Genomic DNA, 56949 nt, shown 5'->3' on the forward strand with positions numbered 1-56949 from the left:
TGCTCGGGGGTGACGACGTCCATGATGACGCCGCCCTTGAGCATCTCAGCCATCCCGCGCTTCACGCGCGCGGTACCGGTCTGATTCGTTGCACCGTTCTGCACCGCGGTTTCCACTGCTATCTCCTCCAGATTTCTACTGATTCAGTCTAATCGAGCTGCCAAATCCATGGAATCCGCATCAACGGATGGCTTGCAGCTCGCGGTGCGCGGGTCCCCGCGTGCTCGTCTGCCCATCGGATGCCTGTTCGGCCAGGTCAACGGCCTGCTCCAACAGCTCACCCAATTGCAACGGATACACGGTCTCCCCGCCGGCGACCAACTCGGCGATCATTGTTGCATCGCACCAGCGGTGGCCGTGGATGTAATGCCGTTCCAGGGTGGTGCGGCCCGACGCAGAGGGTTCGAACCGCGCCGTGCGGTGGATGAAGAAGTACTCCTCGCTGCGGATCACCGATGCATTGAAGTCGATCACCGCGTCGCGGCGCCATACCGGTCCGATCAAGGTTGCCGGGTCCACGCGCAGGCCGGTCTCCTCGGCGAGTTCCCGCACCGCGGCGGCAAGCAGGTCCTCCCCCTGCTGCACCGCGCCCCCGACGGTGAACCACCAGCGCGGCGCCGGTTTATCCGGTGCGTCGATCGCCGGGTCGCTGCCCCGCAGCAGCAGCACCTCGCCGGACTCGTCGAGCAGCACCACGCGCGCGGACGTGCGGCGACTGACGGGACCCGCAGCGGTGCTCGACGCGTCGGCGCGCTCGGCGATCTCGAAATAGGTCGGCAGCGCAGCGGTGCCGCCCAGTCGCAGGGTGCGCACGGCGGGTCGTTCGCGCAGCGCCAGGGTGTCGCGGACGGCGTCGTTGTGGAAGCGGCGCGCCAGCAACACCCGTGCCTCGGCGTCGGCCAGCTCGGCCACCAGTGCCACCGGCAAGGAGGCCGGGTCGACGGCTGCGAGCGCGGCGGACAGATCATTCTCGGCGGTTTCGCGGGCTGACCGCGGGGCGCGCTCCGCGGCGTCGGCGAGAGCGGCCAGCCGTCTGCCCTGTGGACCGCCCGCATACGCGTCGACGGCGACGGCCCGGGCCACCACGGCGCGGCGCGCCAGAGCGCTGTCGAGGGCCTGCCAGGACAGGTCGTAGCGCACGTGCAGCCGGTCCAGTCGGTTGGCCGTCTGGAACGCCCACATCCCCACCAGCAACAGCACCACGACCAGCAGAATCGCCAGGCCGACGAGAATTTCCGCGGTCATGAAGCCGAACCTTTTGCCGCGGCACTGCGGGCCGGGGTTCCGGCGACGCGCACCTTGGTGCCGGCTCCCGCGACGGTTTCGTACACCCGCATGATCTCGCCTGCCACCACCGACCAGTCGAACCGGCCGACGTACTCGGTGGCCGCTGCGATGTAGCGGGCCCGCGCCGTGTCGTCCGCGAGCATCTCGATCAGGTCGTCGGCCAGCGCGTCGGCGTCGTCCACCGGCACCAACCGGCCCACGCGACCGTCATCGAGAACGCGCCGGAAGGCATCCAGATCGCTGGCCACCACGGCTGTGCCCGCGGCCATCGCCTCGACGAGCACGATGCCGAAGCTCTCGCCACCGAGATTCGGGGCGCAGTACACATCGGCGCTGGCCATGGCCGAGGCCTTGGTGGCGTCGTCGACCTGGCCCAGGAACCGCAGATGCGACGCCAGGTCGCCGGCCTGTTCGCGCAAGGCGTCCTCGTCGCCACGTCCGACGATGAGGATCTCGACGTCGCCGAACCGCTCGACCAGTCTCGGCAGGGCGCCCAGCAGCACGGCCATCCCCTTGCGGGGTTCGTCGAACCGGCCGAGGAACAACACCGTGCGGCCCGGGCGCGGATAGCCGTCGAGCACCGGCGCGTCGGCGAACGACGCCACGTCGACCCCGTTGGGGATCTCCACCGCGTCGGATCCCAATGCCTCCATCTGCCAGCGCCGGGCCAGATCGGACACCGCGATGCGGCCGACGATCTTCTCGTGCAGCGGACGCAGGATGCCTTGGAACACCGACAGCGTCAGCGATTTCGTCGTCGAGGTGTGAAACGTCGCGACGATCGGTCCCTCGGCGATGTTCAGGGCGAGCATCGACAGGCTCGGCGCGTTGGGCTCGTGCAGATGCAGCACGTCGAAGTCACCGCGCAGCAGCCACTTCTTGACCATGCGGTGAGTGGCGGGCCCGAACCGCAATCGGGCCACCGAGCCGTTGTACGGGATCGGGACGGCCTTGCCGCCCGACACCACGTAGTCGGGCAGCTTGACATGCGGCGACGAGGGCGCGAGAACACTGACCTCGTTGCCGGCCTCGCGCATCACCTCGGCGAGTTGCAGCACATGGGATTGCACGCCGCCGGGCACGTCGAAGGAGTACGGGCAGACCATCCCGATTCGCATGGCTTCAGTTCCGTCGCTTCTTCGCGCGGGCGCTCATCAGGTGCCCAACCGGGCGCGGCGCTCGTCGGAGAGGTCAGCGACCCACTGCGGCTGCAACATGTGCCAGTCGGCCGGGTGCGCGGCGATGTTCTTCGCGAACTGATCGGCCAGCGCCTGCGTGACGAGCCCGACGTCACCCGAGGACGTGTCGAGCGGGTCGAAGATCTCGACGACGCAGTCGTCGCCGTCGTAGTGGACGTGCGTCGGGTACAGCGGCGCGCCCGTCTCGATGGCGAGCTTGGCCGATCCGGCAGGCATCCGGGTGAGTTCGCCGAAGAAGTCGACCTCTACACCGCTGCGGGTCAGATCCCGCTCGGCCATCAGACATACGAACCTGTTGTCGCGCAGGCGCTCGGAGAGCAACTCGAACGGCGGCCGTTCCCCTCCGGACAGCGGGAACACCTCAAAGCCGAGGCTCTCGCGGTACTCGATGAAGCGCCGGTACAGCGATTCGGGCTTGAGCCGTTCGGCCACGGTGGCGAAGGTGCCGTACTTGCTGACCAGCCACACCCCGGCCATGTCCCAGTTGCCGCTGTGTGGAAGCGCGAGAATGCCGCCGCGGCCGGCGTCGTGCCCGGCCTTGAGCTTGTCCGCGCCGACCACCACCTCGTCGAGGCGCCGGGCGACGGCAGGCAGGTTCATCGACGGCAGCCGAAATGCCTCGCGCCAGTACCGCGCATAGGACGCCAGCGATTCCCGCATGAGTTCGTCGGGCACGTCGGCCGGTGCCACCCCGATCACGCGGGCCAGGTTCTTGCGCAGTTGGTCGGGTCCGCCGCCGAGTGACGCATACCAGGCGCCTGCCTCGAACATGTTGCGGGCCAGCAACTCCGGCATGGTGCGCACCAATTGCCAGCCCGCCGCGTAGCCCATGTCGGTCATCTGTCCGCGCAGCGGGATCCGGCTGATGATCGTCACAGTTCGCTCTGCTCGTTCGACTCGCTGGGCTGGGACGGGTTGAGCGGCTCCATGGCGCCGGGCGAGGTGCGCACCGCGTGCAGGCGCTGCGCGACGGTGACGATGCTGGCCACGGCGAGCAGCCACATGGCGACGTCGACGAGCCAGGGCATGTGCAGGAACGGCACGCCGGACAGTCCGGCACCCACCAGGACGATCACCAGGCGCTCGGGGCGTTCGATGATGCCGCCGTCCCCGCGCAGGCCGCTGGCCTCGGCACGGGCCTTGATGTAGGAGATCACCTGGGAGGTGACCAGGCAGATCAGCGTGGCGACCACCAAAGCCGGATTGCCCAGACCGAACGCCGCCCACCACACCAGGCCGGCGAACACAGCGCCGTCGGCGATCCGGTCGCAGGTGGCGTCGAGCACCGCGCCGAACCGGGTCCCGCCGCCGCGCTCGCGGGCCATGGCGCCGTCGAGCATGTCGGCGAGCACGAACACGAACACCGCGAAGGCGCCCCACCACAGCTGGCCGATCGGGAAGAGCGTCAGGGCGGCCGTGACCGAGCCTGCGGTGCCCACGATGGTGACGATGTCGGGGGTGAGGCCCGCGCGCAGCGCGGCCTTGGCCACCGGACGGGACAGCTTGACGTAGGCGGCCCGGCTCATCAGGAACAGGTTGCTCACTGCTGAACTCCCGCCGGACCAGGCTGCTTGGCCCATTCCGTGGCCAGCAGCACCCGCGTCTCGCGCAGCAACTGCGGAATCACCTTGGCGCCGCCGATGATCGTGATGAAGTTGGCGTCGCCGCCCCAGCGCGGCACCACATGCATGTGCAGATGTTCGGCCAGCGAACCGCCCGCCGACGTGCCCAGGTTGAGCCCGACGTTGAAGCCGTGCGGCCGGGACACCGCCTTGATGACGCGAATCGCCTTCTGCGTGAACGCCATCAGCTCGGCGCTCTCCTCGGCGGTGAGGTCCTCCAGCTCCGACACCCGCCGGTAGGGCACCACCATGAGGTGTCCGGGGTTGTACGGGTACAGGTTCAGCACCGCGTACACCTGTTCCCCGCGGGCCACCATCAGGCCGTCCTCGTCGGACAGTTCCGGGATGTCGGTGAACGGTTCCGACGACCCGGCAGACCCGACCTTGTTGTCGCCCTTGACCGCATCGGCGATGTAGCTCATCCGGTGCGGGGTCCACAGTCGCTGCAGATGGTCGGGGTCGCCGACACCGTGGTCGACGATCCTCCGCTCGTCCGGATCCGTCACGTCGGGGCTACCTGGCTCTTCGCGCAAGCGCCCATCGCGGTTACCGCGTTGACCAATTCGGCTGTCGGAACAGCATTCTCGCGCCGCTCGATCCATTCGGCGATGGCGTCGAACGCCTGCTCGCGGGGCACCCCGTTGATCTGGGTACGGTCCCCGAAGCGGAACGAGACGGCACCTGCCTCCACATCCTTGTCCCCCGCCAAAAGCATGAACGGCACCTTCTGGTTGGTGTGGTTGACGATCTTCTTGGCCATCCGGTCGTCGCTGGCATCCACCTCGACGCGGATGCCACGCGACTTCAGCTGCGCGGCAACGTCGTACAGGTAATCCAGGTGCGCGTCGGCGACCGGGATACCGACCACCTGCACCGGCGCGAGCCAGGCCGGGAACGCGCCGGCGTAGTGCTCGGTGAGCACCCCGAAGAACCGCTCGATGGACCCGAACAGCGCCCGGTGGATCAGCACGGGCCGCTGTCGGCTGCCGTCGGCGGCGGTGTACTCCAACTCGAACCGGTCGGGCATGTTGAAGTCCAGCTGGATGGTCGACATCTGCCAGTTGCGTCCGAGCGCGTCCTTGACCTGCACCGAGATCTTGGGCCCGTAGAACGCCGCGCCGCCCGGGTCGGGCACCAGGTCCAGTCCGGAGGCCTCGGCCACCTCACGCAGGGTGTTGGTGGCCTCCTCCCAGATCTCGTCGGAGCCGACGTACTTCTCCGGGTCCTTGGTGGACAGTTCCAGGTAGAAGTCGTCGAGGCCGTAGTCGCGCAGCAGGTCCAGCACGAACTGCAGCAGCCGGGTGAGCTCGTCGCGCATCTGGTCGCGCGTGGTGTAGATGTGCGCATCGTCCTGGGTCATGCCGCGCACCCGGGTCAGGCCGTGGATGACGCCGGACTTCTCGTAGCGGTAGACGCTGCCGAACTCGAAGAGCCGCAACGGGAGTTCGCGGTAGGAGCGGCCCCGGGACCGGAAGATCAGATGATGCATGGGGCAGTTCATGGGCTTGAGGTAGTAGTCCTGCCCCGGCTTGCGGACCGAACCGTCCTCGTTGAACTCCGCGTCGATGTGCATCGGCGGGAACATGCCGTCGGCGTACCACTCGAGGTGCCCCGAGGTGATGTAGAGGTTCTCTTTGGTGATGTGCGGGGTGTTGACGAACTCGTAGCCCGCCTCCAGGTGCTTGCGGCGCGAGTAGTCCTCGAGCTCGCGACGCACGACGCCGCCCTTGGGATGGAAAACCGGTAGGCCCGAACCCAACTCGTCGGGGAAGCTGAACAGGTCGAGTTCCACGCCGAGCTTGCGGTGATCGCGGCGCTGCGCCTCCTCGATGAGCTCCAGGTGCTTGTCGAGGGCTTCCTGGGATTCCCACGCGGTGCCGTAGATGCGCTGCAGGCTCGCGTTGTTCTGGTTGCCCCGCCAGTAGGCCGCGGAGCTGCGGGTCAGCTTGAATGCCGGGATGTGCTTGGTGGTCGGGATGTGCGGGCCGCGGCACAAGTCGCCCCAGACCCGTTCCTTGGTGCGGGGGTTGAGGTTGTCGTACGCGGTGAGCTCATCGCCGCCGACTTCCATGACATCCGGGTCACCGGACTTGTCGTCGACCAGCTCCAGCTTGTAGGGCTCGCCTGCGAGTTCCCGACGGGCTTCGTCCTTGGACGCGTAGACCCGCCGGTCGAACAGCTGACCGTCCTTGACGATCTTCTGCATCCGCTTCTCGAGCTTCTCCAGATCCTCGGGCGTGAACGGCTGCGGGACGTCGAAGTCGTAGTAGAAGCCGTCGACGATGGGCGGCCCGATCCCCAGCTTGGCCTCGGGGAAGAGATCCTGCACGGCCTGCGCCAGCACATGGGCACACGAGTGCCGGATGACGCTGCGGCCATCCTCGGTGTCGGCGGCCACCGGCGTCACCTCGACATCGGTGTCGGGCACCCAGGACAGGTCGCGCAGCCGGCCGTCGGCGTCGCGCACCACCACGACGGCATCGACGGCACCGCGCTGCGGCAGACCCGCCTCGCGGACCGCCGCCCCGGCGGTGGTCCCGGCAGCGACCCGGATCGGGGCTGCGGGGGCGGAGCTGGCGGCGGCGCTCATCGGGGACTCTCCTATGGTTGCGGGGCGCAATACGATCGCGACCATGCTATCGGTGGGGCGACCCGCGCCCCGAGCCCGATGGGGTCAAGGCTGCCCAGGTTTGAGCCGCACAAACAGCGCCTCGGCCTCCGTGAGCACATCGTCGCCGTCGTGCAGGCGTCCGACGACGTAGATCTTGCGCCCGTCGATGCGGTCGATACCCGCTTCGACCTGCAGTTCTTTCTCGATCGGCACGATCTTGCGGTAGTCGACGTGCAGGTAGGCCGTGCGCTGATAGGGGTTGCGAGTCAGTTTCGCCGCGGTGAAGCCGAGCAGCGAGTCGAACAGCAGTGCCAATTGCCCGCCGTGCACCGCGCCGTTGCGGCCGAGGTGGAACCGCCGGAAGTACGCAGTGCCCGCGATCCGCTCGTCGGGGGTGACGTGCAGCTGCGTCGGCACCGTCGAGATGCTGCCGCGGTTGGGCAGATCCATGCGCCGGCCCGACGGTGAGTTCCATTCGTCGGCGTCGTACGGCGCCAGCAGGGCCGACACCTTCTCGATCAGGTCGGCGGCCTCGGAGATCACCGCGTCGGGTGCATCGGCGGCCTTGGCGTGATCCTGCAGCGTGCGAACGGCCTCCACGAAGCGGCCGTAGTCGGGTCCACCACGGGTCGTGGGATCCGGCGGGTTGAACCCTCCACCGGGGTGCGCGCTGTCAGTGGACACCCCGCCACCGTATTGCCTGCGGTCACCCGACCCTGAGGTGACATGGTGGTGCGCGTGAAACTGAGCGACCCACCAGCTGCCCCTCGCACGGTGAACCTGCGCGTCGTCACCGTCTCGGTGCTGGCCGCGGGCCTGCTGAGCGGATGCACCGACGTGGTGTCCGGCGCTGCCAATCGCGCGCAGTCCCACCCCGTCGTGCCCGCCCGGACCCTGCTGCTTGCCGAGGGCACCCGGACGCCGGCCGGGCCCGCCTCGCAGATTCCGGTCGGGACGAGTTACTTCACCGCCGCACAGCCCCAGGAATGCACGGCGGCAACCCTGTTCCTCGGTTCGCCTCTGGTTCCGCCCGGCGCAGCCGATCACGCCGAGACCGGGTACCGCACGTCCGGCGGGGTGATGATGGCCGAGACGGTCAGCACCTACGAGGAGGACCTCGACATTCCCACGGTGGTGCGTGACGGGTCGAGCGCGGTGTCGAGTTGCACCACCAACGCCGTGGGCATCTCACCGACCGGACCGTCCCGGGCGATGCGGCTCGACGCGGTGACCACGCCCGCCGACGGCGTGCTGACGTGGACGATGACGCGGCCGGGGTGGAACTGTGATTACGGTCTTGCGGTGACTGCGCGTGCGGCACTTGTGCTTTCGGTCTGCGACTACCAGCCGGGATTTCAGATGGGCGATTGGGCCAAGCAGCGCCGCGACCAATTGATGAAGCAGAACGTCTGAGTCATCCCGCGGCAGTTCACTTGCCGGACGCCCGTTGCAGGTGCGCCGTGCACGCGCAGCTGTCAGACTCCCGCCATGACCGACGTCGCACAGAACGCGCCCACCAACGAACGCAGTCGCACCGGCCTGTCTGTCGACGCCCTGCGGCGCGGCATCGTCGACCACCTGCGGTACTCGATCGGCCGTCCGGCCGCCGCCCTGCGCCCGGCTCACTACTACCGCGCCCTGGCGCTGGCCGTGCGGGACCGCATGCAGGACAACCGGGTCGCGTCGACCCAGACGTCGCTCGACCTTGGCCGCAAGGTCACGTGCTATCTGTCGGCCGAGTTCTTGATGGGACCGCAACTCGGCGCCAATCTGCTGAACCTGCAGATCGAATCCGCCGCCCGCACCGCACTGGCCGAGCTGGGGCAGGATCTCGACGCGGTGCTGGCCTGCGAGGAGGAACCCGGTCTGGGCAACGGCGGCCTCGGCCGGCTCGCGGCGTGCTATCTCGATTCGCTTGCGACGCTGGAACGCCCGGCGATCGGTTACGGCATTCGCTACGAGTTCGGCATCTTCGACCAGGAGATCCACGACGGCTGGCAGGTCGAGAAGACCGACAACTGGCTCGACAACGGAAATCCCTGGGAGATCGCCAAACCCGATGTGAACTACGAGGTGAACTGGGGCGGTTTCGCCGAGCACTACACCGACGAGGCCGGCCACGACCGGGCGCGGTGGGTGCCGGGGCGGGTGATCAAGGGCGTCGCCTACGACACGCCCATCCAGGGTTTCGGCGTGAAGACGTGCAACGTGCTGACGCTGTGGAGCGCCCGGGCCGTCAAGTCGTTCGCCTTGGAGGCATTCAACACCGGGGATTACTACAAGGCCGTCGAAGACGAGGTCACCTCCGAGACCGTGACCAAGGTGCTCTACCCCAACGACGAGCCCGAGGCAGGCAAGCGTCTGCGTCTGCTGCAGCAGTACTTCTTCGTATCCTGCTCACTGCAGCACGTGCTGCACATTCTCGACGACCTGGCCGACGCCTCGGTGCACGAGCTTCCCGAGCGGTTCGCGTTGCAGCTCAACGACACTCATCCGTCGATCGGGGTGGCCGAGCTGATGCGACTGCTGGTCGACGAGCGACAGCTGAGCTGGGAGGAGGCGTGGGACATCACCGTCGCATCGTTCGGCTACACAAACCACACGCTGCTGCCAGAGGCACTGGAGACCTGGCCGCTGGCCATGTTCGGCGAATCGCTGCCGCGGCACCTGGAGATCATCTACGAGATCAACCGCCGCTTCCTCGACGAGGTGGCCGCCAAGTTCCCGGATGACCCTGACCGCCTGCGCCGGATGTCGCTGATCGGTGAGGACAACGGCAAGAGCGTGCGGATGGCGCACCTGGCCACGGTCGGCAGCCACGCCGTCAACGGTGTCGCGGCACTGCATTCGGAACTGCTGAAATCCAGTGTCCTCAAAGACTTCTACGAGCTGTGGCCCGAGCGGTTCTCCAACAAGACCAACGGCGTCACCCCACGTCGCTTCCTGGCGTTGGCCAATCCGGGACTGCGCAGCCTGCTCGACGACACCATCGGCGACGGCTGGCTGAGTGACTTGACCAAGCTGCGTGGGCTGGAGGCCTACGCCGACGATCCGGCGTTCCGCGCGCAGTGGCGCGCGGTCAAGCGTGACAACAAAGCTCGGCTGGCCGCTTACGTCGCTTCCACCGCAGGCGTCGACCTGGACCCCGACTGGCTGTTCGACATCCAGGTCAAGCGCATTCACGAGTACAAGCGCCAGCACCTCAACGTGTTGAACATCGTCACGCAGTACCATCGCCTCAAGCAGAATCCCGGGCTGGACATCGTGCCGCGCGCCTTCGTGTTCGGCGGCAAGGCCGCACCCGGTTACTTCATGGCCAAACGAATCATCAAGCTCATCAACGCCGTCGGCGAGACGGTCAACAACGATCCGGAGGTCAACCGGTTCCTCAAGGTCGCCTTCGTGCCGAACTTCAATGTGCAGAACGCGGAGTTCATCTACCCGGCTGCCGATGTCTCCGAACAGATCTCGACCGCGGGCAAGGAAGCCTCGGGCACCGGCAACATGAAGTTCATGATCAACGGCGCCCTGACCGTCGGCACCCTCGACGGTGCCAACGTCGAGATGCGCGACGAGGTCGGCGCCGAGAACTTCTTCCTGTTCGGTCTCACCGTCGACGAGGTCGAGCGGATCAAGCGCGACGGCTACCGACCGTCGGACTATGTGGCGGCCAATCCCGAACTCGCGGCGGTCCTCGACCTGATCGCCGACGGCACCTTCTCCCACGGTGACACCGAGGTGTTCCGCCCGCTGGTCGACAATCTGCGCCACGACGATCCGTTCCTGGTACTGGCCGACTACGACTCCTACGTCGAATGCCAGGAGCGAGTCAGCACAGCGTGGCGGGATACCGAGGCGTGGACCCGCATGTCGATCATGAACACGGCCCGCAGCGGCAAGTTCTCGTCGGACCGGGCGATCACCGAGTACTGCGACGACATCTGGGGCGTCATCCCGGTCACCGTCACGGATTAGGGCTGATCGCCGGCAGGCGCACCCAGCGCCTGCCGTACCACGGCCCGATCCAGCTGGTAGGACAGGATCGCGAGGGTGAACAACCCCATCGACAGGTTGACCAGGGCCCCGAAGCCTTCGGTCGCGAAATCGACCAGGGCGTTGAGAAACGTGAACGTGAGTGCGGCGTTGCGCAGCCAGCGCAACGGCCACACTCGCTCGGTCCGATTGAGCCCCGCCATCGCGGGCACCGCCATGAGCAGCGTCAGCACCGCGCTGGCGAGCAGGATCACCGCAGGCGGGCTGGTGCCCGCGAGCCGGAACGCGACGACGTGTTCGCCATAGAAATCCGGGAAATACCTGCCGATCACGATGCGCAGCATCTCGAAGACGAGGGCGACACCGGCTCCGGCGATCAGCAGCCAGCCCACCCAGGGCACCCAGTTCGGGCTGCGGAACACGTCCGGGATCAGCCGCGGCAGCCACCGCTGCAGTCGGTAGAGCCGGTCCGGCGCGCGGCCGGCACCGACCAGCAAGTCCCGGAGTTGTCCGGCCGTGTCTGCGTCGGCCCCCTGAGACTGCGCCTTTTCGACGAGTGCCAGCGCGATCTCGCGGCGGTGGTCGGCCAGCCCGCGCGCCACCCCGTCGGCGGCGATGGACGCGGCCGAGGCCAGGCATTCCCGTGCCGTCAGCGGCCGCAGCCCGCGAATCACCCTGGCTCCCAGCAGGATGAGAACCACCAGGATGTACATGATCTCGGCGGCCGGGCCGTAGAAGTAATCGTTGTCCTTGGTGACGAACTTGCCGACTTCGTCGAGGAACAACCCGAATCCGACCCCGCCCAGCACCACGCACACGATGCGGGCGCCGAACCCCAGCACCATCCAGCCGATCACCAACGCCAGCATCATCAACGCACCGCCCCACAGCGCGTGCGCGATGTGCAGGTTGCCGCCGCCGATCTGTGGGTAGCCCGTCAGCCGCAGATACAGCCGGGTCAGCAGGATCGTCGCGATGGCGATGAGGACGAACGACTCTGCCGACGTCGGGCCGACCGCGTTGCGGGTGATCAGCCCACGCGCGGGGCGGGGGTGGTAGTCCATCGTTTCTCCGATCACGGCGCGTGCGCGTTGTGCAACCGATCATGCGACGTTGGGACGACCGGGGCGCGGCCGGGGTGCTGATCGTCGCCGTGATCTGGTGACTATTCAGTACCGAAGGCGAAAACTGTTGTCGAATCGTAGGTTTGGCCAGGATTGAGGGCCGTCGACGGGAAACCCGGTTGGTTCGGCGAGTCCGGGAAATGCTGCGTCTCCATCGTGAACCCAGCACCTTGGCGGTAGACGTGGCCGCTGGTGCCGGTGAACGCGCCGACCAGGAAGTTCGAGGTGTAGAACTGCACCCCGGGCTCGGTGGTGGAGACGGTGAGGGTGCGCCCGGTCTGGGGATCCTCGGCCTTGGCGGCCTGCACCAGGCCGGCGTTGCCGCGGTTGATCACCCAGTTGTGGTCGTAACCGTGGGCCAGCAGCAGCTGCGGGTCGTTGGCGGTGATGTGCGCGCCGATCGGCGTCGGTGACGTGAAATCGAACGGCGTGCCCTTCACCGGGGCGATCTGGCCGGTCGGGATCTGGGTGGCATCGGTCGGGGTGTAGCTGTCGGCATTAATGGTGAGCTTGTGGTCGTAGATGTTGAGCGCGTCCTCCCCCGCCAGGTTGAAGTAGCTGTGATTGGTCAGGTTGACAACGGTGGGGGCATCGGTGGTCGCGTGGTAGTCGATGCGCAGCTGGTTGTTCTGGTCCACCGTGTAGGTAACCGTGGTGGTCAGCGCTCCCGGATAGCCCATTTCGCCTGCCGGACTGAGGTATTGGAGCTTGAGGCCGACGGTGCCGGTGCCGTTCTGCGGGGTGGCCTGCCACACCTTCGAGTCGAATCCGACGGTGCCGCCGTGCAGGCTGTTGCCGTTGTTGTTGATCGGAACCTGATGCTGCGCACCGTTGAGCGTGAAGGCTCCCTTGGCGAGCCGGTTGCCGTAGCGGCCGATGATGGCACCGAAGTAGGTCTTGGCGTCGCCGGTGTTGTCGAGGTAGCCCTGCAGAGTCGGGAAACCGAGCACGACGTTGTTGGCGTGGCCGCTGCGGTCAGGGACGTCGATCGACTGGATGATGCCGCCGTAGTTGAGGATTCGCACCTGCATGCCGTGCCCGTTGGTGAGCGTGTAGCGGGTCACCGGGGTGCCGCCCACCTGGCCGAACGCCTCGTCGGTGATCGACGGCGCCGGTGCCTGCGCCGGTTGCTCGCTGCTGTCCCCGCCGCTGCTGGTCGTGGTGCTGCACGCCGTCAAGCCCGCGACACCGGCGATCGCCATCAGTCGAAGTAAACCCCGTCCCCGCATGACCCTCCCCGGTCTCAGCGAATTCACGTGTGTACAAGCATTGTCCGCGCGCCACGCGACCGGGACACGGTTTTCGGGCGGATCGCCGGCGGCCCGCGTCGTCGCACCGCGGCTGTCCCGCAGGTCACCCGGGGTTTCTCGGCGGTGACAAGAATGCGGAATTCGTACGGCGGTTCGGCCGTGTTCGGGCCGCGACGCCCGCTCAGCGCACCACGACCGGGCTGGGCTCACGAGGAGCTCCCAGCAGGTCGCGGTGCGACGGCGGGACGCGGCCGCCTTCGTCGGTGATGCCGCAGCGCCGCGCGAGCTCGGCGCCGATGACGGTATGGCCGGACAGGTCGGCCAACTCGGGATCGTGATAGAGCGCGTGGATCAGATGCCCGGTGAATTCCGGGGTTTCGGCGTGCTCAGCGGTTTTGGCGAGGGCCTCGGGATGCCCGGTGAACGCAGCACGCAGCTTCTCGGTGAGCAGGATCCCCATCCAGATCGACACCGTGGCCACGCCGGTGCCCCGGAAGTCGACAGCCATGTCGGCGGCGAGTTTGTCCAGCCCGGCTTTTTGCGCCCCATAGGCGGGGCCGTGCATGTAGCACACCGACCCCGGCGACGAGGTGAAGGCGATCAGCCCCTTGTCCGCGGCGAGCAGCAGCGGCGCGGCGTACCACGATGCGATGTAGGCCGAACGCAGCCCGACATCGAGCACGTCGGCCAGCGCGATCGGCTTCTCCCAGAACGGCTTCGGGCTGGTCAGCTCATCGTGGACGGCGGCCGCGTTGTTGACGAGCAGATCCAGCCGGCCATGCTCGCGCGCGATCCGTTCGAACAGTGCGCCCACGGCCGCGTCGTCGGAATGGTCGAGCGGCACCGCGATGACGCCGTCCGCGTCGGTCACGGTCCGGCCCGTGCCGTACACCTGCCAGCCCGAGGAGATCAGCGCGGCGGCGATGCCCCGGCCCGCGCCGCGGCTCGCCCCGGTGACAACGGCAACGCGCTCGTCCATGGCCCCGAACCTACCCGGCCGGTTTTCGACTGCTCCGCGAGCGTGAATGCCCTGCGAGGTTGACGCGAATTTTTCGCAGTGGCTTCACATTCGCGGACCGGCGTAGCGTCTGCTCTGACAGGACCGCCACAGATCGGAGCCCCACCATGCGCCTCTCCACCCGCAATCAACTTGCCGGCACGATCGTCGAGGTCAGCTTGGGTACCGTGATGGCCACGGTGAAGGTCCGCCTCGACGGCGGCGACCAGATCGTGACGTCCTCGATCACCCGGGACGCCGCGGTGGATCTGGGACTGCAGCAGGGGCAACCCGCGACGGTGTTCATCAAGTCCACCGAGGTGGCCATCGGCGTCGAGTGACGCCGATGGCTCGTCGCTATTTCCCGAACCCCGCCTTACGCAGCGCATCGGCCATCGAGCCTGACGGCGGATTCGGTTCGCGGCGCCGCGAGTCATTGCCGCGGCCCCGCGACTGATTGCCGCGAGCCTGGTTGCCGCCACGATTGTTGCCACCACCACGGTTCTGGTTGCCACCACGGTTGTCCCCACCGCGCTCAGGCCGCTTACCCTGGTCGCGCTCGGGGGTGTCGTTGAGGCGCAGCGTCAGACTGATCCGCTGCCGGTCGACGTCGACGTCGAGCACCTTGACCCGCACCACCTGGCCTGACTTGACCACCTCGTGAGGATCGGAGATGAAGCGGTCGGCCATGGCAGAGACGTGGACCAGGCCATCCTGGTGCACGCCCACATCAACAAAGGCGCCGAACGCAGCCACATTCGTCACCACCCCTTCGAGGACCATGCCGGGCTTGAGGTCACCGACCTTTTCCACCCCGGCGGCGAAGGTGGCCGTGGAGAATGCGGGACGCGGGTCGCGTCCCGGCTTCTCCAGCTCACCCAGAATGTCGGTGACCGTCGGAATACCGAACCGCTCGTCGGCGAAGTCGGCGGGTTTGAGCGCCCGCAGCGAGCGTTCGTTGCCGATCAGCTCGGCCAGCGTCACCCCGGAGCGGTCCAGGATCCGGCGGACCACCGGGTAGGACTCGGGGTGGACGCCGGAGGCATCCAGCGGGTCTTCCCCGTCGCGGATCCGCAGGAACCCGGCGCATTGTTCAAAAGCCTTGGGGCCCAGGCGAGGAACGTTGAGCAGTGCCTTGCGGCTGCGGAACGCTCCCGCGCTCTCGCGGTGCGCCACGATGGCAGCGGCCAGCGATTCGGTGACCCCGGACACCCGCGCCAGCAACGGCACCGAGGCGGTGTTGAGGTCCACGCCCACCGCGTTCACGGCGTCCTCGACGACCGCGTCGAGGCTGCGCGCCAGCGAGCCGGGTGTGACGTCGTGCTGGTACTGCCCGACGCCGATGGACTTGGGGTCGATCTTCACCAGCTCGGCCAGCGGGTCCTGCAGTCGGCGCGCGATCGATACCGCGCCACGCAGCGTCACGTCGAGCTCGGGCAACTCCTGTGCGGCGTACGCCGACGCCGAGTACACCGAGGCCCCGGCCTCACTCACCATCGCCTTGGTGGGCGCGGGAGCACCGGCAGCGCGGATGTCGGCGATGAGTTCGGCTGCCAGCGCGTCGGTTTCACGCGACGCGGTGCCGTTGCCGACCGCGATCAGCTCGACGCCGTGTCGCGCGACCAGGGCGGCCAGGGTGGCCTTGGCCTGATCCCACTGCTTCTGCGGCTGGTGCGGGTAGATCGCGCAGGTGTCGACCACCTTGCCGGTGCCGTCGACGACGGCCACCTTCACGCCGGTGCGGAAGCCCGGGTCGAGCCCGAGTGTCGTGCGGGTGCCTGCGGGAGCGGCCAGCAGCAGGTCCTTGAGGTTGCGGGCGAACACGGCCACAGCCTCGTCCTCGGCCCGCTGCCGCAGGCGCATCCGGGCGTCGACGGCAGCCGAGATCATCAGCTTGGCCCGCCAGGCCAGCCTGACGGTGGTCGCCAGCCACGGTGTGGCGGGGGCGTTCGCCGCCAGGTCGATGCCGAGCGACTTGGCGATCATGGCCTGGTAGATCTCGTCGTCACCGCCGTCGAAGGTCAGCGCGAGTGCCTCTTCCTTCTCGCCGCGCAGCACGGCCAGCACGCGGTGTGACGGCATGTTCTCCAACGGCTCGGAGAACTCGAAGTAGTCACGGAACTTCTGGGCTGCAGGGCTTTTCGCGGCCTCCTCCGACCACGGAGCGGTGCGCAGCGCCCCGTCGGCCCAGAATTTCTCGCGGGTGGCGCCGACCAGTTCGGCGTCCTCGGAGGCCCGCTCGATGATGATGTGGCGTGCGCCCTCGAGGGCGGCAGCGGCGTCGGCGACGTTCTCGTTGAGGAACTCCGCGGCCAGTTCGTCGGGGACCAGTGCCGGGTCGGCCAGCAACCGGTCGGCCAGCGGTTCCAGGCCCGCTTCCTTCGCGATCTGGGCCTTGGTGCGCCGCTTGGGCTTGTAGGGCAGATAGATGTCCTCCACCCGCGCCTTGGTGTCGGCCGCGAGCAAGGCCGCCCGCAGCTCGTCGGTGAGCTTGCCCTGCTCCTCGATGGACGCCAGCACCGCATCGCGACGCTGATCGAGCTCCCGCAGGTAGGTGAGGCGTTCCTCCAGCGTGCGCAGTTGGCCGTCGTCGAGACTGCCCGTGACTTCCTTGCGGTAGCGGGCGATGAACGGAACTGTCGCGCCCTCGTCGAGCAGTGCGACGGCAGCTGCCACCTGGCGCTCTCCGACGGCGAGTTCTTCGGCGATGCGTGCGGTTACCGACTTGACGGCGCTCTGTGTCACGTCGGAGGACCCTACCGAATCTCGCCGACAACCCCCGGCGAGGCGGGTGGGTGTTTCTGATCGGTTAAAAGCACGCGCAGCTCTTGACGTGAGCCACGCCACAGCGTAAACATTCACTACTAAACCTTTAGAAATGAATCAATCGATCGAAGGCATCCACATGACCGTCCTGCCAGAAGCCACGCCCGTGACCGTCCGCCGCAACCCCGAATCAGCACCTTTGATCAGTGCCGGCGATCTGCCACCGGCTGGGCAGTTCATCGACGGCGCATTCCGCCCGAGCACCTCTGAGGCCACCCTCGACGTGGTCGACCCGTGCCACGAGACCGTGCTCGCGCAGGTGCCCGACGGCACCGCCGCCGACGTCGCGGTGGCCGCCACCGCAGCGCGCGCAGCCCAGCCCGCGTGGGGAGCGCTCACCCCCAAAGAACGTTCGCTGATCCTGCTGCAGATCGCCGACCGCGTCGCCGAGCACCACGACCTGCTGGTCAACCTGGAATCGGCCAACACCGGTAAGCCCTTCGAGGTGGCCCGCGACGACGTGGCGAGCACCATCGACACCTTCCGGTTCTTCGCCGGTGCGGCGCGGGCCATCACGTCGCAGGCTGCAGGCAACTACGCCGCCGACCATCTCTCGGTGATCGTCCGCGAGCCGCTCGGTGTGATCGGCGTGGTCACGCCGTGGAACTACCCACTGCTGATGGCGGCGTGGAAGATCGCCCCGATCCTGGCGGCGGGAAACAGCCTGGTGCTCAAGCCATCCGAGATCACGCCGCTGACCACGTGCAAGTTCGCCGAACTGGTCGCCGACCTGCTCCCCGCCGGCGTGCTCAACATCGTCACCGGCACGGGCCCCGTCGTGGGCGCCGCACTGGCCGAGCACCCCGGCATCGACATGATCGCGTTGACCGGGTCGGTCAACAGCGGCAAGGCCGTCGCGCGGGCCGCCGCAGAGTCGCTCAAGCGCGTGCATCTCGAACTCGGCGGCAAGGCGCCAGTCGTCATCTTCGAGGACGCCGACCTACCCGCGGCGGCGTCCTCGATCCGCGCCGCCGGCTACTGGAACTCCGGGCAGGAGTGCGGTGCCGGATGCCGCGTGCTGGTGCACGAGTCGGTCGCCGACGCATTCGTCGAGCATCTGGTCAAGGAGGTCAGCTCGTTCACGGTCGGGGAACCCGGCGCCGGTGACGACGTCGAGATCGGCCCGCTGGTCTCGCGCCCCCACTTCGACCGGGTCCGCGGTTACCTCGAACGGGCCAAGGACGCGGGTATCCGTGCGGCCGTGGGCGGTTCGGCCCTCGCCGGCCCCGGCTTCTTCATCGCGCCGACCGTGCTGGTCGGCCTCGACAGCGACGCGGAAGCCGCGCGCGAGGAGATCTTCGGTCCCGTGGTGACCGTCGAGACCTTCAGCGACGAAGACGAGGCCGTCACCCGCGCCAACGCCACGGCATATGGACTGTCGGCCTCGGTGTTCACCGAGAACGCCAAGCGCAGCCATGACATCGCCGGCAAGCTCGACGCGGGCACCGTATGGGTCAACTCCCATCTGGTGCTGGCCACCGAAGCGCCCTGGGGCGGCTTCAAGGGCTCCGGATACGGGCGCGACCTGTCGATCTACGCGCTCGACGACTACTCGCGCACCAAGCACGTCATGCACAACCACGGCCGCTGATTCGGAAGGTAAAACGCGATGCCCACCCACAACTACGCCGTTCCGCCGATCAGCTACGCCACCTACCAGCCGTGGACGAACTGGGGTGGAAACCAGACGTGCACACCCGCTTTCACCGTCTCGCCACGCGACGAGCAGGAGGTGCTCGACGCCGTCCGGTTCGCGATCAAACAGAACCTGCCGGTCCGGGCGGTCGGAGCCGGCCACTCGTTCACCCCGATCGTCACCACGGGCGGCATGCTGATCAACACCGACGCCCTGACCGGGGTGACCGACGTCGACGTCGCCCGCAACCGGGTCCGGCTGCGCGGCGGCACCCGCATAAAGGACATCGGTGATCCGTTGTGGGAGCGCGGACTGTCGCTGACCAACCAGGGCGACATCATCGAGCAGTCGATCTCCGGCGCGCTGGCCACGGCGACCCACGGGTCCGGAATCCGGCAGACCAGCTTCTCCGGCCGATTGCGCTGGGCCCGAATTGTCAACGGCCACGGGGAGATCGTCGAGGTCGGCGAGGACGACCTGAACAAGCTGCTGGCCGCCCAGGTTGCGCTCGGCACGCTCGGCATCATGACCGAGGTCGAGTTGGAGGCCTCGCCGCGCTACCACCTCGCCGAGGAGGTCAGTTACCCCCACTGGGACGAGATCAAGGCGAACCTCGCCGACAACGTCGCCAACCTGCGGCACTACTCGTTCCTGTGGTGCCAGACCGAAGAGTCGCCCGCACTCTACGAATTGCCCTGTCCGGAGGGGCTTCCCATGACCAACCGCGCGTACCAGAAGATCTACCGTGAGGTCGAGATCGCCGAGCCCGACGGCATCAGCACCATACCCGGCGCCCGGGTCGACCGGTCCTACCGGATCTACGACATGGGCGGTATGACGCTGCCGTTCCACGAGCTCGAGTACTACGTGCCGGCCGAACACAGCCTCGAAGCCATCGAGGCACTGCAGCAGCTGATCCTCACGAAGTACCCGAATGAGCTGTACCCGATCGAAGTTCGATGGGTCGGCCCCGAAGACGGCTACCTCTCCCCCTTCTACAAGCGCGAGACCAACGTGCTGTCGGTCTCGGGACATCCGGGCACCGACTACTGGCCATACCTGCGCGACGTCGACGCCCTGCTCGAAGACTTCGACGCCCGCCAGCATTGGGGCAAGCTGCACTTCCTGACCCGCGACCGTATCGAGAAGCAGTACCCCGAATACGACAAGTTCGTCGCCGTGCGCCGCGAATTCGATCCCAACGGCGTCTTCCTCAACGACAGCCTGCGTCAGCTCGTCGGCTGACCTGTTCCCCCATCGTCGAAAACCAAGGAATACCACCATTGTCCACTCCCAAGAGCTCCGACGACGAAATGCTCGCCGAGCTCGGCTATAAAGCCGAGCTCGACCGCTCGTGGTCGGGCTTTCACAACTTCGCCATCTCCTTCTCCGTCATCTCGATCCTCAGCGGCCCGTTCATCAGCTTCTTCATCGGCTGGAACAATGGCGGTCCGATGGCCATCAGCTGGGGCTGGCCGATTGTCAGCGCGCTGATCCTCATCGTGGGACTGTGCATGGGCGAACTGGTCTCGGCCATGCCCACGTCCGGCGGCATGTACTTCTGGGCCGCAAAACTGGGCTCGTTGCGCTCCAGTTATTTCACCGGCTGGTTGGATTTCCTCGGCCTGCTGGCCATCGTGGCCGCAGTGTCCTACGGCGCGGCCAGTTTCATCGACATCACGATCTCCGCCTACAGCCCCACCTGGGCCGCCGGCTATTCGCTGACCCGGGTGTTCCTGATCTTCATCGGGGTACTCGTCATCGTCACCCTGCTGTCGATCTTCTCCAGCCACCTGCTGGCCATCTTCAACAGCATCTCGGTGTGGTGGCACGTCGTGGGCGTCGCGGCGGTCATCGCGATCCTGATCTTCATCCCCGACCACCACGCCAGCGTCTCTGACGTTTTCACGCAGCGGATCAACAACACCGGCATGTTCGGCGGCAGCACGTCCAACCTCGGGTTCCTGTTCCTGGTGCTACCGCTGTCGATGATCCTGCCCCAGTTCACCGTCACCGGGTACGACGCGTCGTGCCACATGTCGGAGGAGACCGTCGGCGCGGCGGGTTCGGCGGCCAAGGGCATCTGGCAGGCCATCCTGTACTCGGCGATCGGCGGCTGGATCCTGCTGCTGAGCTTCCTGTTCGCCGTGCAGGACCCCGCCGCGGTCAGTGCCGGTGGCGGCTCGGTGGTGACGGTGCTGAACCAAGCGCTGGGCGCCCCGTGGCTCGGCATCGTGTTGGTGATATCGACTGTCGGACAATGCTTCTGCGCCATGGCGTGCATGACCTCGACCACCCGCATGCTGTTCGCGTTCAGCCGGGACGGCGCTGTCCCCGGTGCCCGGTTCTGGACCCGATTGAACAGCAGGAACGTCCCGCTCTACAGCGTGGCCCTGGTCGCTGTGCTGGCCGTCGTGCTGACGCTGCCCGCGCTGGTCGAGGTCGACGTCAACGGAGCTCCGGTTCCGGTGGCCTTCAACGCCGTTGTCTCGATCGGTGTCGTCGGGCTCTATCTGGCCTTCGCGATTCCGATCTACCAGCGCTGGCGCAAGGGTTCTGCCTTCAAGACCGGCAGCTGGAATCTGGGCCGGAAGTACAAGTGGCTGTGCGCGATCGCCGTCGTCGAGATCGGGATCACCACCGTCATCGCCATGCTGCCCACGTCGTCGGGCGGTGTGCCGTGGAACGAGAGCTTCGAGTGGAAGTACCTCAACTACACGCCGTTGGTCGTCGGCGGCACCCTGCTCGCGTTGCGGCTGGCCTGGCAGGTGCGCGTCAAGCACACCTACACCGGTCCGCGCAGCACCATCAATCTGCCGGCAGGTGTCGGATCGGCTGACGAACTGGAGATCGAATACGAAGAACACCATCCCGGTCACCACCCTCACCACGGGTCGCACCCCGAGGCACCCGCCGCCGCTAAGGCTCCCGCCGGGCCGTGGGAATGAGGGCCCGGCGTTGACGACGCCGCCGGCCACACCCCGCCGGGCACCGTCCCGGCGGGGTCGCTGATGTTAGCCTGCGGCTACGAGGACGGTGAGTGAGCACGATGGCTGTAGCAGAAGACGATCTGCCTGCGCTGCTGGATCGCGTCGCAGGGGTGGTCGGAGCCCGCATGGACGAGCTGTTCGAACTCGTCGAGATCGTGCACCGGCGCGTGAGCGAGATCATCGACGGATTCGCCGAGCGTCACCGGACTCCCGACCGGGCCGCGTTGGCATCGGTGCGACCGCTGCTGCAGGAACTCCTCGCCGCCGACCAGCCACTGCTCGAAGGGTTCGACATGGCGTTCGGGTCGGACACCTTGAGCGACGCGACCCGGTGGCTGGAGTGCTGGCGCCGTGACGCCGACGGCAACTCCTACTTCGTCAAACACATCCTCAACCCCGATGCCGTCGGCTTCTACGATTACCAATCCCACGATTGGTTCACCGCGCCCATCGCCGCAGGCCATCCCGTCACCACCGGACCCTACATCGATGTCGGCGGAATCGACGTCTGCACAATCACTTTGGGGATTCCCCTGAAAGCCGCGTCCGGAGGCACAGCGGTCATCGGTGCCGACCTGTCGATCCCCGGGCTGGAGGCACTGATGTTGCGGGCCTTGAACACCCGCCGCCATCAGGTGGTGCTGCTCGCCGCCAACGAGCGCGTCGTGGTGTCCAACAGTGCCCGCCATGTCACCGGATCGCGGCTACGGCTTGCCGATTCGGAACGCATCGCGCACTCCGTGCCGGTTCGCTCGCGGGACCCCGAGCGCCTGCCCTGGCGGATCGTGGCGCTGCCATGACGCAGGCTGCCCAACCTTCCGGCGTCACAACGCCTTCCGACGCGACCCGCGGCAATTCGTTCTCCCTCGTCGCGCAACTGCGCACCAACGAGGCCAACGGCGCCGACCGTGCCGATCAAATCGCCCACCAGCTGGAGACCGCGATCGCCGTGGGGCTCATCGGCTACGGCGAAATGCTGCCCGCCGAACGGGAACTCGCGGCGCAGTTCGGGGTGGCCGTGCTCACCCTGCGGGCCGCCCTGGCGTCCCTGCGCGACCGGGGCTTCATCCAGACCAGACGCGGCCGCGGTGGCGGCAGCGTGGTGTGCGACGCCGGTGTGGTCACCGAGGCGGAACGCCGCCGCCGGTTGCGCGAACGCAGCACCGAGGATCTGCGCGACCTGGGCGACCTGTCGGACAGCATCGCGACCACCGCCGCGCGGCTGGCCGCGGCCCGGTCCGACCACGCCGATCAGACTCGGCTGCAGAACCTGGCCGACAGTTTCCGGTCGGCCACCACCCCGCAAGACCGCCGCAAGGCCGACAGTCGGTTCCACATCGGCCTCGCGGTGGCCGCCCAGTCCAATCGGCTCACCACGGCCACCGTGCAGGTTCAGGGCGAAGTGGCACCGCTCCTGTGGGCGTCGGACCCCGCGGGACAGCTCTTCGAATTCGAGCAGGCCGAGCGCGACCACGCCGCGATCCTGGAGGCGATCGTGCGCGGCGACGAAACCGCGGCCGAGGCGGCGGCGCTGCGGCATTGCCTGCACGAGACCGAAGCCATGATCAACACCCACCTCGATCTCGTGATGAGCGAACCGGACTCGTGAAACCGGTTCCCTCGCCTGCCGTTCGGCTCAGGTCGGCGGCGCTTGCGCCACGACCATGAGATGCGGGCTGGCGCCCAACAACGCGGGTTCGCGTTCCACGCGGGCGATCGCCCGCAACGCGGCCGCCCGCGTCGTCGCGTCCGACAGCACCTCGTCTCCCAGGGGCACCGGACCCTCGATGGCCAGGACGTCCACCCCTGCGAAGCCAGCCGCGGCCACCTCGTCGGCGAGTTCGTCCGGGCGGTGAAAGTAGGCCAATGTGAACCACTCCGGCCTGGTCTCGACGTGCGGGTTGCGATGCACACCGGTGTGCAGGTCGGCCACGACGATCGACTCGAACTCCGGCTCGGCGACGGCCTTGGTGCGCAGACCGTCGACAGTGGACGCGAATCTGGATATCGCTGCGGCCATGAGGCGGCCGCCGGGACGGAGCACACGTCGCGCTTCGTGCAGTGCACGCATCCGGTCGGCCCGGTTCACCAGGTGATATAGCGGGCCGAGCATCATCACCGCATCGACGCTATCGGAGTCGAAGGCTGAGAGATCACGCGCATCACCCACGACCGCGTCGGCGAGCGGGGCCGACGACTGCCGTCGCGATGCCATCCGCGCGGCGTCGACGTGAGCCTCGACCGGGTCGACCAGATACACCGAATATCCCGCCGCCGCCAACGGCAACGCATAGGCACCCTCGGCGCCGCCCACATCGAGAAGCGTTGCCGGTGCGGCAGGAAGGTACCGCTGCAACAGCTCGGTCGTCCGGGTCGCTTCTAAACGGCCCCACGTGGCGAGGCTGTCACCCTCGACGCCCTGCGCGTAGTGCTCAGCGATCTGTGGGTCGAGTTCCATGCCGCCAGTATGGGTCGTGAGCCCAGGATCACCTCGCACCCAGACCACGCGTCGGGTGCACCGAACGCCGGAGGTTCACGAGATGTTGCGACTTCGGCGCTGACAGCCGCGGACTCCCGGCCGTGTCATGGTGGCGCGTCACGGCGCCCACGATTTTCCGGACTCTGTCTGCTCCCCGGGTCTGAAGCTTGGGGGTCTTGGGCGTCTCCGCCTTGCGGGTTTCCTCCGGCGTGCTGGTGTGCGGGGCAGCGGTGTTGACTGCGGGCACAGTGAAGTTCTGCAGTGCCACACCGATATCCGATGCGATCCGAGATGCGGTGTTCAGCCCGGTCAGGAACGCCCTCTGCCCACCGGCCGCCAGCGCCTTGTGAATCGGGGACCACGTCGACGTCGTGTACGCCGAGTCGATGATCCGCTTGAGCGGAACCTGGACCGCCTCGAGCAGTTGCTCGTTGACCCCGAGACTCTGCAGTGGGCGCAGGATCGGCAGCAACCCCGTGTACGGGATGAGGTACGTCGTGGTCGTCCCGCCCATCGAATTGGTCGTGGTGGTGATGTCGGAGGCCGGAATCGTGCTCAGGTCCACCCCGTAATTGACCTGGTTGTGCAGATAGACCGCACCCAGGATGGCGTTGACGTCGGCGAGAATGTTGAGCTGATTGGCCGGCCAGTCGGCGATCCCGTCGTACTGGCGGTTGATGATCACCGTGTTGTACGGCGTTTCGGGGGCGGCGACGAAGGTGATGCCCGGTAGCTGCAGGCCCGCGTCGCGGCCCATGATGCCCGTAGGGCTGGTCGGGTCCGCGAACCGGACGAACGTGATGTCGGTGTTCGCAGGTGGATTGGCGAGCAGTGCCTGCTCCTCCACGCTGAGGACCACATCGCCCTGCGAGACGCCGATCACCTGGATGGGCTGCCCCGGCGGGACGGCACGAATCGCCGCGTCCAGGGCGATAACTCCTTGTGCGACAGATGGATCCAGCGCGACGGTGCCCTCGAACGGATACAACGACGCCGGATAGCCGATTTGGTAGGCGGTGCTCGCGAACTGCGTGACGGCCGGGCCCATCCACGCCAGGCTCACGGTCCCGGCCGGCTGCGGAGACGGTGAGGTTCCGGGCACGTACAGCGTCGTGGTGGCCTGCGCCGTAATGGACCCAAATGTTGCGAAAGCAAATACTGCGGAAACGACGACACCGGCCCTCGTCACGGTGTGTTGATCGACGAGTCGCACAGCGCAGCATGGCGAGGAGGAACCGGACGCAGGCAGCACAAACCGAGTCATATCCCCGACCTCCCGGGCTACAGCAAACTATTTGCCGTCCCCGTCAAAAGATACATGCACAGCTGCATCTATTCAACGGATTGAGCTCATGCGTCAGAATCTCCTTGCGGCCCGCGTAGGCCGTCAAGCGCCGGATGGAGCGTCGAACACCCGCGGCGCAGCCGCCACCAGGACTCGGCAGGCCCGCCGCCATCGCCGCGTCGCCCGGGCGGCATCGCCGTCGACGAAGCTGGCGATGAGAATCCCGCGCAGCGTGTCCATCGCCGTGAAAACGAAGTCGCCCAATTCTTTTGACGCCGCAGCTGCCGCAGGCAGGACATGTTCGGCGGCGGCGACCAGTGCGGTGTTCACGATCGGCTCGACCTTCTCGATCTCGCCTGCCAGCACGCGGTCGGTGCGGCCCGCCACCCAGAGTTCGACGGTCGCCGCGAACAACGGGCCCTGATGCAGTTCCCAGAGATAGTCGAGCAGCGACGTGAAGAAGTCAGCACCCGGGTCGAACCGGTCCACCTCGTCCATCACGGCTTGGGCGCGCAACTGCGCGAGACGCTCGATGGCCGCCACCACCATGTCGGACTTGGCCCGGAAGTGATGCAACTGCGCGCCGCGAGTCAGCCCGGCAACCTTGGCGATCCTCGGCGTCGTGGTAGCCGCGTAGCCGTAGGTGATGAGGCATTCGATCGTCGCGTCGAGCAACCGCGCTCGAGTCGCCGCGCTGCGCTCGGCCTGTGTGCGCCGACCGCCGGGTGCGCCGACGTTCGGCTCGTCGGTCATGCTCGGGCTCTCATTGTGGAATAGCTGGACGTCGCCACGCTATATCACCGGTTTGGTCATCCGATGGTGATCGACCGCGGACGCCGTTCGGCCGTCGGCCGAACTGGAATGAACTAAAGGGGTGGTCCCGGCTGGGTTCGAACCAGCGACCTTCCGCGTGTGAGGCGGACGCTCTCCCACTGAGCTACGAGACCGGGGAACGACGTGGAACATTAGCACGGCTTCCCGGCGTAACCAGAATCGCCACCTCAGCGGGCCCGGTCAACCGTTGATCAGACGTACACGCGGCCGACGAGTCTCGTTCATGACCGACCTCTGCCCCAGATTGCCACGTGAGTTAACTCACACCACTCCAGTCCATCGTGCAACAGCTCCGGTCGCGGTCCCGAACGCACTGGCGACGAGCGAGGCCGCAAGCGCACCCAAGCGCCGCCTTCCGGCAGGACACCGTGACGGCCCACGGATTTTCGGTTTTCACCGGAGGCTCGCGACCCATTCTGAAACACTGATTTTGGGCGGCCTTTTCCCTCCCGTAATGGGGATTTGTGTCTGCGCGCCTCCGTGCACTAATGTTCTGCATCGCGACGGGCGACGATCTCGCCCGTGGCGCGCGGATGTAGCGCAGTTGGTAGCGCATCACCTTGCCAAGGTGAGGGTCGCGGGTTCGAATCCCGTCATCCGCTCGAAGGTGCAGTGGCATCAACCCTAGCGGTGGAGTGGCCGAGTGGTGAGGCAACGGCCTGCAAAGCCGTGCACGCGGGTTCGATTCCCGTCTCCACCTCCAACAGTTTCAACCCGCGCGATTAGCTCAGCGGGAGAGCGCTTCCCTGACACGGAAGAGGTCACTGGTTCAATCCCAGTATCGCGCACCACAATTGGTAGAGATGAGGCCCGGCATTCGCCGGGCCTTCGTCGTCTCCGGGGACCGTCGAATCTTCCTGTTGCCCAACAGGTTCGCGCCTCCCCCGAAAAACCCACCCAAGCTCGCGGCGCACACGTGTCACTGATCGGCGAAACGTTAGAGTCAGATGTGTGCCGAGGATCACCGCCGCTTCCGTAGAGGAGCACCGCGAGCTGGTCCAACAGCGCGTCTTTGATGCCTTTGCCACGCTGATGGCCGACCACAGTTTTGACGCCATCACCATGGCCAAGCTTGCCGCTGCAGCCGGTATCGGGCGCACGGCCATCTACCATCACTTCGCCGACAAGGAGGCGGTGGTCGTCGCGTTCGCGTCCCACGAGACGAGTCGCTACCTCGACGGGTTGCACGCCGCGCTGGCCGACGTCGACGATCCGGCCGACCGGCTGGCGGTGTTCATCCGGCACCAACTCGACGCCGGTCAGCAATTCCACATGGGGTTCGGACCCCAGTTGTACGGCGCCCTGTCAGCCCACACGATGCTGGCCATCCGGGACCACGTGGTGGCGGTCGAAGATGTGCTGCGCGAAATCTTGGCCGACGGGGTGGCCGCGGGCCGGTTCGCGGTCGATGACGAGTCCGCGACCATATCGCTGATTCATGCGTGCCTGGCGCCACGGCATCTGCCGACGGACGCGATCGAGCGCTTCATTCTGCGTGCGGTGAGCGCGCGGACGTAGACCCCCGCCCGCGGGCATGCGATGCTATTTTTCTGACACATTGTCGACATCATGTTGACAACCTGTCGCCAAACCTGGAGCACAGCATGCCGCCGAGCACCACCGTCGCATCCGAGATCGACCGATCGCTCTCAGTCGCCATGCGCGAGGGCTCGCGGGCCGAACACGATGCCGCGGAGCACTCGTCGTTCATGGCCGAGCTGCTGCGCGGACGGGTGAACGCTCAGGGCTACGTGGACTATCTGCTGCGGTTGCGTGCGGTGTACTGCACCCTGGAAACCGTTGTGCGGGCCTGCCGCAACGATCCACTGGTCACCGCGGTGTACGACCCGGCATTGGAGCGGCTGGCGGCGCTCGACGCGGACCTGGAGCACTGGGCGCCACACACTGCGGGTGAGGTCGACTCCCCCGCCACACGGGACTACTGCGCGAGGCTCGCCGCCGCGGATTGGGGTGGCGCCGTGGTGGCTCACCATTACACCCGCTATCTCGGCGACCTTTCCGGCGGGCAGGCCATCGGCCGGATACTCGACCACAGCTTCGATCTGGCCGGCGCCGGTCTGGCGTTCTATGCGTTCCCGATGCGCGCCAAGCCGTACAAGGACGCCTACCGCTCCCGGCTCGACGGGCTGAGCCTCGACGATGACGCCGTCGATCGCGTGGTCGACGAGGTCAAGGTGGCGTTCAGTCTCAATCAGGCGGTGTTCGACGAGCTCACCGCGAACCTGGCCGACTACCGCCGCTAGGCGCTTGCCACCGATCGATCGGTACACCAGCGCACCCAGAAAATACTCAGATCAGCTAACCAAACATGTGCAGAGGAGATCGATGACCGCCCCGGTATGGATGGCGCTGCCGCCCGAAGTGCACTCGACGCTGATCAGCAGTGGGCCGGGGGCTGGATCACTGCTGGCAGCCTCGGCCGCGTGGAATGCCTTGAGTAGCGAGTACGCCTCGGCCGCAGCCGAACTCACGACCGTGCTGGGCACCGTGCAGGCCGGGGCCTGGCAAGGCCCGAGCGCCGAGCGATATGCCGCCGCACATGCGCCCTATGCGGCCTGGCTGAGCCAGACGAGCGCCAACACCGCCGCGGTGGCCGCCCAGGCCGAGACGGCCGCGGCGTCGTACAGCGCGGCGCTGGCGGCCGTTCCGACGATGACCGAGTTGGCCGCGAACCACGCGACGCACAGCGCGTTGGTGGCGACGAACTTCTTCGGCGTCAACACCATTCCCATCGCCCTCAACGAGGCCGACTACGTCCGGATGTGGATCCAGGCCGCCACAGCCATGACGGTGTATCAGGCCGGCGCGGAAACGGCTGTCGCAGCGGCACCGCCGACCACCGAGGCGCCGATGCTGCTCGCTCCCCCGGTGGCCCGCGCCTCGGCGACGGCCCTCCAGTTCGACGACCCGATCGAAGAATGGTTGTCGGGCTCCGAGCACTTCCTCAGCATGTACCGGGCGCTCAAACAATTGGTCACCGATCCGGTCGGCACGATCTACCAGATCATCGTGGACTTCGCGACGAGCCCGTCGACCGCGATCACCACCTGGATGCCACTGCTCTACGTCTTCGCCTACGCCGCCACGTTCGCCCTCATGGGGACTCCGTTGTACGCGGCGATCATGGGCTCGGCGGCCTCGGTGGCGGTCCCGATCGCGCTCGGCCTGTCCGGCCTCGTGCAGACGTACGACACGCCGGTCGACGAACCAGCCGCAGCCGTCACCGCCCAGCCGGCCGATCAGCCGAATGCCGTTGCGCTCACGGCGCCGTCGTCTACGGCTGTGGGCGGTGCCCCGAATTCCAGCACCGCCCCGGTCGGGGGCGCGCCGGCGTCGCCGACGGCGCCGGCCCCTATCCCGGCCGGCAGCGAAGGCGCCGGGTACGCGGTCCGCGGCGACGGGCCGGGATGGGGCTTCGGGCCGTCCATCCGGCATGGCGCGTCGAGCCCGGCCTCAGCGCCGCTGGGCAGCTCCGCTGCCGCGTCGGCCGGTGTGGCGGCGGCCAACCGGGAGCGACACCGGGATCGTAAGCGGCGCAACGCAGGAGCCCAGGACCGCGGCTACCGCCACGAGTTCATGACAATGGACAACACCACACCGCCACCGCCGGAGGCGAAAGCTGCCACGGCATCGCACACCGGAGCCGGGCCGATGGGTTTCGCCGGCACGATCACCGGGTCAACACCCGCAGCACCGGCCGGCTTGAGCAGTCTGGCGGATGAAAACGTCGGCAGCCCAACGGTTCCCATGATGCCGGGTAGCTGGGACGCCGATCAGGACCGGAGCTAGCTCAGGGTTGCACGTGCCCCGTGACGTCGGAAAGCCGTCGCGATCACCTAGGCCGCCAGTCTGAGATACCCTGCACTCGGAAGGAGAGCGCTCATGGCGCCCTGCACCCGGGCAGGTGGCCCGTCCACTTTTCTGGACTCGTAAGTCCAATTAATCTCGTGCACAATCCGCTCACATGAGACGCCACGAACTTCCGCGGACGCACGCAGCAGGTAGGACTTACCTTGTGACCGGCTCTACGTCCGGAATCGGCTATTTCATCGCCGAACAACTCGCCCGCACTGGAGCGCACGTCATCCTCACGGCCCGCACCGCCGGGAAAGCCGAGTTGGCACAGCGTGCCATTCGCCACTCCTGGCCTCAGGCCCAGCTCAGCACACTAAGCCTCGATCTTGCCGACTTGAGTTCAGTGCGTGCCGCTGCCGGGCATCTGGCGACCTTCGCCGACCGGCTCGACGGTGTCGTCCTCAATGCCGGCGTCCTCGCTCAGCAGACTCGCCGCGAAACTGTCGACGGCCATGAATTGGTCTATGGCACCAATCATCTTGGCCACTTCGCATTCGCGGCACAGATCTACCCTCTGCTGCAGAACACACTTGACAGCCGGATTGTCACCATGAGCAGTTACGCGGCCCGCTGGGCGACGCTGGACCTCACAGACCTCGAATCGAGCCGGGCCCCCTACCGCGGATTCGCGACCTACAAGCGATCCAAACTTGCCCAGACGATCTTCGCCTTCGAACTCGACCGCCGACTTCGCCGCGGCCAATCGTCGGTCTCCAGCCTGCTCGCCCATCCAGGTGGCGCGCTGGACGCACTGAGCCCCAAGCGCCCCCCGATGCCGGTAGCGACCACAGCGCAGGTGTTGCGGGCACGGCCCCTGTCCCTGATCGCGCAGGGCAAAGACAAGGCGGCATGGTCAGCGGTTCGGGCTGTTCTTGACCCCCAGGCCCACGGGGGCCAGCTCTGGGGGCCGAGGTTCCTTCGATCCAAAGGCGAACCTCGTCAGGAAAGACCAACCGCCGCAATGACCGATCGCGTTGTCGCCGAACAATTGTGGCAACTGTCCGAGGACGCTACTGGCGTGAAGTGGCCGAGTTTGAGCCAGCCTCGGCGTCTCTAGCGTCGACGACAGGACAATCAGCGCCGCCCGGCACTCGCCGTGGTACGCACTTAGCGTGACGATAACCGCGTCATCGGCCGCAAATGTTGTTCGATCACAGTCGGCTTCCACGGGCAACGATTGCGTGGTGCCGAACCCTGTTGAGAGCGCGCCGATAACCGTCAGCTTTGGCCTATTGCTAACCAGCCAGTTCTCGCAACACCGAATCGGTTGTGTCCCAGTCCATGCACTTGTCGGTGACGGATTGCCCGTAGGTCAACGGACGGGCCTCGGGCGCTTGGGCGCCGGCGACGAGGAAGCTCTCCAGCATCACCCCGCTGATCGGGAGACCGTCGCGAACCAGTTGCGCCACCTCGCCGGCAACGACGGCCTGCCGCACATGATCCTTGCCGGAATTGGCGTGGCTGCAATCGATCACGATGCGGCCAGGCAGTCCTGCCGCGGTGAGCTTGGCCGCTGCGGCGGCAACGGAGTCGGCTCCGTAGTTCGGTCCGTCGGTGCCGCCGCGCAAGATCACGTGGCAGTCTTCGTTGCCCTCGGTGCTCACCACCGCACCGCGCCCCATGTCGTCCATCCCGAAGAAGACATGTTCGGCCGCAGCGGCTTTCACGCCCTCCACGGCGACCTGAATGTTGCCGTCGGTGCCGTTCTTGAACCCGACCGGCATCGAAAGCCCGGATGCCAACTGGCGGTGCACCTGGGATTCGGTGGTGCGGGCGCCGATCGCGCCCCAGGCCACCGCATCGGCGATGTACTGCGGGCTGGTGGGCTCGAGGAATTCGCATCCGACCGGCAGCCCGATGTCGATGACGTCCAGCAGCAGCTTGCGAGCCACCCGCAGGCCGCGAGCGACGTCGAAGGTGCCGTCCATGTCGGGATCGTTGATCAGGCCCTTCCAGCCGAGCGTCGTACGCGGCTTCTCGAAGTAGACGCGCATGACGATCTTGAGCCGGTCGCCGAGTTCGTCGGCCACCTTGACCAGGCGGCTGGCGTACTCGAGCGCCGCTGCCGGATCGTGCACCGAGCACGGGCCCACCACGACCAGAAGCCGGTCGTCGTGGCCTGCCAGGATCGCGGCGATCTCGTCGCGGTCGCGGGCCACCTTCTCGGCCCGCCGAGCACCCAGGGGGAACTCCGTGAGCACGTCGTGGGGGCTGGGTATCGCGCTGAAACTTCGGATCCGCCGGTCCGATGTGGCGGGCGGCGTGACGATCTGCGCGAAAGTCATTGTTGGGGTGCCTTCCTGGTGGTGGGCACCTTCAGAACATCCGGCGCCCTTGAATGACGAAAGGCAGCAACCTTTGGTCACTGCCTGGGCTCCGGGTGGATGCGTGCTTAACGCTGCGCTTTATCGGCTCCGCCCGGAGCCTTGATAAAGCGCCAATAGCCGACGCATACACCGATGTTCACGTCGGCCAGGCTACACGACCACCCGAACCCGTCGCCAGCCGCGTCAGACGTAGCGATCACGCCCGGCCAGCGCTCCGGCGACCATCTGCACCGAATAGACCACCAGCACCATGATCCACGGCACCGTCCACCCCGCCGTCGTCTCGTGCAGCAGGCCGAACAGGAAGGGGCCCGTCGAGGCGATCAGATAGCCCAGCCCCTGCACCATCCCGGACAACCGGGCGGTGTCCTCGGCGTTGCGGGCGCGCAGCGCAATCACGGTGAGCCCCAACGAGAACACGCTCATCCCGATGCCGACCAGGATGCTCCACAGCAGCGGCGAGAACGCCGGATCGACGAGCAGACCGACCATGCCGATGAAACCGAGCACCCCGAGTCCGACGATCCATCCGCTCTGGTTCTTCTGACGCGCGGCCAGTGGCGGGATGATCAGGCTGATCGGCACGGCCAGTACCGAGACCAGGCCCAGCAGCAGGCCGGCGTCGCTCTTGCTGACGCCGTTGTCGATGAAGACCTCGGGCAGCCAGCCCATCACGATGTAGGCCAGAAACGCCTGGCAGCCGAAGAACAGTGTCACGGTCCAGGCCAGCGGGCTGCGCAACAGAGAGCGACCGCGGCTCTGACCAGTCGGGGCGGCAGTGCGTGCCCCGCGAATGGCCCGCGATGCGGGCACCCAGAGCAGCAGCGCGAGTACGGCCAGCAAGACCCAGCTACCCACGGCCGGGCGCCACCCGCCGAGCACCGGCTCCAGCGGCGGGGTGATGGCCGAGCCCAGCGCCCCGCCACCCTGCAGGGCCGCGGTGTACACGCCGGTCATCAGGCCGATCTGGGCCGGGAAGGAGCCTTTGATGACCACCGGGATGAGCACGTTGACCAGGGCGATTCCGGCGCTGGCGACCAGTGTGCCGCCGATGACGACGTACTGGCCGTCCAGCACGCGCACCACCAGGCCGACGCTGAGGACAACGAGCGCCAGCGATATCGCGTTGCCGAGGCCGACGCGGCGGGCCAGCCACGGCGCGGCCATCCCGGCGGCGGCGAAACACAGCACGGGCAGCGTGGTCAGGGCGCCGGCCCAGATGGCCGACGCGCCCAGCGCTGCACGCATCTCACCCAGCAACGGACCGACGCTGGTGATCGCCGGCCGCAGGTTCAGCGCCGTGAGGACCACGGCGACGACCAGCAGTGCTCCGCCTGCGGCCATCGCGGCTGGACGAAGCTCCACCGCGCCGTCGAGTTCGAGTTCGAGATCGTGCTCATAGGTATGTTGCGGATTGCTCTGCACGTTCTGAGTCACTCGGCTATGATGCCATACATCCCATGATTGGATGAAAGGATTTTCACGTGCCGCTTGTCACAACCCGGCGAACCGGCCTGGTTGACCAGGTGATCGAGCAGCTGCGCGCGTCCGTCAGCTCCGGAGAATGGCCGGTCAACACGAAGATCCCCACCGAACCCGAGCTCGTGGAGGCGCTGGGAGTCGGCCGCAACACCGTCCGCGAGGCGATCCGGGCCCTCGCCCACAGCGGCATCTTCGAGGTCCGCCAGGGCGATGGCACCTACGTACGCGCCACCAGCGAGGTTTCCGGCGCACTGCGCAGACTCTGCGGATCCGAGCTGCGGGAGGTGCTGCAGGTCCGGCGTTGCCTGGAGGTCGAAGGCGCCCGGCTGGCGGCGACCGCCCGCACTGAGCAAGACCTGACCGAGCTGCGCGCATTCCTGAATCGTCGCGACATCGCATCCGATGACGACTTCGCGCACGTGGATACCGAATTCCACCTCGCCGTGGTGCGCGCGTCCCACAACACCGTGCTCATCGAGCTCTACCGCGGGCTCACCGAGGCCATCCTGGCCAGCGTCGCCGCCACGAGTCGCACCCCACACGCCCGCTCCATTCCACACGACGGGCTGGTCGAGGCCATCGCCGCGGGCGAGGTCGACCGCGCAGGCGACGAGGCCAGCGGTTTCCTCGACGAGCTGCTGGCACAGGTGCCGGCTCAGGACTGCTGAGAGCCGGTCAGAAGGGCGAATCGTCGGCGGGCGAATGAATGATCGGCAACCGCAACAGCAACCGCGCCCCGCCGATCGGACTGGCCTCCAAAGACGCTGTGCCACCGTGCAATTCAGCTTGCTGAGCAACGAGCGCCAACCCCAGCCCCGAGCCGGAGCGCGAGGCCGTCGTCCCCCGCGCGAACCGCCCGAACACCTCGGCCCGTTCCGCCTCCGGCACCCCGGATCCGTTGTCGTCGACCACGATCTGCACGTCGTCGGCGGAACGCACTGCGCTGAGCCGGATTTCGGTCGCTCCGCCATGTTTGACCGCGTTGGCGATGGCGTTGTCGATCACCAGCCGCAGGCCGGCAGGCATGCCTTGCATCACCACGGTCGGAGACGGCATCAGGGTCGCCCGCAGCCCCGGATAGACCCGCAGGGCGTCGTGCGCGGCACGGTCCAGCAGCTCGGTGACGTCGACGGGCACGAAGTCCTCGACAGTGGTCAATTCGCCTTGCGCCAGCCGCTCCAGCGCCGTGAGGGTGGCCTCGATGCGGCTCTGGGTGCGCATCACGTCGCCGATCACCTCGTGGCGCTGTTCAGGGGTCATGTCCAGGGTGTAGAGGACTTCGAGGTTGGTCCGCATGGCGGTGAGCGGGGTCCGCAGTTCGTGCGACGCGACTGCGGCGAAATCGCGGGCCGATTCCAGCGCGGCCTTCGTGCGTTCCTGTTCGTTGCCGATGCGGTCGAGCATGCCCTCCACGGCCTCGGCGATCTCCACGGCCTCGCGCACGCCGCGCACCTGGACCTCGTCGGGCTTCGACTGAGCGTTGATGGCGCGGGCCTGCTGAGCGAGCAGCCGGAACGGCGTGATCATCACCAACGAGATCATCCAGCCGACAACGACCGTGCCTCCGATGACTCCGGCACAGATCAGGATCACCCGCAGATGCAGTTCGTCGATGCGGCGCTGGGTTTCGGCCAGCGGAGCACCAAGAGCGATGGACGCCGGCCCCGCGGTGAAGGTCCGTACCCGGTACTCGACCCCGTCGATCGTGGTGTTGGCGTAGCCGTTGTCCAACTGCGGCAACACGATATTGCTGGGCACCGAGACGGTGACCCCGCCGATGTGCGCGGTGCGCACCAGTCCCCCGCCGTCGGGCGCGGACGTGTCGTCCCCGGCCTGCCGGGGGCTGTTCAACAGCGTGCTCAGATCGCCCAGGCTGCTCAGCGAATCCAGCCGCCGGTCGAGCTGGCTGTACTGGTCATTGGTCACGCCGAGCCACACCCAGGTGCCGAGGGTGAGGACGAGGATCACGACGGAAAGCGCCGCGACGATCACGATGCTGCGCAGCGACAACACCCGCATCACCGGCCGAAGGATCGGCCGGAGCAGCTGGATCACGCGGTCTTCGAAGTTCATCGGCGCTTATCTTGCCCGATCACCGGCTCGCTTCACCCATCCATCAACACCGCACGCGCGTCAACCTGAGGTTGACGCACACCGATCGTCAACCTAGAGTTGACGCCATGAGCGAGCCCGTCAAGATCACCAACCCCGTCCGCCTCGACGACCTCATACACGCCATCAAGCAGGCGCATTCCGAACCCCTCGAACAGCTCACCGACGCCGTCATCGCCGCCGACGCCCTCGGCGAGATCTCCGATCACCTCATCGGCCACTTCGTCGACCAGGCCCGCCGCTCGGGAGCGTCCTGGACCGACATCGGCAAGTGCATGGGCGTCACCAAGCAGGCGGCCCAGAAACGCTTCGTCCCCAAAGTCCCCGACTTCGATCCGGCCGCACTGGACCCCAACGCTGGCTTCGGCCGGTTCACCCCGCGGGCCCGCAACGTCGTGGTCGCCTCACAGAACGCCGCCCACGGGGCGGGCAACGCCGAGATCACCGCCGACCATCTGCTGCTCGCATTGTTCAGCGAGCCCGACGGGCTGGCCGCCAAACTGCTCTCCGGTCAGGGCGTCGATGCCGACGGGGTCCGTGGCGCCATCACCCTGCCGCCACGGGCTCCCGAGGTGCCCGCCCTCATCCCGTTCAGCGCCACCGCCAAGAAGGCCCTCGAGCTGACCTTCCGCCAGGCACTTCGCTTGGGCCACAACTACATCGGCACCGAGCACATCCTGTTGGCGTTGTTCGAGGCGGAGCCCGACGACGGTGCGCTGCACCGGCTGGGCGTGGACCCACAGCGGTTGGAAACCGACCTGGCCGCGGCGTTGGAGCCGTTCATAAAGAAGAACGGGAATGAATGAGGCCGCCCCGCCGTAGCACTGGGCGTGAAGCTCAACGATGCCGCACGTGAACTCATCGGATCCGGCGCCGATGCCACCCTCGTCACGCTGAACCCGGACGGCAGCCCGCAGGTCACCCTGGTGTGGGTCGCGCTGCAGTCCACACCCGAGGGCGACGAGCTGGTGACCGCGCACCTCGCCGAGCACAAGAAGGTGCGCAACGTCCGCCGTGATCCGCGGGTCGCGCTGACGATCGTCGACCCCGGTCACGTCGGCCAGGTGATGCGCCCGTACCTCGCGATCACTGGCACCGCCCGCATCGTCGAAGGCGGCGCGCCCGAACTGCTCGCGGAGCTGGCGCAGACCCTGGCCTCCCCGGATGCGGCGTTCCCACCGGCGGACGCCCCGCCCGGCTGGCTGACGCGGATCCGCATCGACAAGGTCGGCGGCGTCGGCCCCTGGGCGTCCTGACCGCCAACCCGCTGTAACACGTTCCAGTCTGTGCGATCATGCCTGGCATGTCTCGCTGGCTTGCGCTCCTGTTCTCGGTCGTGACGACTGTCGCCGCTTTCGCCGCCGCACCGGCCGCTGCCGCCGAGGACACGCCGATCGGCCAGATCGGGCAGACCCTGCGCGTGAACTTCAACGGCATCGTCGCCGACGTCACAGTGCACGACGTCCTCGCCAGCGATGTCCCACCCGGCTGGGGCTGGAACGGCTCGCCCCGGTGGCGCGCGCAGGGCAGTCCGTGGCGGGCACCGGTGACCATCACCACCATCCAGGCGCCCAACCCGTACGCCATGGCCCTTGCGTTCACCTTCGACGGCGTCACGCCGTACGCGGACGCCTACACGTCCAAGCACACCGATGCACCCGACGCGCTGGAGAACGTGTTGCGCAACGCTCCGCCCGGGGCCACCGTCAACGGCGACGTGTACTGGGACGTCTACCGCGCGTTGGTCACCAACGTCGTGCTGATCAATCCGCAGACCGGCAAGCACCTGGCGCAGTGGAACCTCTGGCAGCCGGGCGCGCCGCTGCCGTGACCGCGATGAGCAGGGGCGCTGTCGTCGTCGATCAGGCGCGCCGCGCCGATCTGCCCGAGCTGGCGGCCGTCGCGGCCGCGACGTTCCCGCTGGCCTGTCCGCCGTCGTCGACCCCGGAGAACATCGCCGCGTTCATCGCCGAGAATCTCTCCGAAGCGCGGTTCGGTGACTACCTCGGTGACCCGGAGCGGATCGTGCTCGTCGCCAGGGATGGAGAGGCAATCGCCGGGTACGCCATGCTGATTCGCGGTGTTCCCGACGACGACGATGTGCAGCGCGCCGTCGTGGCCCGCCCCGCGATCGAGCTGTCCAAGATCTATGTGCTGCCCGAGCGGCACGGCGCGGGTGCGGCCGCCGCGTTGGTGGCAGAGGCGCTGCAGCTGGCCACAACGCAGGGCTTCTCCTCGGTGTGGCTGGGTGTCAATCAGAAAAACGAACGCGCCCAGCGCTTTTACCGCAAGCACGGCTTTACGGTCAACGGCACCAAGACGTTTCGTCTTGGCGCAGGCATCGAGAACGACTACGTGATGGTGCGGCCGGTCTGATCGGCCTGCTGGGCCGCGGCGGTCAGGGCGAGAAGGCGCGAGGTGGCCCGCAGATACTTCTTCCGGAACCCGCCGGCGAGCATCTCGGCGCTGAAGATCGTGTCCAGCTTGGTTCCCGAGGCCAGCACCGGGATGCCCGCGTCGTAGAGCCGGTCGGTCAGCGCCACCAGGCGCAGCGCCACACTCTGATCGTCGATCGGGTGCACGCCGGTGATGAACACCTCGGACACCCCTTCGATGAGGGCCTGATAACGCGACGGATGCATGGTCGCCAGGTGCGCGCACAAGGCGTCGAAACCGTCGAGTGTGGCGCCGGGCTTGGCTTCCGCGCGGTCCGCCACCTGGGTGTCGGTGAGCGGCTCGGGGGCAGGCGGCAGATCGCGATGACGATAGTCAGGGCCCTCGATGCGCACGGTCGTGAAGATCTGCGCCAACGTGTTGATCTCCCGCAGGAAGTCCTGCGCGGCGAACCGGCCCTCGCCGAGTTGCTCGGGCAGCGTGTTGGAGGTCGCCGCGATCGACACGCCACGCTCGACCAGTGCCGAGAGCAGACGTGAGATCAGCGTCGTGTTGCCCGGGTCGTCGAGCTCGAACTCGTCGATGCAGACCACCACGTAGTTGGCCAGCAGGTCGATGCACTCGTTGTAGCCGAACACGCCGGCCAGCTGGGTGAGTTCACCGAACGTCGCGAACGCCGTCGGCGCCTCGCCCAAAGCCGACAGCGTGTAATACGTCGACGCCAGCAGGTGGGTCTTGCCGACACCGAACCCGCCGTCGAGGTAGAGCCCCACGCCGGGCAGCACCTCACGCTTGCCGAACAGCTTCTTCTTCCCGGCCCGCCGCACCGCGGCCTGCTCGCAGAACTGCCGGCACGACTGCACTGCCGCGGCCTGCGACGGCTCCGCCGGGTCGGGCCGGTACGTGTCGAAGCTGACGTCGGCGAACGTCGGGGGTGGGATCAACTGCGCCACCAACCGCTCGGGCGTGACGGTGGGGTGCCGATCGGCAAGATGAGCGACGTCGCTGGACCCGTGCATGCAGGCAGCGTAACGACGTGCTCAAATTCTGCTTATGTCCGATGACATCGCTGGGACACAGCTCACAGTGCTCGGGCCGCTCGACACCGTCGACGATCCCCGGGTCCGCGAGCTCTACGCCTACCCCGATGATCTGCAGCGGTGCTGGGTGCGCGCCAACATGATCGCCAGCCTGGACGGGGGTGCGACGTCGGACGGAAAGTCGGGCGGACTGGGCGGGCCGGGTGACCGCGCGCTGTTTCACATCATGCGCGAAGCAGCCGACGTGATCCTGATGGGCGCGGCCACGGTCCGCATCGAGAACTACTCGGGCGTCCAACTGTCCGCCGCGCAACGGGAGGCCCGGCAGGAGCGCGGCCAGGCCGAGGTACCCCCGATCGCGGTCATCACCGCGTCGGCCAACCTCGATCACGACTCGTTGTTCTTCACGCGCACCGACGTGGCTCCCCTGATTCTCACGTGCACCAACACCGTCCATGACGCGCGGCACCGGCTGGGCGCGGTGGCAGAGGTGATCGACGCCTCGGGAAGCGACCCCGGGCGGGTCGACGCTGTCGTGGCGCTGCGGATCCTCGCCGAACGCAAACTGTTCCGGGTGCTGACCGAGGGCGGACCGCAGCTGTTGAGCACGCTGATCGAGAACCATCTGCTCGACGAACTGTGTCTGACGGTGGCGCCGCTGCTCATCGGCGGGGTCGCGCGCCGCATCGCCACCGGCCCCGGCCAGGTGCACGCCCAGATGCGTCCGGCACACCTGCTCACCGACCACGACGGTTTCCTGTACACGCGTTACGTCCGCGGTCGCTGACGGACCTATCGCTACTGTGGTGGCCATGCGTCATCAGCTGGTGAGGGCCCTGAGTGTGTCGACCGTGGCCGTGTCGGCACTGCTCGCCGGGTGCGCCCCGATCCTTGCCGCGGATCCGAAGTACGCCACCGGCACCGGCGCCCACCCGCAAGGACAGCCGGAGACCAGCGCGCCCCCGCCTGCCGGCCCGCCACCCATGGAGGCCCCGAAGAACGATCCACTGCAGTGGCGTGACTGCACGGCGCGGCTGTTCAGCAATGCCGCGATCCCGCCGGCCCCAGGGATCAAACTGGAGTGCGCGACCTACGACGCCGACCTCGACCCGATCGAGGGCGCCAGCGGATCGCTGAACATCGGTGTGGTGCGGGCGACCTCGCCGCAGACGCCACCCAACGCGGGTCCCCTGGTGATGACCACGGGTTCGGACATTCCGACGTCGGTCCAGTTGCCGGTGTGGTTGTCCCGCTCGGGCGCCGACGCGTTGGCCGCCCATCCGATCGTCGCTGTCGACCGGCGCGGGATGGGCATGTCCGAGGCCGTCGACTGCCGCGACGTCTACGACCGTCAGGAAATGCAGGACCAGGCGCAGTTCCAGTCCGGCAACGACCCGGTCGCCAATCTTGGCGCGGTGACCCAGACGGCGACCACCAACTGCACCGACACCATCGCCCCCGGCGACTCGGCATACAACAACGCCCACGCCGCCGAGGATCTCGAACGGCTGCGTAGTACCTGGGATGTCCCCACCCTGGCCCTGCTCGGCATCGGCAACGGCGCGCAGGTCGCGCTCGCCTACGCCGGATCCCACCCGAACAAGGTGTCACGGCTGATCCTCGACTCACCGCTGCCGTTGGCGGTCGGTGCCGAGGCCGCCGCCGAACAGCGAGTCAAGGGACAGCAGGCGGCGCTCGACGCGTTCGCCGCGCAGTGTGTCGCCACCAACTGCCCGCTGGGACCGGATCCGAAGGGCGCCGTCGACGCGTTGCTGGCCGATGCCCGCGCAGGCCGCGGGCCCGGCGGCGCCTCGGTGGCTGCCGTGGTCGACGCCATCAGCACCGCGCTGGGGTTCCCGCACGGTGACCGCGTCAGCTCCACCAATGACCTGGCCGCCGCGCTGGCCGCGGCCCGTTCCGGTGACCCCAACCTGCTCAACAACCTGATCACCCAGGCCCAGTCACTTCGGCAGACCGACGGGCAGTTCATCAACAGCTGCGGGGACGCGTTGAACCGGCCGACGCCCGACCGGGTGCGCGAACTCGTCGTGCAGTGGGGCAAGCTGTACCCGCAGTTCGGCGCGGTCGGCGCGCTGGATTTGGTGAAATGCCTGAACTGGCCCAGTAGTTCGGCACCGGCGGACCCCAAGGATCTCAAGATCCCGGTGCTGATCCTCGGGGTGCAGAACGATCCCATCGTCGGCAACGAGGGCGTCTCGGCCGTCGCCGCCAGCATCATCAACGCCGGCGCCACCAACCGTCGGGTGATGTGGCAGGGCATCGGTCACGGCGCCAGCATCTACACACCCTGTGCGCTGCAACCGATCACGCTGTATCTCGACACCGGCAAGGTGCCGGATACCGACACGTTCTGTCCTGCCTGACAGCTCGGCGTCCGGCCGCCGGTGTACGGTTCGCTGGTGACGGCAGTAGATTCCATCCGTAACGGCCTTCTGGGGACATTCCGTCCCCGCACCTCCCCGCCCAGCACCGCGACGGTGCTGCGCTCGGTCTTGTGGCCGCTGGCGATCATGTCGATCATCCACCGCAGCTACGTCCTTTCGACCAACGGCTACATCACCGACGACTTCGGCCCGGTGTACCGCGCGGTGTCCAATTTTCGGCGGCACTGGGCCATCTACAACGAGCACTTCAATTTCGTCGACCCGCACTACCTGTACCCGCCGGGCGGCACGCTGCTGCTGTCGCCGTTCGGGTTCCTGCCGGAGTTCGCGTCGCGCTTCTGGTTCGTCGCGTTCAACGCGGTGGCGGTCATCATCGCGGCCTGCCTTCTGGTACGCCTGTTCAAGTTCTCTCTGACCTCGGTGGCGCTACCGGCGCTGCTGCTGGCCATGTTCTGCACCGAATCAGTCACCAACACACTCGTTTTCACCAACATCAACGGCTGCATCCTGTTGGCCGAGGTGCTGTTCTTCCGCTGGCTCCTGGACGGAAAGCAAAGCCATCAGTGGCTGGCCGGCGCAGCGGTCGGGATGACCCTGGTGGTCAAACCCGTGCTCGGTGTCCTGCTGTTGCTGCCGCTGCTGAACCGGCAGTGGCGCGCACTGGTGACGGCGTTCGCGGTGCCGATCGTGTTCAACGCGGTGGCCTGGCCGCTGTCGGCGGATCCGATGGGCTTCGTGCACAACACGCTGCCCTACATCATGCAGACCCGCGACTACTTCAACTCCGCCATCCTGGGCAACGGCATCTACTACGGCCTGCCGATGTGGCTGATCGTCGCGTTGCGCGTCGCGTTCGTGGTGCTCGCCGCAGTCAGCCTGTGGTTGCTGTACCGCTACTACCGCGAGCGGGATCAACTGTTCTGGATGCTGACCTCGTCAGGGGTGTTGCTGATCACCTCGTGGCTGGTGCTGTCGCTGGCCCAGGGCTACTACTCGATGACGTTGTTCCCGTTCCTGATGACGGTGGTGCTGCCGAATTCGGTGATCCGCAACTGGCCCGCATGGCTCGGGGTCTACGGGTTCATGACCATGGATCGCTGGCTGATGTGGCGTTGGCCGACGACCGGGCGCTTCCTGGAGTACATGAAGATCACCTACGGCTGGTCACTGATCCTGATCGTGGTGTTCTGCGTGCTGTACTTCCGCTACCTGGACGCCAAGGCCGACGACCGGCTCGACGAAGGCATCGACCCGCTGTGGCTCAACAAGCCGCGGGAAGCCGTCTCAGCGTGAGTTGAACTGCATGACCAGACCCGCCAGGCGGGTCCGGGTCTGCAGGGCCAGGCCGTGCTGCGCGCACACCTCGGTCAGCTCGTCGGGGTTCACCAGCCGAAACGGCGACCGGTCGAGGCGGTGGATCGCCGTCGCCGGCGGGGTGCGCACCAGGTCGTAACCGGTGAACACGCCGCCGGGGCGCAGCACCCGCGCGATCTCGCCGACCGCCTGCTCCCACACCACGATGTGATGCAGCATCAGGCAGCTGATCACGGCGTCGAACGAATCGTCGGCGAACGGCAGGTCGGTCGCGTCGGCGGCCATCACGGTGACATCGGGATACGACTGCAGTCTGCGGGCGGCGGCGTCGACCATCACCGGGTCGAGGTCGGTGGCGGTGATCGCCAGGGTAGGTTGGGCCTGGCGCAGCCGGGCTGCCACATCTCCACTGCCCGAACCGATTTCGAGGACATCGCGGCCCAGCCGCTCGATCGGCAAGGCGCCGAGCACGGCGGAACCGGTGAGGCGCCACAGCACCCCGCGGCAGAACGATCGCTCGACGCGTGACATCACTGGCATGGCTGCTCCCCGGGGATCTCGTAGTGAGTTCCTTCAGCATGGAGCCGGTGGCGTCGCCGCGGCTTGCACAGATCCGTCACATCAGCGCGGGCGCAGCGCCCGGGCCACGTCGCGGGGCGCGATCCCGGTGAGTTCGCGGCACACGCGTGCGGCGTGCGCCCCGTCGCTGAATCCGGCTGCATGCGCCGCGTCGGTGATCGACGCGCCGCGGGACAACTCGTCGAGCGCGACCAGCAGCCGGGTCCACCTGGCGGTCGCGGCGAACGACGCGCCGGTCTGCTGCCGGAACAGTCGCCCCAGGTAGTCGGGCGACAACGCCACCTGCTCGGCGACCGAGCCGAGATCGGCGCTGCCGGGCAGCAGGGCCGAGACAACGGCGATCGCCTCGCGCACCTGCGGGTGCAACTCGACGGCGTTCTGCCCTGCGGCGCATTCGAGGAGATGCCCGGCGACCAGATCGGCCGCGCCTGCCAGATCACCTGTGCTCACCGCCGCTGCCGCACCGGCGGCCGCTGCATCGGCACCGTCCACCGCCCACACGCCGGGCGCCGCGCTACTCCCCCGGCTCGCCGCGTTCATCGTTGCCGCCGTAGAGGTTTCGGGACCGAGGTAGATCGACAGGACGGAGGTCGCGCCCGCGGTGTGCAACGCATGCTTCGCACCGCCCGCCATCACGGCGATCCGGCAGCGCTGTGTCGTACCGTCGCCCGAACTTACTGCGAGGGGCCCGTCGAGACCGACGGCGAGCTGAACGGCCGGATGGTGGTGGACCTCAATGTCGCCGAACACGCCGACGACCACCAGCTGCCCCGGCCGGGTGATCCACGTGCCCCGCATGACCGCAGGGTAGCCCGGGGTCTGCCACACCTGGCGCGCCTCGGCGCACACCACGTAATTTGGGGATATGACGAACCCGGGTCCCAAGGTGGAACTGACCGACGACCAGTGGCGCGAGAAGCTCACACCGGAAGAATTCGCGGTACTCCGCCGGGCCGGCACCGAACGCCCCTTCACCGGGGAATACACCGACACCAAGACCGAAGGCGTGTACGAGTGCCGGGCCTGCGGGGCCGAGCTGTTCCGCAGCACAGAGAAATTCGAATCCCATTGCGGCTGGCCGTCTTTCTTCGACCCGGCCAATTCGGACGCGGTGATCCTGCGCTCGGACAATTCCCTTGGCATGCGCCGGGTCGAGGTGCTGTGCGCCAACTGCCACAGCCACCTCGGGCACGTTTTCGAGGGCGAGGGCTACCCCACCCCCACCGACCAGCGGTACTGCATCAACTCGATATCCCTGCGCCTGGTCCCGGCCGAGAGCTGACGGCGACCCGCGGGCATGGTGGTTTCGCAGCCCACCGCAGCGCAATTGCGTCGATGGCGACAACATCTGGCCAATGAACGCGCCGAAGCGGCCGTGTACCGGGACCTGGCGCAGCGCCGCACCGGCGCCGAACGCGAGATCCTGCTGCAGCTGGCCCTGGCAGAGGGCAGGCACGAGAACCACTGGTTGACGCTGCTCGGCGACCAGGTGGGCAGACCGCACCGGCCCGACATTCGCACCCGGGTACTCGGATTCCTCGCCCGCCACCTGGGGTCGGTGTTCACGCTGGCGCTGGCCCAACGCGCCGAGGCGCGTTCGGCATACGAGACCGACGTGGACGCCACGCCGACGATGGCCGCCGACGAGCGCATCCACATGGAGGTCGTGCGCGCCCTCGCCAGCCGGGGCCGCGATCAGCTGTCGGGCAGTTTCCGCGCCGCGGTGTTCGGGGCCAACGACGGGCTGGTCAGCAATCTCGCGCTGGTGCTGGGCATCAGTGCCACCGGGGTGTCCAACCAGACGATCCTGGCGACGGGCCTGGCCGGGCTGATCGCCGGAGCCTTGTCGATGGGTGCCGGTGAATATGTTTCGGTCAACTCGCAGCTCGAACTGCTGGAGGCGTCGACACCCAGCGCCGCGGCCGGCACCGCGGTGAAGGCTCTCGACGTCGACGCGAACGAACTCGCCCTGGTGTACCGGGCACGCGGGATGAGCGAACAGCAGGCAGCCGACCGGGCCGCCGAGGTCTTCGCCAGCCTGCGGGCCGGCGTCCTGGGTGACGCGCCCCTGGGTGAGGTGTCCACCGAGAAGCACGAAGCCGTGGGAACAGGACTGCGCGCGGCCGTGTCCAGCTTCATGTTCTTCGCGTCCGGTGCACTGATCCCGGTGCTGCCGTATCTGTTCGGTCTGAGCGGCATCACCGCGGTGGTGGTGTCGGCGGTGCTGGTGGGGTTGGCGCTGCTGAGCACGGGCATGGTCGTCGGCCTGCTCTCGGGCGGACCGCCGCTGCGCCGCGCCATGCGTCAGTTGCTGATCGGCTACGGCGCCGCCACCGTCACCTATCTGCTGGGCCTGTTGTTCGGCACCGCAGCCGGTTAGTGGCGGTCAGACGAAGGCACTCAGCCCCGTGATCGCCCGGCCGACAATCAGGGTGTTCATCTCGCGGGTGCCTTCGTAGGAGTAGATCGCCTCGGCATCGGCGACGAAGCGGCCCACATTGTGTTCCAGCAGGATTCCATTGCCGCCCAGCAGTTCTCGTGCGTAGCCGACGGTTTCGCGCATCCGCACCGTGCTCCACGCCTTGGCCAGCGAGGAGTGCCGGTCCTCGGCGCGGCCTTGGTCCTGCAGTTGGGACAGTCGTGCGCACAGCGCCCACGACGACGTGATGTTGCCCAGCATGCGCACCAACAGGTCCTGCACCAACTGGAATCCGCCGATGGGCCTGCCGAACTGCTCGCGTTCGACCGCGTACTTCAGCGCGTTGTCGTAGGCACCGCGCGCGCACCCGACGGACATCCAGGCCACCCCGGCCCGCGTCATCCGCAACACTTCGGCGGTGTCCCGGAACGAGTTGGCGTTCTGCAGGCGGTCGGCCTCGTCGACCCGCACGTCGTCGAGCGTGATGAGCGCGTTCTGCACGATCCGCAGCGCGATCTTGTCCTCCAGCTTGGTGGTGGAGAACCCAGGGGTGTCGTTGGCCACGATGAATCCCTTGACCTGGTCGTCGGCGACGTCCCTGGCCCAGATGATGGTGAGATCGCCAAAGGTCGCGTTGCCGATCCACTTCTTCTGCCCGTTGAGAATCCACGTGTCACCGTCGCGGCGCGCGGTCGTGGTCAAGCCACGGGAGGCGCCCGACCCGACATCGGGTTCGGTCAGCCCGAACGAACCGATCTTCTCCAGGCGGGCCATCGCCGGCAGATAGCGCAGCTTCTGTTCCTCGTTGCCGCACAGGTAGATCGAGCCCATAGCCAGCCCGCCATGCACACCGGAGAACGTCGCGATCGACGGGTCCGTGCGGGCCAGCTCCATCGCGACCATGCCGTCGAGCAGATATGACCCACCGCGGCAACCGAATCCGTGATAGGGCAGGCCGGCCAGGCCGAGCTGACGGAAGCCGGGAACCACCTCGAACGGGAAGGTTCCGCGCTGCCAATGCCCATTGACCACAGGCGCGACTTCCGACGTCATGAATTCCCGCACCTGGTGCAGGAATTCGCGTTCGTCCGGGCTCAACAAGCCCTCGAGCTCATAGAAGTCGGCGGTGTCGATCGGGGTGGCGGGTCTGGTCATGGCTGTCTTCCTCGGGTGTTGGTCTGAACGAGGCGACGGGGTCGCCCGGTAGATCAATGGTCCCGAGGCGCGGTCCGGATGTCGTTGTCACCGGTGACAACGTCAACGCGACCGCAGTGTGGCAGCGCACACGGATGCTCGCCTCGAGGTGATCAGCCCATCCGGGTGGCGTGCACCTCCCAGAACGGCATGTGCACGCGGCCGTTGATCAGCCAGGGCTCGATCACCCGCAACCGCTCCAGCAGCGGTTGCATGCCCTCGGCCATCTCGGGGTTGCGGGCGGCCATCATCTCGAAGGTCGCGACGCTGACATTGCCCTGGTAGGTGGTGGGTCCGAGGTAGTTGATGTCCCAGCCGGCGTCGGGCAACACCGCGCGGAAATCGTCGGCGGTGAGGTAGCGCGGCATCCGGAAGCCGTTGACGTTGTGTTCTCCGAATTCGAACATGAACAGCCGAGCCCCGGGCTTGGTGGCCCGGTGCAGTGCCTGCACGTAGGACTTCTGCAGTTCCTGCTCGCCGGTGAACACGTGGAAGAACGCGGAGTCGACGACGGTGTCGAAGCGCCCTTCCAGGCCTTCGAGTTTGGTGGCGTCGGCCACCTGGAAGTCCACCGTCACCCCGGCTTTCGCCGCGTTCTCCTTGGCGCGCTCGATTGCCGTGGGCGATGCGTCGATGCCTGTGGCGGACAAGCCCTTTGACGCGTAGTGGATGGCGTGGTGGCCGGGGCCGGTGCCCGGGTCGAGCACTTCACCTTTGACGGCGCCGACCGCGACGAGCTGCTGGACGACCGGTTGCGGGCCGCCGATGTCCCACGGGGTGGCGGCAGGCAAACCGTGCGATGTCCGCTCGTCGCGGTACATCTCTTCGAAATGACGCGTGGTGTCTTCTGGAGCAGTCATATCCGCGAGGGTAGGCCTGCTGCCGAAACGCCCACGTCAACCGGGCGCGCCGGGGTTACGGGAGCTTGGCGACGAGTTCTTCGACAGCGACGCGCGGCCCGGTGAAGAACGGTGTCTCCTCACGGGTGTGCCGCCTCGCGTCGGTGGCGCGCAGGTCGCGCATCAGGTCCACGATGCGGTCCAACTCGGGCGCCTCGAACGCCAGGATCCATTCGTAATCACCCAGGGCGAAGGCCGGGACGGTGTTGGCGCGCACGTCCTTGTACCCGCGGGCGGCCATGCCGTGTTCGGAGAGCATCCGGCGCCGCTCCTCGTCGGGCAGCAGGTACCACTCGTAGGACCGCACGAACGGGTACACGCAGATGTAGGCGCCGGGGTCCTCGCCCGCGATGAAAGCCGGTACGTGGCTCTTGTTGAACTCGGCAGGCCGATGCAGCGCGGCACTGCTCCACACCGGGTCACTGGCCCGGCCCAGCGCCGTGGTGCGACGGAAGTCGGAGTAGGTGGCCTGCAGTGACTCGATCTTCTCGGCATGGGTCCAGATCATGAAGTCGGCGTCGGCGCGCAACCCGGCGACGTCGTAGAGCCCGCGGACCACGACACCGCGGTCCTCCTGAGCCTTGAAGAACGTCGCGGCCTCATCGATGACGTCGGCGCGGTCCTCCCCCAGTTCACCGGGGCTGACCGAGAACACGGAGAACATCAGATAGCGCAGGGTGGAGTTCAATGCGTCGAAATCGAGCTTGGCCATACGACTATCGTGCCACGCCGAGTTTCAGCAGTGTGTCGGCAGCACGGGTGGCCGAGGCCACACAGGCCGGCACCCCGATGCCGTCGAGATAGCCGCCCGCCACGGCCACTTTCGGCGGCAAACCGGCGCGCAGTTCGGCCACCAGATCGGCGTGCCCGGGGCCGTACTGCGGCATCGCATCGATCCATCGCTGCACATGGCTGTCGACGGGGTCGACCGTCACCCCGAACAGGGTGCTCAGGTCGCGCGCCGCCCACGTCAGCAGGTCCTCGTCGCCGGTGTCTCGGGCCAGGGTGTCGCCGTACCGGCCGAACGACAACCGCACCAACTCGACATTGCCGCGCCGCCCCCACTTGCGGGACGACAGCGTGACGGCCTTCGCGTTGAGGAGGCTTCTCCGATCGTCGTGCGGATCGGCTGCCACCAACACTCCGGATTGCTGTGGCAACGGCGTCCCGCCGGGCAGCGCTAGTGCCACGACGGCGGCCGAGGCGACGCGGATGCGGCGGGCGGCCGCCGCGGTACGAGGCGCGATGTGTTCGATCAGCTTCGGCAGGCGCGGTGCCGGGACGGCCAGCACCACCGCGTCGGCGCGCCACCTGGTGCCCTCGTCGTCGAGCACCTCCCAGCCCCGCGGTGCTCGGTCGACGCGTTCGGCGCCCACCTGGACCCAGTGGGCCGCGGACCGACGGTGCAACTCGTCCAGCAGCACGCGGTAGCCACCGTCGAGCGCGCCGAACACGGAGTCGCCTGCCGGCGGAGGCAGCGCCGCACGCACGGCATCGGTCAGGCTCGGGGCGCCCCGGTCGAGCGCGGCGGCCAACGGCGGGACGGCTGAGCGCAGTCCGATGGTGGCCGCCGACCCGGCGTACACACCGGCCAGCAGCGGATCGACCGAGCGGGTCACCACCTGAGCTCCGAAGCGGTCCCCGACGAGCTCGGCCACGGTGGGGTCGGCACCGCGGCGCCAGTGCAGCGGCCGGGTCCGCTCGTCCAGGATGCGGGCCACGGTCGCGTCGTCGACCAGTCCTAGCAACGACGACGCCTCGGCGGGAATGCCTTGCAAGGTGCCGGGCGGCATCGGGTGCAGGCGTCCGCCGCTGTAGATCAGCGGACGTACCCCGGTGGTGGCGATCTGGCGACGACTCAGCCCCAGCTCGGCCAGCAGTGCCGGCATCTCCGGCCTACGCACCACGAACGCCTCCGCGCCGACATCCAGCGGCTGCCCGCCGACGCGCTCGGTGCGCAAGACTCCGCCGAGCCGGTCAGCCGGGTCCAGCAGGGTGATGTCGGCGTCGGGGCCGGCGGCCATGCGCAGCCGGTACGCCGCGACCAGGCCTGAAATGCCGCCGCCGACAACGCAATACGCGGGCCTCACAGTGTGTGGACCAGCGCCACTGCCTCGGTGATGATTCCGGGATCGGTCGCAGGCAACACCCCGTGCCCCAGATTGAAGACATGTCCGGCAGCGCCCGCGGCAACCGCCTTCCGGCCGTCGTCGACCACCCTGCGCACCTCGGCCTCGGCCACCGGCCAGCCGGCCAGCAGCACCACCGGATCGAGGTTGCCCTGCAGCGCGGTGCCCGGCTTGACCCGGGCGGCCGCGTCGACGAGGGAGGTGCGCCAGTCCACGCCCACCACCGAGGCCGCGGCCGGTTCCACCGCCTCGGACATGGCGCCGAGCAGCTCGGCGGTACCCACCCCGAAGTGGGTCATCGGCACGCCTGCCGCAGCCATGGTGGCGAACACCCGGGCGCTGTGCGGCAGCACGTAGCTGCGGTAATCGGCCAGCGACAGCGTCCCGGCCCAGGAGTCGAACACCTGAAGAGCGTCCACTCCGGCGTCCACCTGGGCCTGCAGGAAGGCGATGGTGAGATCGGTCAGCGCCGTCATCAGGGCGTGCCAGGTCTCCGGCTCGCCGAGCATCATCGCTTTGGTCCGATCGTGATGGCGGCTGGGCCCGCCCTCCACCAGGTAGGAGGCCAGCGTGAACGGGGCACCCGCGAACCCGATCAGGGGCACGTCGCCCAGCGCGGACACCAGCAGGGACACCGCTTCGGTGACCGGTGAGACCTGCTGCGGTTCAAGCGGTTTCAGTGCCTCCACATCGGCGATGGTGCGGATGGGATGCTCGATGACGGGCCCGACGTCAGGCACGATGTCCAGCCCGACGCCCGACGCCTTGAGCGGCACCACGATGTCGGAGAACAGGATTGCGGCGTCCACTCCGTGCCGCCGGACCGGTTGCAGGGTGATCTCGCAGACCAATTCGGGGTCGAAGCAGGCTTCCAGCATGCGGTGCTGGGCGCGCAACGCCCGATACTCGGGCAGGGACCGGCCGGCCTGCCGCATGAACCACACCGGGACTCGGTGCGGGGCGCGGCCACTGGCGGCGGCCAGGTAGGGCGACTCGGGCAGCTCACGGCGGGTATTCATCGGGTCCTATGGTGCCACGGAGCCGGCCACCGGAGTCCCCGCACCGCCACGCAGGCATCAATACGGCGCGCCTGCCCACTGTCCTGGCCTGATGGGCTAGCGTCAAAAGATGTGACGTCTGCCGAACCGGCACAGTTTCGGACGGCGGTGGCGGCCATGAATGCCACCACCGTACGCCCGGAAATCGAGCTGGGCCCGATCCGCCCGCCACAGCGGCTGGCGCCCTACAGCTATGCGCTGGGCGCCGAGGTCAAGCATCCCGAGACCGCGATCGTCCCGGAGCGTTCCGAAGGTGACGCCTTCGGTCGGCTGATCCTGCTGCACGACCCCGAGGGCGCCGAAGCCTGGGACGGCACCATGCGGCTGGTGGCCTACATCCAGGCTGACCTGGACTCCAGTGAAGCCGTCGACCCGCTGCTGCCCGAGGTGGCGTGGAGCTGGCTGGTCGATGCCCTGGATACGCGCGCCGAACACGTCACGGCGCTCGGAGGCACCGTCACCGCGACCACCTCGGTGCGGTACGGCGACATCTCCGGTCCCCCGCGGGCCCATCAGCTAGAGCTGAGGGCCTCGTGGACAGCCACCAACTTGGAGCTGGGGCCGCACGTGGAGGCATTTTGTGAAGTCCTCGAGCACGCGGCGGGGTTGCCCCCTGCCGGTGTCACGGACCTGAGTTCCCGCACGCGCGCGTGAGATGACAGACGGGGAATCAGACCATCCCGAGGCCCCGGCGGAGCCGGAGGCCACTCCGCTGCTCGCGCCGGCCGACGGGGTCCCCGAAGTATGCGTGAGTGCGCAGGAGATAGCCTCGGCCGCAAAGTTTCTCGATCATGGCACGGGCCGCTTCGCCATCGACGCCGAACGGGCCTCGGGGTTCCGTTACTCCAACCGGGCCTATCTGGTGCAGATCCGCCGCGCCGGGGCGGGCACGGTGCTGATCGATCCGGTGAACCACGGCGGTTCGCCGATCGATGCGCTGGCTCCCGTGGCGCACACGCTTGAGGCCGACGAATGGGTGTTGCACGCCGCCGACCAGGACCTGCCGTGCCTGGCCGAGATCGGATTGCGCCCGGCCCGGCTCTACGACACCGAACTGGCCGGCCGGCTCGCCGGGTTCGAACGGGTCAATCTGGCCGCCATGGTGCAGCGGCTTCTCGGCCTGCAGTTGATGAAGGGCCACGGCGCCGCGGATTGGTCCAAGCGGCCACTGCCCAGCGACTGGCTGAACTACGCCGCACTCGATGTCGAGGTGCTGTTGGAGCTGCGCGACGCGATCGCCGACGTGCTCGAAGAGCAGGGCAAAACCGACTGGGCCGCACAGGAATTCGAATTTCTGCGGACCTATGTCGCGCAGCCCACCCGCCGCGACCGGTGGCGGCGCACGTCGGGTATCCACAAGGTCCGCAATCCTCGCGCACTGGCCGCCGTGCGTGAACTGTGGACCACCCGCGACAACATCGCTCGCAGCCGCGATATCGCGCCGGGCCGCATCCTGCCCGACTCTGCGATCGTCAACGCCGCCACGGCCGATCCGAAGACCGTCGACGAGTTGACCGCGCTGCCCATCTTCGGTGGTTCCAAGCAACGGCGGACCGCGCAGGTCTGGCTCGACGCCCTGGAGCGTGCCCGGCAGAACCCCGACCCGCCGTCGGCGACCGAAGCGCAGAACGGGCCGCCACCGGCAGCCCGTTGGAGCAGACGCAAACCCGAGGCCGCGGCGCGGCTGGAGGCTGCCCGGGCGGGCTTGACGGAGCTGTCCGCGCGGGTGTCGGTGCCTGCGGAAAACCTCATCACCCCAGAGGTGGTACGGCGGTTGTGCTGGGATTGGCAGCCGGTGCCCGACGTCGAAGCTGCGGTCGAGGAATTCCTGGTCGAGGCCCAGGTTCGGCCCTGGCAGCGCCAGTTGACCGTGCCGATCCTGACGGCGGCACTGTCCACCGAAACCTGATTCTGCGCAAGGATATTCGCGAGTGTCAGCTGCTCACCGAGTCGACGTGCGCCAGAAAATGAGTGAGCACGGCGTCGGGGGCCTCGATCTGCGGCCAGTGCGCGATGTCGTCGGGCAGCATCACCACGTCCGGATCCGGGATCACCTCCAGATAGCGTTTGGCCATGTGCCGTCCCGAGTTCGGGTCCGACGGCCCGTCGATGAGCCGCATCGACACCGCGGTGTCACGCATGGCCCGCACCCACCGGTTGCGGTGCGTGTAGCGATCGTTGACGAAACGACCGACCTTGTGCAGCACCCGCTTTCCGTCGTTGTACTCCAGGATCTGATGGAACTTCGCCATCAGTTGTGGTGACGGTTTGGTGTTGGCACCGAACATCTCGTTGATGGTCGGCTCCACCAGCCGGCGCGACAACGGACTGCCCTGCAACGGACTCATGATGTCGCCCAAGGGTGTCCGCGACATCAGTTTCTGCATCAGCCGTGGCGTGTAGGCCTCGTTGAACAACCCTCCGTTGAGCCAGGTGATCGATTCGATGCGCAGCGACCCGTAGGCCTGTTCCCCGAACTCGTGGCGGGCCAACAGTTCCTGACCCACCGAATCGCCCAGATCGTGTGCCAGGATGTGTGCCGAGGTGACGCCGAGCTTCGCCAGCAACGCCTCGTGCATGTCGGCGTGGTCGGTCACCGTGTAGCCGTAGGCGACCGGTTTTGCCGAGAAACCCATGCCGATCATGTCCGGGGCGATGACGGTGAAGCGCTCCGCCAGCGTGGGCCAGATCAGCGACCAATCCCACGAGTTGAACGGGTACCCGTGAATGAGCAGCAGATTCGGCCCTTCGCCCAGCGGGCGTCCGCCGACCCGGTAGAAGATGTCGAATCCGAGATAGTCGAAAAACTCCCCGCCGGTTTTCCAGCGCTCCAGTTCGGCGTCCATAGCGGCAGCCTAGTTGAGTTCACAATTTGAACGCAACAGGTAGAATCACGGTATGCGCTACGACTCACTCGCGGACGAACCGTGTTCCATCCTGCGTCCGCTGGCGTTGCTCGGTGACCGTTGGACGTTGGTGGTGCTGCGCCAGGCGTTCGCGGGAGTACGGCGGTTCGACGACTTCCAGGCCAGCCTGGGACTGAGCCGCGCACTGCTCACCGAACGCCTCGGACGCCTCGTCGACGCCGAGATCCTGGAACGGCGTGCCTACCGCGACGCGCAGCGCACCCGTCATGAATACCGTTTGACCACAAAGGGTTCAGAACTGTACCCGGTTCTGATGGCGCTACGAGCCTGGGGTGACAAGTACCTCGCCCCGGACGGGCCGTTCGTCCATTACCGACACAAGGGCTGCGGCGGTTGCGCACACACCCACTTGACGTGCGATGAATGCGCCGCGGAACTGACCGTCTACGACATCGAGGTGTCACCGGGCCCCGGACTGGCAGCGGGATAGCCGCCGGCAGCGGTTCAGTCGACCTGCTCGGACACTTCGCGTTCGCCCGCGAGTGCGCCGATGGCCGCCACCCATCCGGTGATCTGCCGCGCGACGTGCTGATCGGTCAACCCGACCTCGGAGAGCACCTCGCCACGCGACGCGTGCGGCAGGAACTCCTGCGGCACCCCCACATCGCGGCACGGCACGTCGATCTCGTTGTGCCGCAACGCGGCCGACACGGACGAACCGACCCCGCCGTGCACGCCGCTGTCCTCGACGGTGACCACCAGCTTGTGCGCGCGGGCCAGGTCGCTCAGCGCCTCCGGAACCGGCAGCACCCACCGGGGATCCACCACCGTCACGCCGATGCCCTGGTTGCGTAGCCGCTCCGCCACCGCGAGCGCCATCAGCGCGAACGAGCCGACCGCCACCAGCAGTACGTCATCGGTGAGGCCCGGGGCAGGGACCGCAAGCACATCCACACCGCCGCGCCGCTCGATCGCCGGGATACCTTCGCCGACATCACCTTTGGGGAATCGGATGGCGGTAGGGCCGTCGGTTACGGCCAGCGCCTCGGCGAGTTGCTCACGCAGTCGAGGCTCGTCGCGGGGGGCGGCCACCCGGATGCCGGGCACGATGCCGAGGATCGACAGGTCCCACATGCCGTTGTGGCTGGGACCGTCGGGCCCGGTCACACCGGCGCGGTCCAGCACGAGGGTCACGGGCAACTTGTGCAGCGCGACGTCCATCAGCAGTTGGTCGAACGCGCGGTTGAGGAAGGTCGAGTAGATCGCCACCACCGGATGCAGGCCACCCATCGCCATACCGGCGGCCGAGGTCATCGCATGCTGCTCGGCGATACCCACATCGAAGAAGCGGTCCGGGTAGCGCTCACGGAACGCGCTCAGGCCCGTCGGCCCCGGCATCGCCGCCGTGATTGCCACGATGTCGCGGCGCTTGGCGGCGATCTTGATCAGTTCCTCGGAGAACACCGAGGTCCAGCCCAGACCGGAGGCCTTGGTGGCCAGCCCGGTCTCCGGATCGATCACGCCACACGAGTGCATCTGCTCGGCCTCGTCATTTTCGGCCGGCGGATAGCCCATGCCCTTGCGGGTGACCACGTGCACGATCACCGGGGCGTTGAACCCGCGGGCATGCCGCAGGGCGTTCTCCACGGCGTGCTCGTCGTGGCCGTCGATGGGGCCGACGTACTTGAGCCCCAGATCGGTGAACATCACCTGCGGCGAGATCGCATCCTTGATCCCGGCCTTGATGCTGTGCATGCACTGGTAGCAGAACTCGCCGACGACGGGCAGACCCCGAACGGCCTTGCGACCCTCCTCCAGAATCCGCTCGTAGCCCGGCTGCAGCCGCAGCCCGGCCAGGTGATCGGCAAAGCCGCCGATGGTCGGTGCGTAGGAGCGGCCGTTGTCGTTGACGACGATGACCACGGGACGCCCTGCGGTGGCGATGTTGTTCAACGCCTCCCAGCACATACCGCCGGTGAGCGCGCCGTCGCCGACGACAGCCACCACGTGGCGGTTGCGGTGCCCGTTGAGCTCGAAGGCCTTGGCCAGACCGTCCGCGTAGGACAGCGCCGAGCTGGCATGGCTGGACTCGACCCAGTCGTGCTCGCTCTCACTGCGGGCCGGATAGCCCGACAAGCCGCCCTTCATGCGCAGCGAGTCGAAGTCCTGGCTGCGCCCGGTGAGCATCTTGTGCACGTAGGCCTGGTGGCCGGTGTCGAAGATGATCGGGTCGTGTGGCGAGTCGAACACCCGGTGCAGCGCCAGCGTCAGTTCGACCACACCCAGGTTGGGGCCGAGATGCCCACCGGTTGCAGCGACCTTGTGGATCAGGAATTGCCGGATCTCCTGCGCCAGGTCACTTAGCTGCGACTGCGACAGGTGCTGCAGATCAGCGGGACCGCGGACCTGTTCAAGCATTCGTTTAGTGTACGCACGGAAGCTGGACTACCCCTCGCGTGGCGAGTAGATGTCGGGCACACCGTCGTGGTCTGTGTCGGCGGTCTCAATCTGGGCAATTCGACGGTATGCCGCATTGCGGGCCACCAGCACCCCGGCAGCCAGCAGACCTGCGAGAACCGAGCCGAGGAGCACCGCGATCTTGACGTCGTCGTCGGCGACGCTGCCGTGCCCGAACGCGAGTTCACCGATGAGCAGGGACACCGTGAAGCCGATTCCTGCGAGCAACGCCACACCGAGAACGTCGCGCCAGGCAAGGCCTTC

53 protein-coding genes, 4 tRNA genes and 1 pseudogene (1 of these 58 only partly in view) are annotated in these 56949 nt (G+C 67.5%); 28 read left to right on the forward strand and 30 right to left on the reverse strand.

All coding sequences use genetic code 11. The features are described 5' to 3' along the window. From BST13_RS38360 to BST13_RS25695, 8 genes and pseudogenes are all read right to left on the reverse strand, one after another. Positions 1-116: pseudogene (locus BST13_RS38360) on the reverse strand (pyridoxal 5'-phosphate synthase lyase subunit PdxS); the annotation flags it as partial. Between the two features lie 64 nt (positions 117-180). Next, on the reverse strand, positions 181-1245 hold the full coding sequence (locus BST13_RS25665) for an NUDIX hydrolase (protein ID WP_083166892.1): 1065 nt from the start codon (positions 1243-1245) through the stop codon (positions 181-183). Further along, positions 1242-2405, reverse strand: coding sequence for a glycosyltransferase family 4 protein (locus BST13_RS25670; protein ID WP_083166893.1), 1164 nt, complete (start codon positions 2403-2405; stop codon positions 1242-1244). Before BST13_RS25670 ends, BST13_RS25665 begins: the two co-directional genes overlap by 4 nt. 36 nt (positions 2406-2441) lie before the next feature. Next, complete coding sequence (locus BST13_RS25675) at positions 2442-3362, reverse strand: phosphatidylinositol mannoside acyltransferase (protein WP_083166895.1); 921 nt, start codon at positions 3360-3362, stop codon at positions 2442-2444. Further along, on the reverse strand, positions 3359-4030 hold the full coding sequence (gene pgsA, locus BST13_RS25680) for a phosphatidylinositol phosphate synthase (protein ID WP_083166896.1): 672 nt from the start codon (positions 4028-4030) through the stop codon (positions 3359-3361). The genes BST13_RS25675 and pgsA overlap by 4 nt, the downstream gene beginning before the upstream one ends. Beyond that, complete coding sequence (locus tag BST13_RS25685) at positions 4027-4614, reverse strand: ATP adenylyltransferase (RefSeq protein ID WP_083166897.1); 588 nt, start codon at positions 4612-4614, stop codon at positions 4027-4029. The genes pgsA and BST13_RS25685 overlap by 4 nt, the downstream gene beginning before the upstream one ends. Continuing rightward, the gene (gene thrS, locus BST13_RS25690) at positions 4611-6698 is read right to left on the reverse strand and encodes a threonine--tRNA ligase (protein WP_083166899.1); all 2088 of its coding nucleotides are present in this window, start codon (positions 6696-6698) and stop codon (positions 4611-4613) included. Before thrS ends, BST13_RS25685 begins: the two co-directional genes overlap by 4 nt. Positions 6699-6782: 84 nt before the next feature. Further along, positions 6783-7403 carry a PaaI family thioesterase gene (locus BST13_RS25695; RefSeq protein ID WP_083166900.1) on the reverse strand — a complete coding sequence of 207 codons (621 nt, stop codon included), beginning with the start codon at positions 7401-7403 and terminating at the stop codon, positions 6783-6785. 54 nt (positions 7404-7457) lie between these two features. Between BST13_RS25695 and BST13_RS25700 the strand changes: the two genes are divergently transcribed. After that, positions 7458-8132, forward strand: a complete 675-nt coding sequence (locus BST13_RS25700; RefSeq protein WP_425437054.1) for a hypothetical protein — start codon at positions 7458-7460, stop codon at positions 8130-8132. A 75-nt stretch (positions 8133-8207) separates the two neighbouring features. After that, on the forward strand, positions 8208-10694 hold the full coding sequence (locus tag BST13_RS25705) for a glycogen/starch/alpha-glucan phosphorylase (protein WP_083166903.1): 2487 nt from the start codon (positions 8208-8210) through the stop codon (positions 10692-10694). On the opposite strand, the gene BST13_RS25710 is transcribed toward BST13_RS25705, so the two are convergent. The 3 genes from BST13_RS25710 to BST13_RS25720 all read right to left on the reverse strand — a co-directional run bounded on the left by BST13_RS25710 (position 10691) and on the right by BST13_RS25720 (position 14065). Next, positions 10691-11776, reverse strand: a complete 1086-nt coding sequence (locus BST13_RS25710; protein ID WP_083166905.1) for a hypothetical protein — start codon at positions 11774-11776, stop codon at positions 10691-10693. The two genes, BST13_RS25705 and BST13_RS25710, sit on opposite strands and share 4 nt — an antisense overlap. Positions 11777-11877: 101 nt before the next feature. Beyond that, complete coding sequence (locus BST13_RS25715) at positions 11878-13038, reverse strand: aldose epimerase family protein (RefSeq protein WP_245839798.1); 1161 nt, start codon at positions 13036-13038, stop codon at positions 11878-11880. 229 nt (positions 13039-13267) lie between these two features. Continuing rightward, positions 13268-14065 (reverse strand): SDR family NAD(P)-dependent oxidoreductase, encoded by a 798-nt coding sequence (locus tag BST13_RS25720; protein ID WP_083166908.1) that lies wholly within the window; start codon positions 14063-14065, stop codon positions 13268-13270. A gap of 146 nt (positions 14066-14211) precedes the next feature. Between BST13_RS25720 and BST13_RS25725 the strand changes: the two genes are divergently transcribed. Next, entirely contained in the window at positions 14212-14424 is a 213-nt protein-coding gene (locus BST13_RS25725) for a TOBE domain-containing protein (RefSeq protein WP_083166909.1), read from the forward strand. A gap of 16 nt (positions 14425-14440) precedes the next feature. On the opposite strand, the gene BST13_RS25730 is transcribed toward BST13_RS25725, so the two are convergent. Then, positions 14441-16828, reverse strand: coding sequence for a Tex family protein (locus BST13_RS25730; RefSeq protein WP_083166911.1), 2388 nt, complete (start codon positions 16826-16828; stop codon positions 14441-14443). 133 nt (positions 16829-16961) lie between these two features. Between BST13_RS25730 and BST13_RS25735 the strand changes: the two genes are divergently transcribed. From BST13_RS25735 to BST13_RS25755, 5 genes are all read left to right on the forward strand, one after another. Beyond that, entirely contained in the window at positions 16962-18500 is a 1539-nt protein-coding gene (locus tag BST13_RS25735; protein ID WP_245839799.1) for an aldehyde dehydrogenase family protein, read from the forward strand. An 18-nt stretch (positions 18501-18518) separates the two neighbouring features. After that, positions 18519-19790: a D-arabinono-1,4-lactone oxidase gene (locus tag BST13_RS25740; RefSeq protein WP_083166912.1), complete on the forward strand. Its 1272-nt coding sequence runs from the start codon at positions 18519-18521 to the stop codon at positions 19788-19790. A gap of 68 nt (positions 19791-19858) precedes the next feature. Beyond that, positions 19859-21493, forward strand: a complete 1635-nt coding sequence (locus BST13_RS25745; protein ID WP_083166914.1) for an amino acid permease — start codon at positions 19859-19861, stop codon at positions 21491-21493. A gap of 101 nt (positions 21494-21594) precedes the next feature. After that, positions 21595-22335: a cache domain-containing protein gene (locus tag BST13_RS25750; protein WP_142282834.1), complete on the forward strand. Its 741-nt coding sequence runs from the start codon at positions 21595-21597 to the stop codon at positions 22333-22335. Then, on the forward strand, positions 22332-23144 hold the full coding sequence (locus BST13_RS25755; RefSeq protein ID WP_083166917.1) for a FadR/GntR family transcriptional regulator: 813 nt from the start codon (positions 22332-22334) through the stop codon (positions 23142-23144). Before BST13_RS25750 ends, BST13_RS25755 begins: the two co-directional genes overlap by 4 nt. A 27-nt stretch (positions 23145-23171) precedes the next feature. Here the strand turns inward: BST13_RS25755 and BST13_RS25760 are convergent, their stop codons facing one another. The 4 genes from BST13_RS25760 to BST13_RS25775 all read right to left on the reverse strand — a co-directional run bounded on the left by BST13_RS25760 (position 23172) and on the right by BST13_RS25775 (position 26246). After that, positions 23172-23993, reverse strand: coding sequence for a class I SAM-dependent methyltransferase (locus BST13_RS25760; protein ID WP_083166918.1), 822 nt, complete (start codon positions 23991-23993; stop codon positions 23172-23174). 28 nt (positions 23994-24021) lie between these two features. Next, complete coding sequence (locus tag BST13_RS25765; RefSeq protein WP_158087193.1) at positions 24022-25116, reverse strand: PE-PPE domain-containing protein; 1095 nt, start codon at positions 25114-25116, stop codon at positions 24022-24024. A gap of 285 nt (positions 25117-25401) precedes the next feature. Continuing rightward, positions 25402-26052, reverse strand: a complete 651-nt coding sequence (locus tag BST13_RS25770; RefSeq protein WP_083166921.1) for a TetR/AcrR family transcriptional regulator — start codon at positions 26050-26052, stop codon at positions 25402-25404. Positions 26053-26174: 122 nt separating this feature from the next. Beyond that, positions 26175-26246 (reverse strand) — tRNA-Val (locus tag BST13_RS25775). A gap of 416 nt (positions 26247-26662) precedes the next feature. Here BST13_RS25775 and BST13_RS25780 point away from each other — a divergent pair. From BST13_RS25780 to BST13_RS25810, 7 genes are all read left to right on the forward strand, one after another. Next, positions 26663-26735 (forward strand) — tRNA-Gly (locus BST13_RS25780). A 27-nt stretch (positions 26736-26762) separates the two neighbouring features. Continuing rightward, positions 26763-26836, forward strand: a tRNA-Cys gene (locus BST13_RS25785). A 13-nt stretch (positions 26837-26849) separates the two neighbouring features. Further along, positions 26850-26924 (forward strand) — tRNA-Val (locus tag BST13_RS25790). A gap of 160 nt (positions 26925-27084) precedes the next feature. Then, positions 27085-27651: a TetR/AcrR family transcriptional regulator gene (locus BST13_RS25795; RefSeq protein ID WP_083166923.1), complete on the forward strand. Its 567-nt coding sequence runs from the start codon at positions 27085-27087 to the stop codon at positions 27649-27651. Between the two features lie 86 nt (positions 27652-27737). Continuing rightward, complete coding sequence (locus BST13_RS25800) at positions 27738-28397, forward strand: biliverdin-producing heme oxygenase (protein WP_083166924.1); 660 nt, start codon at positions 27738-27740, stop codon at positions 28395-28397. Positions 28398-28479: 82 nt separating this feature from the next. Next, a complete protein-coding gene (locus BST13_RS25805) occupies positions 28480-29943 on the forward strand; it encodes a PPE family protein (protein WP_083166926.1) in 1464 nt (487 codons plus the stop codon). Between the two features lie 226 nt (positions 29944-30169). After that, positions 30170-31066, forward strand: coding sequence for an SDR family NAD(P)-dependent oxidoreductase (locus BST13_RS25810; protein ID WP_281254768.1), 897 nt, complete (start codon positions 30170-30172; stop codon positions 31064-31066). A gap of 178 nt (positions 31067-31244) precedes the next feature. Here the strand turns inward: BST13_RS25810 and BST13_RS25815 are convergent, their stop codons facing one another. Then, positions 31245-32294, reverse strand: a complete 1050-nt coding sequence (locus tag BST13_RS25815; RefSeq protein WP_083166929.1) for a 3-deoxy-7-phosphoheptulonate synthase — start codon at positions 32292-32294, stop codon at positions 31245-31247. 225 nt (positions 32295-32519) lie between these two features. Next, positions 32520-33773 carry a CynX/NimT family MFS transporter gene (locus BST13_RS25820; protein WP_083166930.1) on the reverse strand — a complete coding sequence of 418 codons (1254 nt, stop codon included), beginning with the start codon at positions 33771-33773 and terminating at the stop codon, positions 32520-32522. A 47-nt stretch (positions 33774-33820) separates the two neighbouring features. Between BST13_RS25820 and BST13_RS25825 the strand changes: the two genes are divergently transcribed. Continuing rightward, positions 33821-34486 (forward strand): FadR/GntR family transcriptional regulator, encoded by a 666-nt coding sequence (locus BST13_RS25825; protein WP_083166932.1) that lies wholly within the window; start codon positions 33821-33823, stop codon positions 34484-34486. Between the two features lie 7 nt (positions 34487-34493). On the opposite strand, the gene BST13_RS25830 is transcribed toward BST13_RS25825, so the two are convergent. Continuing rightward, a complete protein-coding gene (locus BST13_RS25830; RefSeq protein ID WP_083167043.1) occupies positions 34494-35837 on the reverse strand; it encodes a sensor histidine kinase in 1344 nt (447 codons plus the stop codon). Positions 35838-35998: 161 nt separating this feature from the next. Here BST13_RS25830 and BST13_RS25835 point away from each other — a divergent pair, with 161 nt between their 5' ends. From BST13_RS25835 to BST13_RS25850, 4 genes are read left to right on the forward strand one after another with little or no spacing between them, the layout of a single operon-like run. Then, positions 35999-36736, forward strand: a complete 738-nt coding sequence (locus BST13_RS25835) for a Clp protease N-terminal domain-containing protein (protein ID WP_083166933.1) — start codon at positions 35999-36001, stop codon at positions 36734-36736. A 24-nt stretch (positions 36737-36760) separates the two neighbouring features. Further along, positions 36761-37186 carry a PPOX class F420-dependent oxidoreductase gene (locus BST13_RS25840; protein ID WP_083166935.1) on the forward strand — a complete coding sequence of 142 codons (426 nt, stop codon included), beginning with the start codon at positions 36761-36763 and terminating at the stop codon, positions 37184-37186. 47 nt (positions 37187-37233) lie between these two features. Beyond that, positions 37234-37761, forward strand: a complete 528-nt coding sequence (locus BST13_RS25845) for a hypothetical protein (protein ID WP_083166936.1) — start codon at positions 37234-37236, stop codon at positions 37759-37761. Between the two features lie 5 nt (positions 37762-37766). Then, positions 37767-38306 (forward strand): GNAT family N-acetyltransferase, encoded by a 540-nt coding sequence (locus BST13_RS25850; RefSeq protein WP_083167046.1) that lies wholly within the window; start codon positions 37767-37769, stop codon positions 38304-38306. On the opposite strand, the gene zapE is transcribed toward BST13_RS25850, so the two are convergent. Further along, the gene (gene zapE, locus BST13_RS25855; RefSeq protein ID WP_083166938.1) at positions 38282-39343 is read right to left on the reverse strand and encodes a cell division protein ZapE; all 1062 of its coding nucleotides are present in this window, start codon (positions 39341-39343) and stop codon (positions 38282-38284) included. The two genes, BST13_RS25850 and zapE, sit on opposite strands and share 25 nt — an antisense overlap. Positions 39344-39377: 34 nt before the next feature. On the opposite strand from zapE, the gene BST13_RS25860 reads away from it, so the two are divergent. The 3 genes from BST13_RS25860 to aftC are packed head-to-tail and all read left to right on the forward strand — an operon-like array spanning position 39378 to position 43062. Next, positions 39378-40151 carry a pyrimidine reductase family protein gene (locus BST13_RS25860; RefSeq protein ID WP_083166939.1) on the forward strand — a complete coding sequence of 258 codons (774 nt, stop codon included), beginning with the start codon at positions 39378-39380 and terminating at the stop codon, positions 40149-40151. 25 nt (positions 40152-40176) lie between these two features. After that, positions 40177-41748 (forward strand): alpha/beta fold hydrolase, encoded by a 1572-nt coding sequence (locus BST13_RS25865; protein WP_211296180.1) that lies wholly within the window; start codon positions 40177-40179, stop codon positions 41746-41748. A 21-nt stretch (positions 41749-41769) separates the two neighbouring features. Continuing rightward, positions 41770-43062, forward strand: a complete 1293-nt coding sequence (gene aftC, locus BST13_RS25870; RefSeq protein ID WP_083166942.1) for an arabinofuranan 3-O-arabinosyltransferase — start codon at positions 41770-41772, stop codon at positions 43060-43062. On the opposite strand, the gene BST13_RS25875 is transcribed toward aftC, so the two are convergent. Both BST13_RS25875 and BST13_RS25880 read right to left on the reverse strand, forming a co-directional pair. Then, positions 43054-43623, reverse strand: coding sequence for a class I SAM-dependent methyltransferase (locus tag BST13_RS25875; RefSeq protein WP_083166944.1), 570 nt, complete (start codon positions 43621-43623; stop codon positions 43054-43056). The two genes, aftC and BST13_RS25875, sit on opposite strands and share 9 nt — an antisense overlap. An 81-nt stretch (positions 43624-43704) precedes the next feature. After that, on the reverse strand, positions 43705-44460 hold the full coding sequence (locus tag BST13_RS25880) for a helix-turn-helix transcriptional regulator (protein WP_142282835.1): 756 nt from the start codon (positions 44458-44460) through the stop codon (positions 43705-43707). 67 nt (positions 44461-44527) lie between these two features. Between BST13_RS25880 and msrB the strand changes: the two genes are divergently transcribed. Then, complete coding sequence (msrB, locus tag BST13_RS25885) at positions 44528-44944, forward strand: peptide-methionine (R)-S-oxide reductase MsrB (protein WP_083166947.1); 417 nt, start codon at positions 44528-44530, stop codon at positions 44942-44944. Between the two features lie 15 nt (positions 44945-44959). Continuing rightward, on the forward strand, positions 44960-46042 hold the full coding sequence (locus tag BST13_RS25890) for a VIT1/CCC1 transporter family protein (RefSeq protein WP_083166948.1): 1083 nt from the start codon (positions 44960-44962) through the stop codon (positions 46040-46042). Positions 46043-46048: 6 nt separating this feature from the next. On the opposite strand, the gene BST13_RS25895 is transcribed toward BST13_RS25890, so the two are convergent. The 5 genes from BST13_RS25895 to hemE form a co-directional block, all read right to left on the reverse strand. After that, positions 46049-47236, reverse strand: coding sequence for an acyl-CoA dehydrogenase family protein (locus tag BST13_RS25895; RefSeq protein WP_083166950.1), 1188 nt, complete (start codon positions 47234-47236; stop codon positions 46049-46051). A 152-nt stretch (positions 47237-47388) separates the two neighbouring features. Then, positions 47389-48135 carry a class I SAM-dependent methyltransferase gene (locus tag BST13_RS25900; protein ID WP_211296181.1) on the reverse strand — a complete coding sequence of 249 codons (747 nt, stop codon included), beginning with the start codon at positions 48133-48135 and terminating at the stop codon, positions 47389-47391. A gap of 55 nt (positions 48136-48190) precedes the next feature. Further along, complete coding sequence (hemQ, locus tag BST13_RS25905) at positions 48191-48886, reverse strand: hydrogen peroxide-dependent heme synthase (RefSeq protein WP_083166953.1); 696 nt, start codon at positions 48884-48886, stop codon at positions 48191-48193. A 4-nt stretch (positions 48887-48890) separates the two neighbouring features. Continuing rightward, positions 48891-50264, reverse strand: coding sequence for a protoporphyrinogen oxidase (locus tag BST13_RS25910; RefSeq protein WP_083166954.1), 1374 nt, complete (start codon positions 50262-50264; stop codon positions 48891-48893). Then, positions 50261-51322, reverse strand: a complete 1062-nt coding sequence (hemE, locus tag BST13_RS25915) for a uroporphyrinogen decarboxylase (protein ID WP_083166956.1) — start codon at positions 51320-51322, stop codon at positions 50261-50263. Before hemE ends, BST13_RS25910 begins: the two co-directional genes overlap by 4 nt. Positions 51323-51478: 156 nt before the next feature. On the opposite strand from hemE, the gene BST13_RS25920 reads away from it, so the two are divergent. Both BST13_RS25920 and BST13_RS25925 read left to right on the forward strand, forming a co-directional pair. After that, the gene (locus BST13_RS25920; protein ID WP_245839800.1) at positions 51479-52015 is read left to right on the forward strand and encodes a DUF3000 domain-containing protein; all 537 of its coding nucleotides are present in this window, start codon (positions 51479-51481) and stop codon (positions 52013-52015) included. Between the two features lies 1 nt (position 52016). Then, a complete protein-coding gene (locus BST13_RS25925) occupies positions 52017-53270 on the forward strand; it encodes a ribonuclease D (RefSeq protein ID WP_083166957.1) in 1254 nt (417 codons plus the stop codon). Positions 53271-53295: 25 nt separating this feature from the next. Here the strand turns inward: BST13_RS25925 and BST13_RS25930 are convergent, their stop codons facing one another. Continuing rightward, positions 53296-54207, reverse strand: a complete 912-nt coding sequence (locus tag BST13_RS25930) for an alpha/beta fold hydrolase (protein ID WP_083166960.1) — start codon at positions 54205-54207, stop codon at positions 53296-53298. A 52-nt stretch (positions 54208-54259) separates the two neighbouring features. Between BST13_RS25930 and BST13_RS25935 the strand changes: the two genes are divergently transcribed. Beyond that, entirely contained in the window at positions 54260-54718 is a 459-nt protein-coding gene (locus tag BST13_RS25935) for a winged helix-turn-helix transcriptional regulator (protein ID WP_083166962.1), read from the forward strand. Positions 54719-54732: 14 nt separating this feature from the next. On the opposite strand, the gene dxs is transcribed toward BST13_RS25935, so the two are convergent. Beyond that, positions 54733-56646 (reverse strand): 1-deoxy-D-xylulose-5-phosphate synthase, encoded by a 1914-nt coding sequence (dxs, locus tag BST13_RS25940; RefSeq protein ID WP_083166965.1) that lies wholly within the window; start codon positions 56644-56646, stop codon positions 54733-54735. 27 nt (positions 56647-56673) lie between these two features. Then, on the reverse strand, positions 56674-56949 hold the 3' end of the coding sequence (gene nhaA / locus BST13_RS25945; protein WP_083166967.1) for a Na+/H+ antiporter NhaA. The gene runs 1020 nt beyond the window's last position; 276 of the gene's 1296 nt are visible here — the last part of the coding sequence; the start codon falls outside the window, past its right edge; its stop codon occupies positions 56674-56676.

The sequence above is a fragment of the Mycobacterium aquaticum genome, assembly GCF_002086485.1.
In the GTDB taxonomy this organism is placed as follows: domain Bacteria; phylum Actinomycetota; class Actinomycetes; order Mycobacteriales; family Mycobacteriaceae; genus Mycobacterium; species Mycobacterium aquaticum.

Excerpts from the sequence above, each read along its gene's own strand:
- BST13_RS25665 (WP_083166892.1), bottom strand. The coding sequence starts at position 1,245 with ATGACCGCGGAAATTCTCGTCGGCCTGGCGATTCTGCTGGTCGTGGTG.
- BST13_RS25670 (WP_083166893.1), bottom strand. The coding sequence starts at position 2,405 with ATGCGAATCGGGATGGTCTGCCCGTACTCCTTCGACGTGCCCGGCGGC.
- thrS (WP_083166899.1), bottom strand. The coding sequence starts at position 6,698 with ATGAGCGCCGCCGCCAGCTCCGCCCCCGCAGCCCCGATCCGGGTCGCT.
- BST13_RS25705 (WP_083166903.1), top strand. The coding sequence starts at position 8,208 with ATGACCGACGTCGCACAGAACGCGCCCACCAACGAACGCAGTCGCACC.
- BST13_RS25710 (WP_083166905.1), bottom strand. The coding sequence starts at position 11,776 with ATGGACTACCACCCCCGCCCCGCGCGTGGGCTGATCACCCGCAACGCG.
- BST13_RS25715 (WP_245839798.1), bottom strand. The coding sequence starts at position 13,038 with ATGGCGATCGCCGGTGTCGCGGGCTTGACGGCGTGCAGCACCACGACC.
- BST13_RS25720 (WP_083166908.1), bottom strand. The coding sequence starts at position 14,065 with ATGGACGAGCGCGTTGCCGTTGTCACCGGGGCGAGCCGCGGCGCGGGC.
- BST13_RS25725 (WP_083166909.1), top strand. The coding sequence starts at position 14,212 with ATGCGCCTCTCCACCCGCAATCAACTTGCCGGCACGATCGTCGAGGTC.
- BST13_RS25735 (WP_245839799.1), top strand. The coding sequence starts at position 16,962 with ATGAATCAATCGATCGAAGGCATCCACATGACCGTCCTGCCAGAAGCC.
- BST13_RS25740 (WP_083166912.1), top strand. The coding sequence starts at position 18,519 with ATGCCCACCCACAACTACGCCGTTCCGCCGATCAGCTACGCCACCTAC.
- BST13_RS25745 (WP_083166914.1), top strand. The coding sequence starts at position 19,859 with ATGCTCGCCGAGCTCGGCTATAAAGCCGAGCTCGACCGCTCGTGGTCG.
- BST13_RS25750 (WP_142282834.1), top strand. The coding sequence starts at position 21,595 with ATGGCTGTAGCAGAAGACGATCTGCCTGCGCTGCTGGATCGCGTCGCA.
- BST13_RS25755 (WP_083166917.1), top strand. The coding sequence starts at position 22,332 with ATGACGCAGGCTGCCCAACCTTCCGGCGTCACAACGCCTTCCGACGCG.
- BST13_RS25760 (WP_083166918.1), bottom strand. The coding sequence starts at position 23,993 with ATGGAACTCGACCCACAGATCGCTGAGCACTACGCGCAGGGCGTCGAG.
- BST13_RS25770 (WP_083166921.1), bottom strand. The coding sequence starts at position 26,052 with ATGACCGACGAGCCGAACGTCGGCGCACCCGGCGGTCGGCGCACACAG.
- BST13_RS25800 (WP_083166924.1), top strand. The coding sequence starts at position 27,738 with ATGCCGCCGAGCACCACCGTCGCATCCGAGATCGACCGATCGCTCTCA.
- BST13_RS25805 (WP_083166926.1), top strand. The coding sequence starts at position 28,480 with ATGACCGCCCCGGTATGGATGGCGCTGCCGCCCGAAGTGCACTCGACG.
- BST13_RS25815 (WP_083166929.1), bottom strand. The coding sequence starts at position 32,294 with ATGACTTTCGCGCAGATCGTCACGCCGCCCGCCACATCGGACCGGCGG.
- BST13_RS25830 (WP_083167043.1), bottom strand. The coding sequence starts at position 35,837 with ATGCGGGTGTTGTCGCTGCGCAGCATCGTGATCGTCGCGGCGCTTTCC.
- BST13_RS25835 (WP_083166933.1), top strand. The coding sequence starts at position 35,999 with ATGAGCGAGCCCGTCAAGATCACCAACCCCGTCCGCCTCGACGACCTC.
- BST13_RS25845 (WP_083166936.1), top strand. The coding sequence starts at position 37,234 with ATGTCTCGCTGGCTTGCGCTCCTGTTCTCGGTCGTGACGACTGTCGCC.
- BST13_RS25850 (WP_083167046.1), top strand. The coding sequence starts at position 37,767 with ATGAGCAGGGGCGCTGTCGTCGTCGATCAGGCGCGCCGCGCCGATCTG.
- zapE (WP_083166938.1), bottom strand. The coding sequence starts at position 39,343 with ATGCACGGGTCCAGCGACGTCGCTCATCTTGCCGATCGGCACCCCACC.
- BST13_RS25860 (WP_083166939.1), top strand. The coding sequence starts at position 39,378 with ATGTCCGATGACATCGCTGGGACACAGCTCACAGTGCTCGGGCCGCTC.
- BST13_RS25865 (WP_211296180.1), top strand. The coding sequence starts at position 40,177 with ATGCGTCATCAGCTGGTGAGGGCCCTGAGTGTGTCGACCGTGGCCGTG.
- BST13_RS25875 (WP_083166944.1), bottom strand. The coding sequence starts at position 43,623 with ATGCCAGTGATGTCACGCGTCGAGCGATCGTTCTGCCGCGGGGTGCTG.
- BST13_RS25880 (WP_142282835.1), bottom strand. The coding sequence starts at position 44,460 with ATGCGGGGCACGTGGATCACCCGGCCGGGGCAGCTGGTGGTCGTCGGC.
- msrB (WP_083166947.1), top strand. The coding sequence starts at position 44,528 with ATGACGAACCCGGGTCCCAAGGTGGAACTGACCGACGACCAGTGGCGC.
- BST13_RS25890 (WP_083166948.1), top strand. The coding sequence starts at position 44,960 with ATGGTGGTTTCGCAGCCCACCGCAGCGCAATTGCGTCGATGGCGACAA.
- BST13_RS25895 (WP_083166950.1), bottom strand. The coding sequence starts at position 47,236 with ATGACCAGACCCGCCACCCCGATCGACACCGCCGACTTCTATGAGCTC.
- BST13_RS25900 (WP_211296181.1), bottom strand. The coding sequence starts at position 48,135 with ATGACTGCTCCAGAAGACACCACGCGTCATTTCGAAGAGATGTACCGC.
- hemQ (WP_083166953.1), bottom strand. The coding sequence starts at position 48,886 with ATGGCCAAGCTCGATTTCGACGCATTGAACTCCACCCTGCGCTATCTG.
- hemE (WP_083166956.1), bottom strand. The coding sequence starts at position 51,322 with ATGAATACCCGCCGTGAGCTGCCCGAGTCGCCCTACCTGGCCGCCGCC.
- BST13_RS25920 (WP_245839800.1), top strand. The coding sequence starts at position 51,479 with ATGAATGCCACCACCGTACGCCCGGAAATCGAGCTGGGCCCGATCCGC.
- BST13_RS25925 (WP_083166957.1), top strand. The coding sequence starts at position 52,017 with ATGACAGACGGGGAATCAGACCATCCCGAGGCCCCGGCGGAGCCGGAG.
- BST13_RS25930 (WP_083166960.1), bottom strand. The coding sequence starts at position 54,207 with ATGGACGCCGAACTGGAGCGCTGGAAAACCGGCGGGGAGTTTTTCGAC.
- BST13_RS25935 (WP_083166962.1), top strand. The coding sequence starts at position 54,260 with ATGCGCTACGACTCACTCGCGGACGAACCGTGTTCCATCCTGCGTCCG.
- dxs (WP_083166965.1), bottom strand. The coding sequence starts at position 56,646 with ATGCTTGAACAGGTCCGCGGTCCCGCTGATCTGCAGCACCTGTCGCAG.